This is a genomic window from Acinetobacter sp. F9, assembly GCF_019195275.1.
Taxonomy (GTDB): Bacteria; Pseudomonadota; Gammaproteobacteria; order Pseudomonadales; family Moraxellaceae; genus Acinetobacter; species Acinetobacter pseudolwoffii.
Map to the genome: position 1 here is coordinate 1,804,815 of NZ_CP078068.1, position 57,671 is coordinate 1,862,485.

Here is a 57,671-nt window from a genome sequence, read left to right on the forward strand (position 1 = left end):
GTATGAAACACTAAAGAAAAAGATAAAAAGAGGCAGAAAATTCACCTCTTATAAAGTGTTGATCTATGCTTCAAAGTAGAGGGATTTCTACATGAGTTCGGTCATTATATATCTATACTATAAAAATCATGTACAATGGCACGGGCTCCAAATCTATGTTTTTGATTAATCAGCCCCATGTTTAAATACCTTCCTTCATTTTCATTGGAGGTACCAAAGTCAAATATTTTAACAGATTTCTTACTTTTATTGATTAAAAAATCAATCATATAATCTAATAACTTTCCCTCTCTACCTTTATCATTAGTAGCCAGATACTGAGTATGGACTACTCTATCAGTTTCAAAAGTCACTGCTGCTGCAACAATATCCCCGTCAATACAACATTTATAAGCTCTTATGTTATTAGGAAATCTACTTTTCAATAAATCTATTTCAATTTCATTATGTACAGGTTGCTGATTATGATGTTGATGCAATACTTCACGAATAACCTTCCAGACAATACTGGGTTGATCGACCTCCTCACAAATAACTCCATTTTTTTTGAGCTTATTAACTGATCTTTTTTTGCTTTCAGAGTATGAATAATCTTCTTCTAAATCAATAGACATACTAATATCTCTACGATAAAGATTTGCTTCATTTAAAAACAAAGCATATAAATCTTCTTGCGCTGGATAGTTATGATAAATAACCGGGATACATTTATATATCATCTTTTCAATATTATTTTTTTTTAAAAAATCCTTTAATTGAACAAAAATTTCAAGCATATCATCTGCATGAATACCCCTATCAATCAAAAAACCACCAAATGTTAAACCTTGATGACTATAAAAAATATTATCTTTAATATTTCCAGGTAATAAAGCCACGATTTTATCTTTATCATTTTTAAACATTAAAGAAAAGTCTTCAAATCGATCAGAATGGTAGTCCATAAAATCCCGATTAAACATGAAATGATAATTTTTACAATTTAATAAAAAATCATTCCATACTTCTTTATCAACATCTTCATATTTTTTTATTTTAAAACTTACAGCTTCTTTCACCGTAATCTCCTTTATCATTATAAATTTTTATAAGGTATAAAATCTAAATAATATTTTTTAAAAATTATTATTAAAAAAATCTTAAGACTTATCAATTCCTAGCATTTTGGATAATCTATAATTGATCAAATCTGCATTAAAATTTTTTTTAGCATATAAAAATCCTTGATATCCCATCTTATTTACTTGTTCAGGATGCTCTATAAAATAAATCATTTTTTCCACTAATGCGGCTATATCCCATTTTGGAATAAGAAAACCAGTCACCCCATCTACTACAGTCTCATTACAGCCTGGAACATCAGTGGTAATCACTGGGCGTCCTATAGCCATCGCTTCTTGTGTGCTGCGAGGCATACCTTCACGATAGGATGGCAATACAAATACTGCGCTATTACGTATTCGTTGATCGACATCTGTGACGAAGCCAGCATATTCTATAATCCCTGTTTCTATCAACCGGTCTAATTCTGCCTGTTTTAAACTTGTCAGGTTTTCAGTGTCTAAGCCACCTATAATTTTAAATAGTATTTCAGGGTATTGTTTTTTAACTATTCTGGCAGCTTCTAAATACTCAAATATGCCCTTTTCAGCGATTAATCGAGCTACAAAAATAAAAGATATATTTTTTTGATTATCCCATTTTTTGTAGGCATACTCTTTTAAATTGAGGCCTATCGGTCCCAAGACTTCAATGGCACTTTTTTTATGATAAATATTATAGCGTTGTACTAAGTCCTTAGGATCATCATGATTTAAGAATATAATTTTATCTAAATAAGGAAATACAAGTCTGTATAAAGATACTTGTATAAAGCGTATAAATTTAGCTTTCAAACTTTGACCATGTTTATGCATTGTAAAAGGCGAACCCAAACCTTCAATCATGCCATAGATATAAGGAACTTTATTCTTATAAGCAGCCAAAGTTGCATAAATGACCGGCTTAGTTGAATATGAAAATACAATATCGGGTTGAATTTCTTTTATTTTCTGTATGAGTTGATAAGTTGAACGCAGATCAGTTAATGGATTTAACCCACCACGGCTAAGTTTATAGGTAATAGGAGTCACTCCAAGATTTTTTATTTTATCCAACCAGTCATTGCTATATTCAGATACGAAAGCATAAACATGATAATTTTTTGCTAAACATGACAACATGAAATCTTTACGAAAACCATAAAGATTATATGCAGTTGTTCCAATTATAATAATTTTTTTATTTATCATTATTTTAATCGTCCTATAAATTCTAATTGTGAAGCATAAAAAAGTTTATCCTCGTCTGAAACAGTGGTCATCCTGCGCTTATGTAAAATATGCATTAAATTCAAAAAACTTAATATTTTTACAATCATTTTTTTTATTTCAAATTTCAATACAATCTTATTTTTGTCTATATCAGAAATAACATTGCTATAATATTTTTTGATCACTTCAATTTGAGTATTATAACCACGAATCATTTTTTCTTTTTTTACATTTTCTACTTCTCTATAAAAATATAAGGGTTCTTGCATAACCACATAATTGAAATCATTTTTTATCGCTGCCGAGAGCCATAATTCATAATCTTCCGCTAGACAGTTATTAACTTGATAGGGATTTCTTTTACACCACGCCTTTCGTGCAAGCAGTGAAGGATGTAATAAATTGGTCAGGCCTTGCAAAATTTCTTTGGGTTGCATTTGATGATTAGAATAAATTCTTTTCCCTAAAATTTCATTTTTATTTCCAATCGAATACAAGCTGGTTACCACTAAATCAATCTCTGGATTTTCATTTAAGACTTTTATCTGTTTTTCCAGCCGGTCTACTGCCATTAAATCATCAGCATCCATACGTGCAATAATGTCATATTGTGCTTCATTAATAATTTGATTTAAGCGATAAGGTAATCTTCTATTGCATCCATCAGAAATGATACGAATCCGAGGATCGACAAATGACTGGGCTATCTCTAAAGACCGATCTGTTGATCCATCATCTACCAATATCAATTCCCAATTTTGAAAAGTTTGAGCTAATACAGATTTAATCGCATCTTCCAAGTATTTTTCTGCATTAAAAAATGGAATTCCTATAGAAATATACATATTTATTTTTCCTTCTTATTATTTGAAAATAGTAAAAAAGCTGCCAATAAAAACCAGAAAATAAGTGTTCTTGCACTATAAGTGGTAAACCCATATAACATTGGCCCTAATAATATCATTTTGTTTGAAAGTGAAAGTTTCTTGAATATTTGATATAAAAATATCAAAAATAAGAATATGCCTACAATTCCATAATAAAATAAGATCCCTAACCAGGTTGAATGAATTTCATTACCTGTGGGGTTATATAACCAGTAAGCACCTTGCCCAGCCCCAAAAATCAAATATTGAGGATAATCAAAAAAACTAAAAAGACCGCGTCCTTCTACTTGGCTATCTCTTTGATCTAATCCTTCTATAAATCGTAATACAACATTATCAAAAACCCCCATGTTATATAAAAAGTAGCTTAAAACACCAAAAAAAACCAAGGTCCCAAAGAATACAAATATTCTTTTATTCAAATTTCCTTTTTGACTAAAAATAAATCCTAATGTTAACATTAAAAATCCAATTGAAGCAGATCTTGACATGGTCAATAAAATCAAAAATAAGGCCAAAGAATAAACGATTATTTTTTTAAAGTTGCTTCCAGAAATATATAAATAAATTGCACAGGTACTGAGCACCCAAAATGCCATTTGATTAGGATCATTAAAAAGACCATTGTATCGTGGGTCAAAATCATAACGACCTAAGTTACTTGCCCAGATAATAATTTCGATGACATAGGAGAAAGGAATAAGAAACAAAAGTTTTTCATGGAAAAAATTAATCTGAGCCTGATTCAGGTTCATCATTAATAAAAAGAATAATAAATTGAAAATCCAATAAACAGTTGACATCATATAACTAGAATCTAGAACGATCAAATACCAAGCAAAATTTACACAAATTGCATATGCGACAAACAATAAAATTGTATTAGAGTATTCAATATTTATTGAAGAACTTTTATTAAATAATAATAAAATAGCCCCCATAATAAAAATATGACTAAGCTGTGGAATACCACTGGACCAAAAATAAAACTGGGATAAAAAAAATGAAAACAATATAAGATAAATAATAACTTTATCTTTTACATTACTATCACTTAAAAAAATAATGTTATTTTTTGAATTACTTTCATTTAAAATAATCATTATCCATTCCTTTTATATTATCTAATGCCTTATTAAGAGCAAAAGAATTGATTAATATTTTATACTATTAAATTTATTATTTTTTCTTCAATATATTTAAAACTATTTTTATCTATATAAAATCAATAATATTGATTAAACTTAATTTTTATTAAAACTCTTTTTTAATAAATAACCAGTAAAAAAATCTAAAAAAATCATATGTCAAAATTTCAGATGGATATTCTCTCAAAATTCCCAGCATTTTTTCTAATGATTTATTTTTGGATATTAGTCCTAATTCAAACGCATTTATCCATAAAGCTCTTTTTTTTGCTTTATTAAAAAGTATATGATTTTGGTACTCATTTAAAATCATCATTCTTGAATCATGCATGAGAGAGGTTTGCTTATGCATATTATTGTCATGTAGCCTATATTTAGCAAACAGGACAGGAAGATAACATAACTCCCCTTCTTGTGCTAAAAGCAACCACATATACCAGTCTTCAATTTTTACCTCAGCATCATAACCACCGATTTTTTTCAAAGCTTTTGAGCGAATCAGTTGTGTCGTGGCGGGTAACTCATGTTCTAACAATAAAATTTGTTCAAAACTATAGTTTTTTCTTTTTTTAATTCTATTTTTTACCTGATTAGAATCATGATCAATAACTGATATTCCTCCAAACACTGCAATACAATTTTTGTTATGCTTTAAAAACTCGGATTGTATTTTTATTTTATCTTCCAAGATTATATCATCAGAAGCGAGAGAAGAAAAATATTCTCCTTGCGCCCATTCTAAGGCTTCATTCAAGGTTGCACTCAAGCCCTTATTCGGTCGATGCCTAAATTCAAACCGGGTAAATCGTTTTTCACATCGTGGAATCAGTTCTTGTATTTTTTCTACTGAAGAATCTGTAGATCCATCATCAATGACAATTAACTCAATATTCTGATAAGACTGGTTAATGACACTCTGAATACTATCGCATACAAATTTTTCATGATTATAACTTGGTATAATGACAGAAACTAAAGCTTGGCCATTTATCATATTATCTCTCTTTGTTTTAATGATTTAAATATAAAAAAACTGATGACGACCCAATACATTCCATAGTTTATGAGGTGGGCTATTGAAACACCTTCAAATCCAAAAAGCTGGGTACATACATAGGTCAAAGCAATAAGAGATAAGGTAAATATAATCTCTGTAGAGATGTACAGTTTGGTCATTGCTTTACTGAGCATCAAATAAGCCAGTATCCAGCTTCCTATTTTTAGTGCATCCCCCATCATTTGCCAAAAGAACAGGCTTTGCATGGGTGCGAAAGATGGACTGAATAAGACATTGATAATCAAGTCACGCAGCACAAAAATGACTACTCCGCCTGCCACAGCCAGTGGAAAAAGAAATTTATAGCCTAAATAAACTTCTTTCTTAATTTCATCAATCATCTTGAGTTCTGACAAGCGCGGTAAGTAATAGACTCCCAATGTTGTTGTGACCAGCATCAGGTATACGGTGCTTAGACGGATCATGGCTTCCCAGTAACCGGCATACGCCAGGCCAAATTCCTGACTTAAATAGGCTCGAATTAAGATTTGCGATAAAGGCACACAGATCGCACTGACCAATGCCATCCAGATAAAAGAACTAAGTTTTTTAGTAATTTCTAAGTCTATTTTTCCAAACAGAGAGGAAAACTTAAACCAATCCGCTCGATAACACAGAAATAACGTCACTATAAACGCAATAGATTGATAAATGGATAATGCAATTAAGGCACCATATAAATGTAATTTTATTGCTAAAATACTCGTAACAATAAGCGTAAATAGACTACCCGCAATATTGGCAAGTACTAGCTTTAATATTTCTTTTTTGCCATTAAGTATCGCTAAAAACAGGGTATTAAAATTAAAGAATAATAAAAATACTGCAAACCATACAAAAACTGTTTGATATTCAAGTGTATGAAATATATAAAGTGATAGCTGCCTTTGGAAAATTAAAATTAAAAATGCGAACATCAGACTAAATACAAAAACAATACTGCCTGCTGTTTTCCAGATTGCACGTTGTTTGCTTTCATCTTCATGATATTCAGCAGTATATTTAATGACTGCGGTATTAATTGCACTACCCGCAAAAGTAGTCACCATTTGAATAAAATTTTGGAATTGACCTAAAGCTGCATATCCAGTCGGCCCCAGATATACAGCCAGAATTTTATTCAGTACAAACAGGGTTATGGTCTTAATCAGGACCGCCACCCCATTCAGTACACTGGTCTGAAGTAAGTTCATCTATATTTGAAAACCATTACATAACTGAACAACTTGCTTTGCTTCATCCATCGATAAAGTAGGCCCTATCGGCAAGCTCAAGACCTGCGCATGAATTTGTTCTGAAATTGGTAAGTTTAAGTTATTCCATGCTTTATAAGCTTGCTGCTTATGGGGCGGAATCGGATAATGAATCAATGTCTGTACCCCATGCTCTGCCAAATATTTTTGTAATTTCTCCCGATATCTGGTCCGGATCACAAATAAATGCCAAACATGCTGCATATCAGTTGCGGTATTTATACTTTTAAGTGGAAGCACAATAGCTGGATTCTGAATTTCTTTTAAATAGAGATCTGCAATCTGACGACGATGCTGGTTCTCCTGATCTAAAAATGGCAGTTTTACATTCAGGATAGCCGCCTGAATTTCATCAAGGCGACTATTTACTCCCATGACCAGATTTTTATATTTTTCATGTGAGCCATAATTACGTATAGCCTTAAGCATATGGGCCAATTCAGCATCATTGGTGGTAATTGCCCCGGCATCACCCAGCGCACCCAGGTTTTTTCCTGGATAAAAACTGAAGCCTGAGGCATCTCCCCAATTCCCTGCTTTTTTACCCTCGATTTCAGCGCCATGGGCTTGTGCCGAATCCTCTAAAACCAGTAAATTATGTTTCTTGGCAATCGCCATAATTTCTGGCATGGCAGCAAGCTGTCCATATAAATGGACAGGCAAAATTGCCTTTGTTTTGATGGTAATCGCGGCTTCAATTTTTTTAACATCAATATTGAACGTATGGATATCCGGTTCGACTAATACCGGTTTCAGATGATTCTGTGAAATTGCCAAAATACTTGCAATATAGGTATTTGAAGGTACGATCACTTCATCGCCTTCATTCAGTTTACCCAGTTCTTTCCATGCACGCAGGGTCAGAATTAGAGCATCCAATCCATTGGCGACCCCTATGGCATACTCTGTACCACAATAATTCGCAAAATTTCGTTCAAAATCCTCTAACTCTTTGCCACAGATATACCAACCAGAATCAATGACCTGTGTACAAGCTGCTATAAGTTTGTCACGGTATTGAGCATTTATTGCTTTTAGCTCAAGAAAAGGTATCATTCTTATCAATCCCGTATAAAAAATTTTTATTCATTTTTTTTAATTTCACATTTATCAAAACTAATCTCTTGATATGAATTAAAGTGAAAACCCCAATATTATTTATTCAGTTCATAATTCTTAGATTTAAAACTTGGCTCTAATAAAAATTTCTTCATCTTTCTATTTAGAGGCTTTTCAATATATTTATACATTATAAAGCTGGCTATTAAAGTCACAATAAATATAATCAATGAAAACAACATTAAATCCATATCAAATAAAAACATCTTTTTTATATAATTTAAAACTTGTATTTCCAAAACATGAAGCAAATAAAAACAAAAACTGATTTCTCCCGCCAAAACCATATATTTATTTGATAGAAACTTGGTAATAATACTTTTTTCATTAACAACATGAGACAATGCAAAAACAAGAATGATGGTGGCCATAGGTAACCAATAATAAATTGAGTATCTATAACTGATATCTATCTTGCTATGAAATACAAAGAATAAGACAAAAAGTAAAATCGCTCCTGATTCAAATACAAAAGTAGGTATCTTCACTTTAGAATAATTAACTTTTATTTTCTCATAAAGATCAAACAGGATAATACCAAGTAAAAAATCTGAAAAACGTACCCATGGTGAAATGTACAACCAATAGTGATTCTGGTTTTTATCAAGCTGCATATTCAAAACCAGAATACCTATAAGATAAAAAATAAATATATAGCTTCTTATTTTTTCAGAAATTAAAAATGTAAATGGAAAAAGTAAATAGAAGAACAATTCATCGGAAATGCTCCAGGATGGAGAGTTTAATGAAAAATGAATATTTTCTTCTAAAAAAAAGCTTTGTATTAGAAAAATGTGTTGAATTAAGTATTCCCATCCTTGTCCAGACTGGCTAAAGGTCAACAGAAGTACAATTGCCGTAGTTGCTATATGTACTGGATATACTCTTGCTAAACGAGAAATATAAAACTCTTTTTTTGAAATATTTCCTCTAAAAAATTTTTCTTTATAGTTATAGGATAAAATAAATCCGCTTAATATAAAGAAAAAACTGACGCCTAAAAATCCTTCGTCAAAAATACTGTTAAAAATATTTGCATAATGCGTGTCATTTTTTAAAAAGGCCAAATGACTAAGAAAAACAAATAGCGCAAAAAACATACGCAATGATGTAAGCGGCTTAATCATCTCATACATCTCCTTCATATTTATTATTATTTAAAATTCTATTTTCTGAAGTCTCTTGAGTAACAAAGCCATCATACTTGTGAATTATTTTTCTTAATTTTATGATCTAATTTTCTATGCAATAAAAGTTTTATCTGCTTCTTTTAAAAACTGGTCGTAATTACGGATATAGTCACTTTCATCATAATAATCGCTTGCCAATACCAACAATATGCAATCTTCAGAAAAATCATGCATTTCATGCCAAACCATGGGCGGAATTAATAATCCTTTATTGGGCTGACTTACGCACACTTCTTGTTTTTCTTTACTGTTATCCATTAATATTTTACAGCTGCCTTGAATACAAAACCCAATTTGTTGAAGCTCTTTATGTGCATGAAACCCGCGAGGAACATCAGGCTGAGCGCCAAAAATATAGTAGAGCCTCTGTATATGAAAGGGAATATTCCGATTGGCTTCAGCGACCACCAAACTGCCACGATGATCTCCCAGATTAGGTAAATCAATCCATTCAATAAGATTCATCATGATTACCCCACCAAAGAAATCAGATATTGACCATAGCCATTTTTACTCATCGTTTGACCAATGGCTAACACTTGTTCTTTGCTTAACCAGCTATTATTCATTGCAATTTCTTCTAGACAGGCAACTTTATAACCTTGACGCTTTTCAAGGGTTTCCACAAATTGAGCTGCCTCAAGTAGACTTCCCTGTGTACCTGTATCTAACCAGGCAAAGCCACGTCCCAGCAATTCAACATTTAAATCACCACGTTCCAGATATGCCTGGTTAATGGAGGTAATTTCCAGTTCACCTCGCTCAGAAGGTTGTACTTGTTTGGCAATCTGAATCACATCATTGTCATAAAAATACAGACCCGTTACAGCAAAGTTAGATTTAGGTTTTTCCGGTTTTTCTTCAATTGAAATAGCACGTTGCTGTTGATCAAATTCCACCACCCCAAAGCGTTCAGGATCTTTTACCTGATAGCCAAAAACAGTGGCTCCTTTTTGACGTTCAGCAGCCTGACGCAGCATGGGGGTAAAACCTTGCCCATAAAAGATATTATCGCCGAGCACTAAGCACACATTACTTTGCCCAATAAACTCTTCACCCAGAATAAAGGCTTGTGCCAAACCATCAGGTCGAGGCTGAATCGCATAACTCAGCTGCATGCCAAATTGTGAACCATCACCTAATAATCGCTTAAACCCATCAATATCTTCCGGGGTACTGATGACAAGAACCTCCTGAATACCGGCTAACATCAACACAGATAATGGGTAATAAACCATGGGTTTATCATAAATCGGAAGTAACTGTTTCGAGATTCCTTTAGTGATTGGATGCAAGCGTGTGCCCGAACCACCTGCTAAAATAATCCCCTTTGTTGATCTTGACATTAGACTGCCTCCCCTAAACGTTCACGCTGATAAGAACCATCCTGAACGCGACGGCACCATTGCAGATTATCCAGATACCACTGCACAGTTTTACGAATACCGGTCTCGAAGGACTCTTGTGGTTTCCAGCCAAGTTCACGCTCAATTTTTGAAGCATCAATGGCATAACGTAAATCATGACCAGGCCGATCACTGACGAAGCTAATCAGGCTTTCATATATTTGGCCATTGAGTCGTGGCTTAAGTTCATCCAAGATGGCGCAAATGGTTTTAACCACATCAATATTCTGTTTTTCATTATGCCCCCCAATATTGTAGGTTTCGCCTACCCTGCCTTTGGTCGCAACCTGATATAAAGCACGGGCATGATCTTCTACAAAAAGCCAATCCCGAATCTGCTGACCATTGCCATAAACAGGTAAAGATTTTCCATCCAGCGCATTTAAGATGATCAAAGGAATCAGTTTTTCAGGAAAATGATAAGGCCCGTAATTATTTGAACAGTTCGTAACCACGACCGGCAAACCATAGGTTCGATGCCAAGCACGCACTAAATGATCCGAGCTGGCTTTACTTGCCGAGTAAGGTGAACTTGGCAAATAAGCTGTGGCTTCAGTAAATAAGTCGGTTGTCCCCTCTAAATCCCCATAGACTTCATCTGTTGAAATATGATGAAATTTAAATTTAGACTTTTTGATTTCACCCAAATTTTGCCAATATTTTCGTGCGACCTCCAAGAGGGTATATGTACCTACAATATTGGTGCTGATAAATTCAGCTGGACCCTCGATCGAACGATCCACGTGAGACTCTGCTGCCAAATGCATGACGATATCTGGCTGAAATTCTGAAAATAATCGTGTTAAAGATACATGATCACAAATATCAGTTTGAGCAAATTGATAACGGGGATGAGCTGATATAGAAATTAATGACTCCAAGTTGCCTGCATAAGTTAACTTATCAACATTTAAAACATGATGTTCAGTCGCTTTGATGATATGCCGGACGGTAGCAGATCCAATAAAACCAGCTCCACCAGTCACTAATATTTTTTTCACCATTCCCAGTATTCCTTTTATTTTTATTTTACTTTTCAAATATTTCTTTAATTCATTGATGCCTTCTGGCATAGATATTCTTATTTGATTATTTATAACATATATTAATTTTATTCAACACACCACCTATAAAAATATTATTCTCAAATATAGTTACATTTTATGGATAATTATTTTTCTTATACCCCTTACCCAATACTTTATAATTATTGTTTTTTTAAAACACTTTTCAACCAATAAAAATCAGCTTAAGCTTTACAACTACTGATATATTACTTTCAACTAATGAGAGATTATTAATTAACACTTCATTTATATAATCTAGTTAATGCCGAATAAATATATGTGAAATTTAATAAAAATAGAATCTAAAAAACCTTTAAAGTATACACAAATAATATGAAAATACTTTCATTATTTCTAAGCTTTTGTTTTGCATAGTTATACTGTGATAATCACCTTAATCTGCAAGCAATAAAATTTATAAACAATACGTTTTACCTGAATAAACTAAGTAATACTTGTATCTCTACACCTTAATTTAATGGAAGTTTTAGATACTTTTTTTAATAAATGTTATTGATCTATTTTAATTCAAACGTATACTTAGAACTAAAAATAAGTATAGACAAGCTATATAATTTGTTATAACTTTTAGATGTTAATCACATAAACCATGTTAAAAAAATTAATAATTACGAATAAATACTAATTTTAAATATATAAAAATAAAGGGGTTTCAAGTGAACAATAGACACCTTATAGGCGTTTTAACCTTAAGCCTATCATTAGTCGGATGTGCAGCAACATCTGGCTTTCAAACCTATGATTTACCAGATGAAGGAATTTATCAAACCGAACTGGGAACTCAAGTTAATCTGGTAAAATTGACTCAGGACAATCTACCTGCAGTGCAGTCAGCCCAAACTCAACACCTGAATCATTACGCACCTTTATTTCAGCATGAAATGCAGGATTATCGTTTGAATCCAGGTGATATTTTATCCTTTCAATTATGGGCCTACCCGGAAATTAGTGCAGTTCCAACAGCAACTGATAATACCAATGGTTATCAAATTGACCGAAATGGTTATATCCATTTTCCATTAATTGGACGCTATAAAACAGTAGGGAAAACCCTTCCGGAGGTTAATCGGGAAGTACGCCGACTATTAATTCCTTATTTAAACAATCCAGATGTGGTGGTGAGAGTACTTTCTTATCAGGGACAGCGTTATTCAGTGGTGGGTAATGTGAAATCAGCTGGGCAGTTTTATTTGTCTGATCAGCCCGTGAGCGTTTATACAGCACTGGGTCTGGCCGGCGGCATTAACGAGCAAGGTAACTCTAGCTCTATTCAATTGGTGCGTCAGGGTGTGGCCTATGACCTCAATACAATTGCATTAGAAAAGGCAGGATATTCATTACATAAGCTGTTAATTCAACCCAATGACACCCTGTATATCAGTCCTCGTGAAAATCAGAAAATCTATGTCATGGGTGAAGCAGGCACGAATACCCCCTTACCCATACGTGACCAGGGGATGACTCTCGCGGATGTTCTCGGTGAAAGTGAAGGGATTAATCCCTATTCAGCCAGTGCTAGTCGAATTTACGTCTTACGTGACAATTCAAATAATCAGATGACTGAAATATATCATTTAAGTTTAAAAAACCTGGGAGATTTTGGCTTGGCCAAAAAGTTCAAAATGCACAGCAATGATATTGTCTATGTAGATGCCACAGGCCTGACTCGTTGGGAACGAGTGGTTAGCCAGATTCTTCCATTTTCAAATGTTGCTGGTACAGCTATACGCTAGCAGGTAGTTCAGCTATGCATATTAAAAAGATTTTGGGGAGCTGTTTTGAAAATATTAACCATCGATTAATGACTGAATGTTTACTAACGAGATCTGCCCGTATTTGTAGATTAAATCTATAAATATAGATGGCTGAAGTAATGCTCAGCGCTGATCACAAGACAGCATTTTTACGTAATAGCATGGGATCTGCCTGCAACTCCATGTAGTTCAACACTAAATATGAAGCAGATTGAATAAAAATAATCTTATCCTGATCATCATAAAAATATCTGGGTTTACCAGACTAGATTTTTTTTGAGGGAACAATAAAGCCAGCATATTTGGGATTCATTTTTGCAGGGGCAGCAGGTCTTTGATGAAGTTCTGTAATTTAATGCAACACGACGTCATCGACTGGAAAAATCACTTTTAAACTTTTAGAAAGCAAAATTATGAACAAAAATAACAATACCGAAAATATGATTGACCTAAAAGGGGTGTTATTTTCCTTGTTTGCGCAATGGAAACTTATCCTCGTATGTGCCTTGCTCAGCGTGCTTGCTGTCCTGCTCTATTTACGCACTGCAGCGATTAATTATAAGGTCGATGCCATCGTCCAGGTCGAAGAAAGTAGAGGTGCCTCAGCTGCTTTATTGGGTAACCTTTCAAGTGTCATTGGGCAAATGTCTTCATCTAATGCTGAAGTTGAGGTATTAAAATCACGCAATATTCTGGAATCAGTAATTAATCGCTTAAATTTAGATCTTCAGATTACCAGTACTGAAGACACTTTTGTTAAGCGACTATTTCAAGGGGTAAATTATCAAACCGAATATCAACCTGAAACTGTGCGCTTTAAAGAGGGTCAAAAAAGCTTCGACATTCGACAGTTTGAAGTTCCTGCCACCTATTTGGATAAAAATCTGCTACTGCAATTTCAACAACAGGGCTTTACTCTGATCAATCCTGTGACAGAAGAAACCATTTTCAAGGGTGCACTGAACCAGCCAGTACAATTCAAGACTGCGCAGGGCGACTGGAAAATCGCGATCTTTACTCAGGATCCGCTAGATAGCAGTTATCAGGTGCAAAAGCTCTCTTTACCCTCAGCGATTGATTCTATTCTTGCCAATTATTCAATTGTAGAAAAAGGCGAACTTAGCGGGATTTTGCAGCTTCGCTACCAAGGTCATGACAAACAGCACATCACCAAAGTTCTGAATACTATTTTGGCAATTTATAGCCAAAATAATATTACCCGTCGTTCGGCAGAAACTGCTCAGACCCTCGCTTTCTTGGATGCTCAATTACCGGATTTAAGAAAACAGCTGGATGATGCAGAGCGGGTCTTTAACCAATTCCGTCAACAGCATAATACTGTCGACATCACCCGGGAGTCAGAATTATATTTAAATCAGAGTGTGACTTTAGAAACACAACGAGCTCTACTCGAACAGAGACAGGCGGAAATAGGCGCCAAATATGCAGCAGCACACCCGACCATGCGAGAAGTTACTGCTCAACTTCGTGTGATTAATGGCAAGATTCGTGAGCTCAATACGACACTTAAAAATCTTCCAGAGATACAACGCCAGTATTTACAACTGTCTCGTGAAGTCGAAGTCAAACAACAACTGTATACCAATTTGGTCAATTCCTACCAACAACTGCGAATTGCCAAAGCCGGCGAGATTGGCAATGTACATGTTATTGATACTGCGCTTGAACCGATTGACGTGATTAAACAGAAACAGCCATTAATTCTGTTCTTAACTTTTTGCTTCGGTACTTTCTTGGGAATTCTGGTGGCATTATTCCGCAATATGTTCCGTTCTGGAGTGAAAGATAGTAGCCAAATAGAATACCAGCTGGATCTTCCCGTCTATGCCAATATTGCACACTCCCCTGTTCAGAAACCGGGGCTGAAACTGCTGAAAAAGAAAAAACTGCCTTTCTTATTAGCCCTTAAACATAGTGATGATATGGCGATCGAAAGCTTGCGCAGCATCCGGACAGCAAGTCATTTCGCTCTGTCTCAGGCCAAAAACAATATTATTATGATCTCGGGTCCAGCGCCTAGAGTTGGAAAATCATTTGTTTCCAGCAATCTGGCAGTCATCATGGCAGAAAAACATAAACGCGTATTGATCATTGATGCGGACTTGCGTCGTGGTCATATACACAAATATTTTGATTTGGATAATCAATATGGATTAACTGAATACCTGAATGAGCAAATTACCTTGGAACAGATGGTACAAAGCACCAATGTAGCAAACCTCAGCGTCATCACCTGTGGTGAAAATCCAGTCAATCCATCCGAACTTCTCAATTCGGTACGGTTTCAGGAATTACTGCAACACCTGACGCCACACTATGATCATATTATAATTGATACGCCTCCTGTCCTGGCGGTCACGGATGCGATCATCGTGTCCCGATATGTCGGACTCAATCTGGTGGTGGCCCGCTATGCAAAAACACAAATGAAGGAATTGGCACTGACAGTGAACCGTTTTAAACAAGCGGGAAGTACCGTAAATGGCTTTATCCTGAATGATATCCAGCGTTCAGCAGGTGGTAGTTATAGCTATGATTATACTTATAGCTATAAAACCAAAACAAAAACCAGTTGATCTTTTTGAATAAAAAAACCAGCCATTGCTGGTTTTTTTATTTTTTTAAAGCTCTACCAAACTGCGATATTTGCTTGCTAAAAAACCACCCATTCTGCAAGATTTCTCAAAATTTTCTGCTAAGATGGAATGAACCTCAACGATAACATTAGATTGGAATAATACATGAGCAAGGCCTTACCGATTGCTGTCGCTGTTCTTCTAGGCGGTGCCGCGCTAGTACCTGTTTACTATGCAACTCAAAACCCAGCTGCTCAAACGACTAAAGCATCTAAAGATGCCTCTGCTGTTTCTAAAATCAGCTATGCTCTCGGTTATGAAGTGGCTCATCAAACCCCACCTGAACTCGATATTAATAGCTTTGTGACAGGCGTACGTGAAGGACATGCGCGTACTGAACCGGCGTATACTGAAGAAGAATTACAGGCAGCTTACGAACAGTTCCAGAAAGAAATGCAGCAAAAGCAACTCGATAGCACTAAACAGGCACAAGCATCGAGTGACAGTTTCCTGACAGAAAATGCCAAAAAAGCGGGTGTAAAAACCACAGCTTCCGGTTTGCAATACCTAGTTACCAAAGAAGGCACGGGCAAACAGCCAGCTGCTTCTTCAATCGTGAAAGTCCATTACACCGGCAAACTGGTGGATGGTACTGTATTTGACAGTTCGGTTGAACGTGGCGAGCCGATTGAGTTTCCACTCAATCAAGTGATTCCAGGCTGGACTGAAGGTCTGCAACTGATGAAAGAAGGCGGTAAAGCGACCCTGTATATCCCATCTCAACTTGGTTATGGTGAACAAGGCGTGCCAGGGACGATTCCTCCACACAGTACTTTGATTTTTGATGTGGAACTCATTGAAGTCAAATAATCTATAAATAAGGAGAGCAATGCGCTCTCCTTTATTTTGAGAATAAATATGAAAATACAAATAAGCTTGATGGTTTTACTGCTAAGTTCTGGCAATCTGCTTGCCAAAGATGTGACCAATAAAAGCCCGGAAGCTGAACAGGTCGGTTATAGCTTTGGTTATCTGATGGGAAAAAGTAATGCCGACTCTTTGCAAGGGATTGATCTGGATGCTTTCAGTGCCGGTTTAAAAGCTGCTGCTGCCGGAAAACAATCCACTTTAACTGAAGAAGACATGGCTCGAGTGCTGACCCAGTTTAAACGTCAAAGTGAAGCCAAAGAGCTGATTGAATTAAAACAAAAAGCTGAAGAAAACACCAAAATCGGTCAGGCTTTTCTGACAGAAAATGCCAAAAAAGCAGGGATAAAAACGACTAAATCTGGCCTGCAATATCAGATTCTTCAGGAAGGCAAAGGCAAATCGCCAAAAGCCGATAGCAATGTCCGCGTACATTATGAAGGCCGTTTGATTGATGGCACGGTTTTTGACAGTTCAATTGCCCGTAATCAGCCTGTGGTCTTCCGTACCACCCAAGTGATTACCGGTTGGACTGAAGGCCTGCAACTGATGAAAGAAGGTGCCAAATACCGCTTCTTCATTCCTGCAGAACTGGCCTATGGACAAATTGGTTCAGGTGATGTGATTGAGCCAAACAGTACCTTAATTTTTGATGTGGAATTACTGGAAATTATGAAGTAATCAATACTGTTTTTTTAAATATTCAATCAGAGAGGCGCGATAGCGGCCTCTCTTTTTTATATGGATGAAGCATAATTAATCGAATGTTTTCATGTCACATTCAGATCAGTTTTGCTATGTTATATGTTAATTAAACGGTTCAACAAGAATAGAGGACGTCAGCATGGCAGCAATCAAGACCCGTGAAATTCATTATACTGCGCCGGATGGTAGCGCATTGATTGGCTATTTTGCCGCTCCAGAAACAGATGCACCCCTTGCAGGTGTGCTGGTCGCACCAGAATGGTGGGGTCGTAATGAATATACCGAACAGCGCGCTCGCGAACTTGCAGAACATGGCTATGCGGCCTTGGCGATTGACATGTATGGTGACAAAAAAGTGACCACCCATTCTGATCAGGCCTACCAGTGGATGATGCAGACCTTTGAAGATCCGGACACCATCGTTGATCGTGCGACAGCAGCTTTAAATACCTTGGCAGCACAGGATGAAGTCAATGCAGAGAAACTTGCTGCCATCGGTTTTTGTTACGGCGGTAAAGTGGTGCTGGATCTGGCGCGTGCCAATGCCCCTTTAAAAGCAGTGACCACCTTCCACGGGACACTTGCTGCCAAAGCACCGGCTCAAGAAGGTCAGGTTCAGGCCGAAATTCTAGTCTTGCACGGTGAGCTAGACAGCATGGTCACCTTAGATGATGTCGCCAGTTTCCGTGAAGAAATGCATGCGGCCAACGTCGAGCATGAGGTGATTGTCTTTGAAGATGCCAAACATGGCTTTAGCAACCCGCTCGCCGACGAACGGGCCAAAGCCAATGGCGTGGATCTTGGTTACAATGCTGAAGCGGAACAAAAAAGCTTGGCGGCGATGTATGCCTTATTGGAACGTCATTTGGCTTAAATAGATAATAGATATAAGTGCTCGACTTGAAATCAAGCTGAGCACTTTAAAGAATCATTGAAGAAAAGAACGATAAATCCTACCAGAGGAGAATGCTGACTATGGCTGAAACCAACTGCCTTTACTGTAACTATGACGAATATGATGTCATTGCTAAAAATGATTATGGTGTGGTGCTGCCTGAACCGAATTCATTATCCGAAGGTCACTGTGTAGTGATTCCACTCCGGCATGTGGCTTCATTTTTTGAAGTGACGGACAAAGAACGTAAAAGCCTGATGTCTTTGCTCGAACAGGCACGTAATGAGCTCAATTTACGTTACCAGCCCGCCGGTTTCCATGTCGGTTTTATTGATGGCGAAGTGTTTCAGGAAAAGGGCGAACATCTGCATATTCATATTATTCCGCGCTATAAAGACAAAGTATTGAAGCTGGATGAACGTTGGGGGATTAGCGACTAAGTCTTTGCTGTTTTAAAATAAATGCTCTTCGGAGCATTTATTGTTTGTGTTATTAAGCCGATATCCATACACACTACTCCGCAGTTTTTATCTACTTTTCACATTTCAGGCCTGCCGATTCCGCTATAATGGCTGCTGCTTATTCAGTTGCTATTTATCCATGTTTGTATTTTCAGATGCCCTGTTAGAATGGTTTGATGTGCATGGTCGTCATGACTTGCCCTGGCAGGTGACAGATGATCCCTACAAAGTCTGGGTCTCTGAAATCATGTTGCAACAAACCCAGGTCAAAACTGTGCTGCAATATTATGAACGCTTTATTCAGCGTTTTCCGACCGTTCAGGACTTAGGTCAAGCGTCTTGGGATGAGGTCGCGCCTTACTGGGCAGGACTGGGCTATTATGCCCGTGCCCGTAACCTGCACAAAGCTGCCGGCATGGTGACAGCACAGCAGCAGTTTCCTCAAACCCTGGAACAATGGATTGCCTTGCCGGGGATCGGCCGTTCCACCGCTGGTGCCTTAATGTCACTGGGTTTACGCCAATACGGCGTGATCATGGATGGCAATGTCAAACGGGTGTTGTCGCGTTTCTTCGCGATTGAAGATGATCTGTCCAAACCCATTCATGAACGTGCTTTATGGCAACTGGCTGAAGAATTATGTCCGGTCGAACGTAATCATGACTATACCCAGGCGATTATGGATCTCGGTGCTACGGTCTGCACTCCGAAAAAACCTCTGTGCCTATACTGTCCGATGCAGCAACATTGCAAAGCGCATCAGCAAGGTCTGGAAAATGAATTACCATTCAAGAAAGCCAAAAAACCGGTGCCAGTGCGCTCAGCACAGGTCTTGCTGATTCAGTCCGGTGAAGAATGGCTCTGGCAACAACGACCGAACAGTGGCCTGTGGGGCGGACTCTGGTGCTTGCCGATTATTGAAAATGCCCATGAATTCGAACAGCAATGTCAGCAGCTTGGCCTGAAAAATATCCTCAAAAAAGTCCAGATCAGCCACAGTTTCACCCACTTCACCTGGCAGCTTGAAGCAACCGTTTTCGCAGTGGATCAGGATCAGCAGGAACATCTGGCAATTGAACTGCAAGGCAACTGGATGCGTCCAGAGACAGCCATTGATTGCGGTCTGCCGACAGCAATGAAAAAATTGATCTCTGCCGTTAACCTATGACATAGTCTGGACAAAGCATCATATCGATCAGCTCAGAATGAGCATCGCCAATATTTAAGGATGAATAACGTGCGCCAATACCTTGCTTTGACCTGGGTGGCTTTGATTGCCATATTACTGACCGCCTGTAGCAGTACGCCGAAACAACCTTCTTCTGCACAGTTAAATCCGCTACTGGTACAAAAACTACAAAATAAGCGAATGCCTTCTTCACTGCCCATCCCGGTGGCACGTGTACAAGCACGTGAATTACAGGATACTTGGGGGGCGTCGCGCAGTCGCGGACGTTTGCATGAGGGCATTGACATCATGGCTCCACGTGGAACCAAAGTCTTTAGTGCCACAGAAGGTCTGATTGCAGATTTACGCAATAACAATTTGGGTGGTAAAGTAGTCTGGATTCTTGGTCCGGGCGGCTCCTGGCATTATTATGCACATCTGGATGGACATAAACGCGGCCTGAAAGTGGGTGATCCTGTCAAAAAAGGCCAGCTCATCGGCTATGTGGGCAATAGCGGTAATGCCCGACATACTGCACCACATCTGCATTATGGTATTTATTTACAGGGCAAGGGACGCGGTGTGGTCAACCCCTACCCCTATTTACGTTAATTTTAGGATATTTACATGTCAGAAACGTTGATCAACCGTCTGGTAGAATTTGCTGAATCAGGCAATCAACAAAAAATCGTGCTGAATGGTCAAAGCTACCAGGGCTGGGTGATGGAAATTACCGAAGATGCGCTGCTGATCAGTACCGGTTATACCGATAAAAGTGGTAAAGACATGTGGATTCAATTTAGCGATCTGGATCAGGCTGAACTGTCGTACTGGGACAATCAGCAGGATCAATGGGCTGTGTTTAAATTATAAAACCATAAAAACAAGGAGCATGGCATGACTCTGCAACGCTGTGGCTGGTGCTCCAATGATCCGCTGTATATCACCTATCATGATCAGGAATGGGGACAAGCCCTGCTGGATGAAAATCGCCTGTTTGAAATGCTGTGTCTGGAAGGACAGCAGGCCGGTCTAGCCTGGATTACCGTACTCAGAAAACGTGAAGCGTATCGTGAACATTTTTTTCAATATTCCATTCAGTCGATTGCAGCACTTACAGATCAACAACTCGAACTCAAGCTTAAGGATGCCCGCCTGATCCGTCATCGTGGCAAGCTGCATGCCATTCGCGAGAATGCCCAAGCATGGCTCAAGCTGCAACAGCAAGACATCAATGTAGGGCAATGGCTATGGTCTTTTGCCCAGCAACCACGACTGAATAATGATGTTGCGGATTATCGTCAGGCAGCGGCACAGACTATCGAAAGCCAGATCATGTCAAAAGCCTTAAAAAAGGCCGGTTTTAAATTTGTCGGACCCACCATTTGCTATGCCTTTATGCAGGCCGTCGGTATGGTCGATGATCACGAAAATCATTGTCACTTTAAAACAATATATTCCCATTCAAAGAAGAGCTGAATTTATGTCGAATAATATTATCCACGCTTATGCTGCAATGTCAGCAGGTGCTGCACTCGAACCCTATCAATTCGATGCTGGTGAACTACAGCCACATCAGGTCGAAGTCAAAGTAGAATACTGTGGCCTGTGTCATTCTGATATTTCAGTCCTCAATAATGACTGGGGTTCATCCGTTTATCCGGTCGTGGCTGGACACGAGATTATCGGCATCATCACGCAACTGGGTGGCGAAGCCAAAGGCCTGAAAGTGGGACAACGGGTTGGCATTGGCTGGACTGCGGAAAGCTGCCAGTATTGCGATCCGTGTATTTCAGGTCAGCAGGTACTCTGTACTGGCGGCCAAGTGGCGACTATTGTCGGACATGCCGGTGGTTTTGCCGACAAGGTCCGTGCTGGCTGGCAATGGGTCATTCCCCTGCCTGAAGATCTGGATCCTGAAAGTGCCGGCCCTCTGCTCTGTGGCGGGATTACCGTATTCGATCCGATTCTGAAACACCAGATTCAGGCTATTCATCATGTTGGCGTGATCGGGATTGGGGGTCTGGGTCATATCGCAATTAAACTGCTCAAAGCTTGGGGCTGTGAGATTACGGCTTTCACATCAAATCTGGACAAGACCGATGAGCTGAAAGCCATGGGCGCAGATCATGTGGTGAATAGTCGTGATGTTGCTGCCCTAAAGGCACAGCGTGGCAAGTTCGATTTATTGCTGAGTACGGTCAATGTCACCTTGAACTGGCAGGCTTATCTGGCCACTTTAGCACCGAACGGTACTGTGCATATGCTGGGTCTGCCATTAGAACCGATGCCGATTCCGGCGGGCATGCTGATTGGCGGCGCCAAGTCTGTTACCGGCTCTCCAACCGGTTCGCCGGCGGCACTACGTCAGTTACTCCAATTTGCCGCACGTAAAAACATTGCGCCACAAATTGAAGTCTTCCCGATGTCACAGCTGAATCAGGCCATTGAACATCTGCATTCCGGTAAAGCGCGTTACCGGATTGTACTTAAAGCGGATTTTGAAGCTTAAACTCTGCCTGTTTCAATCTGTCAAAAAGACCCATCGATTGGGTCTTTTTTATTGCAGTACTTCAGGCAAAACTGCAAGGCCTGAAGGCTTGGCCAGCTCTGCTTTCATCTTTTGCAACATCTGATACGGCTGCTGCTGTACAAACATATTTACAAAAGTTAAGGGAATCGAGCCTTCCGGATTGGCATAACCATAAGTTGAAACCTTGACCTGATTATTGGCCAGCTTTTGAAAAGTCCAATCCCCCTGATAATCGGTCAAACGTACATAGTTCGGATTTAAGGGATAGCCGGTCTGAATGGCTTTATTCTTGATGGTGATCTGTCCATTAGGTTGCTTGATCATCTTGCCCTGCACAATCAGATCACGGTCTTTTAAGGGAAATGGAAAATCCAGCACCATATACAAGGTAAATTCGCCTTTTTTATCATCGCGTGACAAGACCTTGATGCTGCCCATATAGGGTACCCATTGCACCGCCTGCTCGATATCCAGAATCAGCGATACGGCATTTTCAATTGGGGCATGGTAGGTGGTTTCAGCTTTATACAGAAAGACCGGGTTTTGCTGGTTCTGATAGGTCCAGACCTTGATATTATTTTTATCAATACTCAGTTTGGTATTCTCGGCCGGCTTTGCCTGCGCAATGGCACCAAGCGCCACTGCACAGAGCAGGAAAATCATTTTTTGCATTTTATTATTCGTCTTATTTTAGTTTTAGATCTTTTTTATAAATGATTTTGACTGGGTTTTAAACCTGAATATCGTTAAAACCCAGCACGTCTTTCATGTCATATTTACATGCATCACGGCCGACCACCCAGGCAGCAGCACGTACTGCACCGCTGGCAAAGTTCATGCGGTTGGTGGCTTTATGGGTAATTTCCACACGTTCACCATCAGCAATAAACATGGCGGTATGTTCACCGACGATGTCACCACCACGAATGGTCTGGAAACCAATGCTTTGACGCTCACGCGGACCGGTATGACCTTCGCGGCAGTACACAGCGTCTTCTTTCAGGTCACGGCCTAAAGCATCCGCAATCGCTTCACCCCACATAAGTGCAGTCCCCGATGGTGCATCCACTTTATGACGGTGATGTGTCTCAATCACTTCGATATCAACCGTATCACCAAAAACTTTAGAGGCCAGTTCAAGCAGTTTGATCGAGACGTTCACACCCACTGAATAGTTTGCTGCATAAACTACAGGAGTTTCTGTCGCAGATTGATCGAGATAGGCTTTTTGCTCGTCATTCATACCCGTCGTACCAATCACGATGGCAACACCGGCTTCACGGCAGATTTTCAGATGATTGACGGTCGCTGCTGGCGCAGTGAAATCAATCACTACATCACAGTCTTTGACTACATCGGTAAGGCTACCCACGACCTTAACACCTGTTGCGCCAATTCCGGCAAGTTCGCCAGCATCTGCGCCTAATAGTGTACTTTCAGGGCGTTCTACCGCAGCCGCCAATTGATAACCTGCTTCATGCACAGCCTGAATAAGGATACGCCCCATACGACCGCCTGCACCCAAGATCCCAATGCGTGGTGTAGCTGACATAACATAGTCCTGATGTTGATCCAAAATTGCTCTTACTATAGCAAAACTGCGGAATAACACTAAGATGCATTGCATAAAAATCAATGAAAATACTCAAAGATCGAAATCACTGATATTGATAAGAGTTTCAATCCGGTCTTTGGAATTATGGGCTAGATCTCATCCAGGTCGTCGGATATGGATCAATAGCACGCATGAACCTAACCCTCTTCAAAAAGCAGCTTTCAAATCAGATGAAGAACATTCAAGCTTCGGGGGCAGATTAGGATCGTCTAGAGTTTTTATTGTCTTTCAATTCAGCTCAGCTTATCTCTCACTGAAGCGATGAACCTAAGTCACTTAGGAATGATCTATACGATTTTGAAAATTTTTCCACTTAAGGTACTTTGAAAGCACATTTCAAAACTGGGACGAATATCTTCACCATCTACAGTGATATGTTTTATATTGGAATGAGATTGTGTTTTAGAAAAATGATGATCGACTGTTGCTTGAATAGCCTGTTGAGCCCCAAACTGATCCTTTACACTGATACTTTGTTTAAGCATATCTATACCTTTAATAATAGTTAAAGTGGCAAAATATCCACTAAAAATTTGATGTTTCTTAATTTTATCTTTAAATAACTTTATGATTTAGCTTAAATAATTGATTTAGAGAAGTATAGAATGTACGGCCATCTAAGTTTAAATCTACCTCAACTCCAGATGAAAGAAGAACTCTTTTACCCACTTCAATTCTTTTTAAACCCTGACGTGTATTTTGCATTTTATTGAGAGGAATTAATGAAACAATAATTTCAGTACCATTTTTAGATTTTGCAATTAAATCATTTATTTTTAACAACTTGAATCCTGTTTTTCTAAAGATTTTTCCAATTTGGAAAATAACTTAAAATTAAATTTTGAACGATAAAAAAAGCACTTATTAAGTGCTTTTTTTACTGTTTATTCTTGCTTAGATAGCAACAATATTTACAGCATTCGGTCCTTTTTGACCTTGAGCTACACTGAATTCAACCAGTTGGCCTTCCATTAAGGTTTTAAAACCTGAACTCGCAATTTCGCTGAAATGAGCAAAAACATCTGGACCTGATTCTTGTTGAATAAAACCAAAACCTTTAGTTTCGTTGAACCACTTTACAGTACCTTTAACAACATTTGAGTTTGACATAATATATCCTACTAATTTTTTAATAATTTTTAGTCAATTTATTGACTGAATATAACTTTGAAATAATAAAGAATGAGACTTAAAATCTGAAAAAAACGAAGGATTATGACTAAAACTGCGATACTTAAAGAAGATTTACCGAAACAAGACTTTTTTCTAGTTAAGTTAACTATACACGAAAAATTTAATTAATCAAGTTTTCTTATATATATATTTATTTTATTTATTAAAAAATGAAATTTTAAAAATTTATAGTGATTTCAACAAGATTAAGCTTTCATTGTCATGATAACAAAATAAGAGTAATCTGCTGTACTGGTAAATTTGATAAGTAATGAATGCGATTATATAGCTCTGTAATAATAATATTGGCCTTTTTAATTTCGGGAATGATGCTTTTTTCTCAATTACAAAATATCTATCACCCTCCAAATTTGGACTCATACTTTCTATTTAGATAATCAAATATAAAAACAGAAACCGCTTTTTAGGCGGTTTTTATGTTTAAGCGATACCTATCAAACAATAAATAGCATCTTCTAATCTAGAGTATCTTATCTACATAATAAAAAAGGACGCCTCAGCGTCCTTTTTTACTTTCACTCAATTAATCAAACAAGCGATCAAAGAATGATTTTTTCTTCGGTGAGGATTTGCTATCTTCGCCATCCATGGTTTCTTGCAGTTCTTTTAACAGTTCACGTTGACGTGCACTTAAATTAACTGGTGTTTCCACTACAATACGGCACAGCAAATCACCTTGCATGCTGGTACGTACCGGTTTAACACCTTTGCCACGTAAGCGGAACAGTTTACCCGTTTGCGTCCCTTCAGGAATTTTCAGGCTTACTCGACCGTCTAGAGTCGGAATCTGAACCTCCTTACCTAACGCTGCATCGGCGATTGAAACCGGCACATCCATATACAGGTCAGCACCATCACGCTGGAAGATTTCGTGCTCACGCACCACCACTTCGACGTACAAATCACCTGACTGACCATCACGAATCGCTTCACCTTTACCGGTCAAGCGTACGCGGTCGCCATTATCCACACCCGCAGGAATAGTAACTTCCAGCGTTTGCTGACGATCCGACACACCTGAACCATGACATTTATTACATGGGTTCTTGATGATCTTGCCCTGACCGCGACAGGTACTACAAGTTTGCTGCACCGAGAAGAAACCTTGCTGCATACGCACTTGACCGGCACCATGGCAGGTACGGCAGGTTTCTACATCATTTGGATTTTTTGAGCCTTTACCATCACAGGCATCACATGGTGCCGGTGCAGTAAAGGTAATGGTTTTCTTGACGCCTTTGACCGCTTCTTCCAGGGTCAGTTCCATCACATAGCGTAAGTCAGAACCACGGCGTGCGCGTTGCTGGCCACGACCACCGCCGCCACCAAAAGCACCACCGAAAATATCACCGAACTGGCTGAAAATGTCTTCTGCGCTGAAACCACCGCCGAAGCCGCCACCGCCGCCCATGCCACCTTCAAAGGCCTGATGGCCCATACGGTCGTACATGCTGCGCTTTTCACCATCAGAGAGCACTTCATAGGCTTCTGCTGCTTCTTTGAATTTCTCTTCAGCTTCAGCATTGTCCGGGTTACGGTCTGGATGATATTTCATCGCCAACTTACGGTAGGCTTTTTTGATTTCATCATCACTAGCGGTTTTAGCGACGCCCAAAACCTCATAATAATCACGTTTAGCCATGTCTGGCGATGCTCCTCACGGAATTTTGTTTAATATTCAACTGAGGTCTGAAATTGGGGTCAAACCGAGTTTTACAAGGGGAAATATGAAAAAAATTATACGCTTTAGAACACAGCTTTATTTTGAGAGAATTTATAGATACCTTTAAACCAGGCATTGATCAGGAAAATAAAGGCAATAAAGCTGAAAATCACCCCGGTCACCACACAGGCTTTGACCCATAACTGGCTGTCCCAGGCAAAGAAAAATAGTGGAATAAACCACAGCGCAGCGAAAATCGCCAAAATGGTATAAATCACGATATTACGCATGATCCACAGCGCCTGTGCCTGTAACCAGATCTCGGCATAATCAATCTGGGTGACTTTACGTGCGAACCAATAGGCCAATAGTCCACTAAACAGGGTAAATAAGGCCAAAAACATGAAGACATAAGCCATCGCTACGGAACGTCGCATCTTGGTTAATGTATCTTGAGTCATGTTTGGTTCAACCTCGTTACCGTATTGGCAGCTCGGCCAATGCAGCAATTACTTATTTTTTTAAATTATAAAAATCTCAGGTGCTACTATATTGAAAATTTCCAAATTTCGCACCTAAAATTATGACAAATTTAAACAGAATTTAAACTTTTTTTCACTTTAAACCACTGTGCATATAGTGCAGGCAGGAAAAACAGGGTCAATAATGTTGCCACAATCAAACCACCCATAATCGCTACCGCCATTGGCCCGAAGAAAATACTACGGGACAAGGGAATCATCGCCAGAACTGCAGCCAGTGCGGTCAATACGATCGGACGACAACGGCGTACTGTGGCATTGATGATGGCATCCCACTGCGACTCTCCTGCCTGAATATCCTGCTCAATCTGGTCAATCAAAATCAGCGAATTGCGCATGATCATTCCCGATAAGGCAATCGTTCCGAGCATCGCAACAAAACCGAAAGGTTTATTGAAAATTAACAGGAATAACACCACTCCGATAATGCCCAAAGGTGCAGTCAGGAACACAATAAAGGCCCGTGAGATGCTTTTGAGCTGAATCATCAGCAGGGTCATGACGACTGCGAGGAATAAAGGCATGCCGGCATTGACCGAGTTCTGTCCGCGAGCCGATTCCTCAACTGTGCCGCCCACTTGCAGCAGATAGCCATTCGGTAGCTCTGCCCGGATTTTTTCCAGTGGCTCTTTGAGTCCATTGACCACAGTGGCGGGCTGCAACTTGCTACGAATATCGGCACGCACAGTAATGGTCGGTAAACGATTCCGATGCCAGATCAGACCTTCTTCAAAGCTGTATTCAATTTTGGCCAGCTGCGCCAAAGGTACCGATGTACCGGTTGCGGTCGGAACAGCCAGACTGGCTAAAGATGCTACTTCTACCCGTTCAGCCTGAGCACCACGTAAACGGATTTCAATCAATTCACGTTTTTCACGGTACTGATCAATACCAGCCCCCAAAATCGAGCTGTTCAGCACATTGGCCAGTTCACTGCTGCTCACCCCAAGCTGACGGGCACGATCCTGATCAATCTGTAATTTGATGACTTTGCTTGGCTCTCCCCAGTCCAGATGTACATTGGTGGTATTCGGATTTTCTCCCACGGTGGCTGCAACTTTCTGCGCCCATTCACGGACTAATCCTAGGTCTTCACCCGATACCCTGAACTGCAGTGGATAACCCACAGGTGGGCCATTTTCCAGCAAGGACACCCGGGTACGCACTTCCGGCAATAACTTTCGAATCTGATCACTTAAGGATTTACGGATTTCATTTCGATCCTCTAAAGAGGATGCCAGCACTACAAACTGGGCAAAACTGGTTTGCGGCAACTGCTGATCGAGCGGTAAATAGAAACGCGGCGATCCCATCCCGACATAAGCCACATAGTTATCAATACCCTCTTGTTTCGATAAAAAGGCTTCGACTTTTTTTACTGCAGCTTCAGTGGCTTTCAGTGATGCACCTTCTTCAAGTTTGAGATCCACCAGAATTTCAGCCCGGTTCGAGGGCGGGAAAAACTGCTGCGGCACCAGCTTAAACATTAAAATAGACAGGATAAAAATTCCGACCGTGGCAACAATGACAGTTTTACGATAGGTCACACAGGCATCGACCCAACGACGAAAACCCTGATAAAACCGGGTTTGATAAGGGTCATAATGTTCGCCGGCATGATGCACAACCGGCTGAGGTTCTGGCTGTTTGCGCAGACGTGCCCAGAGACGCTGATACCACGGCGCTTTTTGTATTAAATCTTTGTTGAAATCCGGCAGAAGTTTATCGCCTAAATATGGCACAAACAGTACCGCGGCAATCCAGGACACCAGCAATGCGATGGTCACCACCTGGAAAATCGAACGGGTATATTCCCCGGTACTCGAGGCCGCAGTGGCAATCGGCAGGAAACCGGCAGCGGTAATCAGGGTCCCGGTCAGCATCGGAAAAGCCGTGGTGCGCCAGGCATGCCCGGCCGCCTGCAAACGGCTATAACCCTGCTCCATTTTAATCGCCATCATTTCAATCGCGATAATGGCATCATCGACCAAAAGACCGAGGGCTAAAATCAGAGCCCCCAGGGAAATTTTATGCAGTCCGACATCAAACAGCTGCATACCGGCAAAGGTCATGGCCAGCACCAGCGGAATCGAAAATGCCACCACCAGACCGGTCCGGAAACCGAGCGAGAAAAAACTGACCAGCAATACGATAATTACCGCTTCTGCCAACACTTTCATAAATTCGTTAATACTGCGTTTGACTGCCACCGGCTGATCGGAGACTTTTTGCAGCTCCATGCCGAGGGGCAAGGTTTTTTGCAGACGGGCAAATTCCTGTTCCAGATGTTTGCCCAGTGCCAGAATATCGCCGCCTTTGCGCATGGACACGGCAATACCAATGCCATTTTCAGCCATAAAACGCATCCGGGGTTGGGCCGGATCACTAAAGCCGCGATAGATCTCAGCGACATCTCCCAGCTGAATGGTTTTGCCATTTATCAAAAGTGGCAGTTGCTGTAATTCTTCAATACTGTTTAAGGCACCGCTGACCCGAACCTGAATCCGGTCTGAACCGGTTTCAAAAAAACCGGCATGGGTCATGGCATTTTGCTGCTGCAAAGCCTGCTGAATGGCGCTGACTGGAACTCCGAGCTGGATGGCTTTGGTGTTGGAAATCTCAATCCAGATTTTCTGGTCTTGCAGGCCGATTAAATCGACTTTGGCGACATCTTTGACCCGTTGCAGTTGTAACTGCAAACGGTCGGCGTATTCCTTGAGGGTCGCATAATCGAAGTCTTTGCCTTTGAGCACATAGATATTGCCAAAGGTATCGCCGAATTCATCATTAAAGAATGGGCCTTGTACCCCTTGCGGCAATTCATGCCGGATATCGCTGACTTTCTTGCGGACGTTATACCAGACATCGGCCACATCTTTCGAAGCCAGAGAATCCTTAGCAATAAAGGTCACCATGGATTCACCCGGACGCGAATAGGCCATGATGCGGTCATACTGCCCCGTGGTCATCAGTTCCTTTTCAATCCGATCCGTGACCTGTAAGGACACTTCTTTGGCACTGGCACCCGGCCAGTAGGTCTGAATCACCATCACTTTAAAGGTAAAAGGCGGATCTTCACTTTGCGACAGCTGGGAATAGGACACGATGCCAATCAGACCGAGCAGGATCATAAAATACAGTACTAGGCCCTTATTCTTTAAGGCCCATTCCGACAGGTTAAAGTTCATATTTAACTCCCTGCCTGAACGGTCACAGGACGGTTTTCACGATTAATCGGATTGATTTTTTGCTGGTCACGCAGCAAATGTACGCCGCCAATCACCACATAATCTTCCGCTTTCAGGCCACTGAGTACCGGTACGCTATCGCGACCATAAGCCCCTAAAGTCACCGGGACTTTGTGTACAGTATGATCCGGCTTGACCAGCATCACATAGGCTTGTTGATCTGTGGCTGAGACACTGGACAGCGGTACACTGAGCCTATTGTCCCGGCTGTGCTGAAAAAACACCCGGGCACTTTGTCCGAGCTGGATCTGAGCATTGCCTTCGCGCAGTGAGACTTTGACCCGGAAGGTACGGGACTGATCCGCAGCTGGTGATATTTCACGGACAAAGGCACTAAATTTTTCTTCAGGTTTGGACCATAAAGTCACCGTGGCAGGCTGTCCGACCTTGACCTCTGAAATGGCCTGTTCCGGCACGCCAATCACCACTTCACGCTCACCGGAAATGGCTAACTCATATGCCGCTTGCCCGGCTGCGACCACCTGACCCGTTTCGATATTGCGTGCCGTGATCACGCCATTTTTAGTGGCAATCAGCTGGTTATAAGTGGTCTGGTTTTTGGCAGTATCATAATTGGATTGCGCCTGTTTCAGACTCGACTGTGCAGCTTTATATTGATTATCGATGGCATCATATTGCGAGCGACTCACGGCATTGACCGGTAACAGCTGCTTGAAACGCTGTAGTTCATCCTGAGCAATTTTACTGGCAGACTGCGCGTTTTCCAGCTGGGCACGTGCCGCATTCAGCTGCAACTGGGCATCTTTTACATCCAGTGTGGCCAGCACCTGTCCGACTTTGACTTGGTCCCCGACATCAACGAAGCGCTGGGTCACCTGTCCCGCTACCCGAAAGGCCAGTGCTGTTTGCTGACGCGCCTGCACATCGCCGGCATAACTTTTCAGTTCATGCTGTGAAGTGCTCGGTGTGGTCACCATGACAAAGGGAATTTCCTGTTCTGCGGCGATTGTATCTTTACTGCATCCATTTAAGGTCACACTGCAAAGCATCATCATGCCAGCCAACACGCTGTAAATCCTGCTCATCTTATTCGCTCTTATCTGATCATCTTTTTTCGGGCAAACTATACTGATATATTGAATTGCTTATTTTTTAATTAATATACCACCCGGTACACTAATTACAACAGAACCCTCAAAGCAATGACCAAGTTGACTTTTTTTGGAAGAAATTGTGCAAATACCTGTAGGACGACCGAAAGATCTGGAGAAACGCCAACGCATCCTGAGCGCGGCCAAAGCGCTATTTTTAGCGCATGGTTATCATGCCTCCAGCATGAACCAGATTGCCCGTGAAGCAGGGGTGAGCAAACTGACGGTCTATAACCATTTTCAGGACAAGGCGACGCTGTTCAGCTGTGCCATTGAAGATACCTGTGAAGCCATTCTGCATGAGCATCCGCAGGTCTTGCAGCCAAGCAGTGACTTTGCTCAGGAATTTTATCGGGCCTGTTTACGCGCTTTGAATATTATTAGCCTGCCTGAAGCCATCAAACTGGACCTATTACTCATGGAGCTGGCCTCGCAGCAAAGCCCGCTGGCAGAGCAGTTTTATCAGGCCTCGCATGCCAAACTGGAGGCGGTCTGGCATGATTTCTTTGCGCTGGCGCAGCACTACCAGTTTATTCAGGTCGATCGCCCCGAGAAACAGACCGAACTGATCGTGTCCCTATTGACCGGAATACGTCATCAGAAAATCCTGCTCGGACTTACAGCTCCGCCCTCCAGTACAGAACAGCAGCAGATCATTAGTCAGGCGATTGAGCTGTTTATGCTGAAATACGGAATATCTGGCTAAATCCCTTCTGATCGGTTGAGTGCTGGCGACAGGATACTGGCTAAAATTTGCTAAAAAATCCGCAAAATATCTGCAAAATATCTGCAACTTTTGTCTGTAAAGGACTTGGATTGTCCTACAGTCGCGGTATAGTCAAAGCAAGCATTTAAGGGAATATAAAAATGATTCAACAAATTGATGCACCACTACGCGAAGACGTACGCTTACTGGGTAATTTGCTGGGGGAAACCTTAAAATTACATGCGGGGCAGGATTTGTTTAATCAGATTGAGCAGATTCGTGCTTTATCTAAAGGCGCACGTGATGGACAGGTCGAAGCAGAAAAACAGCTAGAACAATTATTTTTGAGTCTGGAAGATGCGGAAATCCTGCCTCTAACCCGTGCCTTTACCCATTTTTTGAACTTTGCCAATATTGCCGAACAATATCATGTGGTGCGTCGTCGTCGCCAAAGCGAATTCGATGACACGGCAGAATCCCCTAATCCTCTGGTACCGTTATTTGAAAAATTTAAACAGCAGGAGATTTCTGCCGACACGCTATACCAGCAAATTTGTGAATTAAAAATTGAACTGGTACTGACCGCGCATCCGACAGAAGTCAGCCGCCGCACCCTGATCCAAAAATATGATGGTATCAATAATGCCCTGTCCAAATTCGACCAGCAGAAACTCACGCCGCGTGAACGTCAGGCGGTGTTGGCAGATCTGAAACAGCTGATTAGCTCGGCCTGGCAAACCGATGAAATTCGTCAGCATCGCCCGACCCCGATCGATGAAGCCAAATGGGGTTTTACGACCATTGAACAGACCTTGTGGAATGCGGTTCCGAAATTTATCCGGGAATTAAATGGCATGGTCGAACAACAATGCGGCCAGAACTTGCCCTTAGATATTGCACCGGTACGTTTTGCTTCCTGGATGGGTGGTGACCGCGATGGCAACCCGAATGTCACCCACAATGTGACGCAAGAAGTGTTGTGGCTGTCACGCTGGAAAGCTGCCGATCTGTATTTACGCGATATTGAGAACCTGCGCTGGGAACTCTCCATTCAGCAATGTAGTACGGAAATCTCCGAGGCATTGGGTCAGGATCATCCGGAACCCTATCGTGAATATTTACGTGATACCCGTAGCCGCCTGAAAGCGACCCGACACTGGCTGGCAGAAAAATTAAAGGGCAATGATGCCGATGATAGTTTAGTCATTAAAAGTAAAGATGAGCTATTACAGCCACTATTGACCTGCTATCGCTCATTAATGCACTGCAATCTGGCCGAAATTGCCAATGGTAGCCTGCTGGACTTTATTTACCGGGTCAACAGCTTTGGGATTGAGTTACTGAAACTGGATATTCGTCAGGAATCAGGTCGTCACCGTCAGGCAATCTCGGCGATTACTGAATATTTAGGGCTGGGAAATTTTGACACCTGGACCGAACAGGCACGTCAAAACTTTTTACTGCAAGAATTGCAAAGCAAACGTCCCTTGCTCCCAAAACATCTGAATGAACCAGCCGGCAGTCTGATTCAGCATCCGGATGTACAGGAAGTCTTTGCCACCATGCGCACCCTGGCAGAACAGCCAAGTGAGTCTCTGGGTGCCTATATTATTTCCATGGCGGAATATCCAAGTGATGTGCTGGCGGTATTGCTTCTACAAAAAGAAGCGGGTATCAAGCACGCCTTACGAGTGGTACCGCTGTTTGAAACCCTCAAAGATCTGGACGGTGCAGCCGAGACCATGTCGACCCTGTTCAATATGCATTGGTATAAACAGCATATTCAGGGCAAGCATGAAGTGATGATTGGCTATTCGGATTCAGCCAAGGACGCCGGTTTTATGTCGGCCAACTGGGCGCAGTACCGTGCCCAGGAAGAACTGACGACGATTGCCCAGCAACATGGCGTTCAGCTGACCCTGTTTCATGGCCGTGGCGGTTCGATCAGCCGTGGCGGTGCGCCAACCCAGCAAGCCTTGTTCTCACAGCCACCGGGGTCGATTTCAGGCACGATTCGGGTGACTGAACAGGGCGAAATGATCCGCTTTAAATTCGGACTGGAAGAAATTGCCCTGCAGAATCTGGAAATTTATACTGCTGCGACCTTAGAAGCAACCTTGCTCCCGCCACCCGAGCCGAAACAGGAATGGCGCGACTTGATGCATCAAATGACCGAACTCTCGGTTCAGGTCTATCGCCAGACCGTGCGGGAAAACCCGCATTTTGTCAAATACCTGCGCACTGTCACTCCTGAACTTGAACTGCAAATGCTGCCGCTGGGGTCACGGCCGGCGAAACGTAAAGTCAGTGGCGGGATTGAGTCCTTGCGTGCGATTCCGTGGGTATTTGCCTGGACCCAGATTCGTCTGATGTTACCTGCCTGGCTGGGTACCGGTGCCGCGCTGAATAAAGTACTGGATCAGGGGCAACGGGCGGTACTCGATGAGATGCTGGCAGAGTGGCCATATTTTCAGACCCTGATTGATATGCTGGAAATGGTGCTATCCAAAGCCGATGCACATGTGGCCTTGTACTATGAATCACATCTGACCCAAGATGAAGATCTCAAAGTACTCGGCACAGAGCTGCGCCAGCGTTTGCAAGATGCTGTACAGACCTTACTGACGTTAAAGGGTGAATCCAAATTGCTCAGCAGCAACGGCGTCCTGGATCAATCCATGAAAGTCCGTAAACCGTATTTGTTGCCACTACATTTGCTGCAAGCCGAGCTGATGAAACGTCGCCGTCTCTATCTGCAACAGCAGCAAGCTGAAAATACCCCGGTCGATCATGCCTTAATGGTCAGCATTGCCGGCATTGCAGCCGGTTTACGTAATACCGGCTGATTTTTCGCCCTCGCATTCAAAGCACATCCTGGTGATGTGCTTTTTTTGTACATGAATTGGCCAAAACCACTCACTGCATCGTATTTTTTATAACTAAAATAACAAATCTTTATGAGTGAATTTTAAGCATAGCTATATGATTAATCCACTGATTTAACGCTACTTTTATATTAAAAATATTTACCAATTGATAAAAAATAAATAAAAGTCAATGAATTAACTTGAACAAAAAGTTGAAAGGAGTGATTAAAACTTCCAAAAAACCGGAGTATGATGTGCACAATTTATCTTTTGAGTGCTCATTTTATGTCCAGTTGGTTTCCCAAATGGCGCCCTTATGAGGGCAGCATCGATGCACGCCCAGTAGGTACCGCAGAGTATTTGCCACCCGCACAAACGGTCGTTTTGGGTGTACAACATGCCTTTGCCATGTTTGGCGCGACTGTACTGGCACCTTTTTTAATGGGCTTTGATCCTAACCTGGCGATTTTAATGTCAGGGATCTGTACTATTCTGTTCTTTTTAATCACCGGTGGCCGGGTTCCAAGTTATCTAGGTTCAAGCTTTGCCTTTATTGGTGTGGTCATCGCAGCAACTGGTTATGCGGGTGGTGGCGGACTGAATCCGAATATTGGCGTTGCAGCAGGCGGGATTATCGCATGTGGCATCTTCTATGCGCTGATGGGCTTTCTGGTCATGGCGACGGGCACCCGCTGGATAGAAAAGCTGATGCCACCGGTAGTGACCGGTGCCGTGGTGATGATCATTGGCCTGAACCTTGCCCCAGTCACGGTGAAAAGCGTGATGGGCAATACCTTCAATATGTGGATGTCCCTGGTCACTGTGCTGTGCATGGGTTCAATTGCCGTATTCACCCGCGGCTTATTACAGCGCCTGCTGTTATTGGTCGGCCTGTTATTGGCTTATCTGATTTACTTCGTACTTAGTAATGTCATGGGTTATGGCACTGCAATCAACTTCCTTCCCATTCAGCAAGCGGCCTGGTTCGGTTTACCGACTTTCCATGCACCGACCTTTGAATTGAATGCCATGTTGATCATTGCGCCGATTGCCTTGATTCTGGTGGCTGAAAATCTGGGCCATATTAAAGCCGTAGGTGCGATGACCGGTGAAAACCTGGATCCGCATATTGGTAAAGCCTTTGTAGCAGATGGTGTTGCAACCACTTTAGCCGGTGGTGTGGGTGCGCCGGGTATGACCACCTATGGTGAAAACATTGGTGTAATGGCCGTGACACGGGTTTACTCGACCATCATTTTTGCAGTGGCTGGTGTCTTTGCGATCTTCCTGGGTTTATCACCCAAGTTTGGGGCGGTGATTCATACCATTCCCACCGCGATTCTGACTGGTGCTTCGATTGTGGTCTTTGGTTTGATTACCATTGCCGGTGCCAAAATCTGGATTGAGAACAAGGTTGATTTCTCACAAAACAAAAACCTGATGGTGGCTGCGGTGACCATTATTTTAGGTACCGGTGATTTTGCCCTGACGTTTGGCAGCTTCAATCTGGGTGGTATTGGTACGGCGACTTTTGCCGCACTGATCCTGAACTGGTTCTTTAGTCTGGCAGATAAAAAATAACCGTAAAAATTGAAAATTTATAGCAGCCCTTAGGCTGCTTTTTTTATCTTTATATTTTGCAACTTTGCGATGAAAGAAATGAAAAGAAGCCCCGCAAGGCTTCTGTTAAAGCACAAGTCTGGTTAAGGGCGAAACTCTTTCAATTCACGTTGAATGAAATAATGAAACATTTCACGATACAGATGTTCAATAAATTCCTGATCGACGCCCTGCTGCTGCGCCAGTGCTCTGACATGTTCTACAATCTGTTCCATACGTTCCGGTGACTGTAAATCGGTTTCAGTTTTTTTAAAACGGGTGGTTTGATCAACATAAAATTGACGCGCAGCGATCAGCTCAACTAAAGCTGTATCAATGGCATCGATCTGTTGACGTGCATGTTCTAATGATTCAGCTTTGATCTTTTCCATGTTTTTTCAGTTCACTTTCAGTTTGATTATTACTCTTATACTTTTCTTCTAACACATTACTGAAAATACTTTCAATCATCCAGACCCGATATAAGCTATTAAATGTATAACTTTGATCATCTATGCGCAGTTCCAGTACCGGAAAATTCGGCTGCGACTTCATTTCACACAGCATATCATTGTCCTGCAGCTTGGCCAGAATATCGTCCTGGGTCAGATCTACAATATTTAACTGTTGCTGCAAATGCTTGAAATGGGGTGCATAAGACAGGTCTTCACCACGGGTCCAGACGGCCTGCAAGATCTGGTACATCGCCTCAATCCGCTGCTCCTCGGGACAGCTATAAAATAACTGTGCCATTGGCGCGATCGCCTGCTCGGTCGGTCGGCAGAACGGGGTAAATTCTACGTCAGTCCGTTTGGATAAACGTGTGGCCAGACTCCAGTCAAACTCATCCCGGCCACGATAGGACAAGGGATAAACATTCAGCTGGATATTATAATAATCCGCCAGTTCTTCCTTGATGTAAGCTAGGAGCAGCCAGGAAATCGGATCTTCCAGCGCGAGATACAAGTCCAGTTCCGGATCCATCGACTGGATCTCGTTCAGCTCTTCAGCATCACTGATCAGATGCTCACGCCATTCAATGTGATCGATCATAAAAATCGGATTACCGGTCAGCAGTTTTTGCTGCTCCAGACGCCGGGTCAGACGCAACAGGTCATCGACTGCCTGATACTGGCGACCGCCTAAATTAAAATAGCTGGCCAGAATCGGGGTCTGATCAAAAATACGTTCGGAAAAGTCCTGTGGCTGATGATGACGACTGGCCATGGCATAAAGGGTTCGTAATTTTCCGGTCTGTTTTTGCCAGAGCATATGGAAAACATCTTCCAGCAAATACAGGAAATCTTGTCCACGCAGAGGTGTATGCCGCAAAATCAGTTCAGCCTGTTTTAAGGCCTCAGCGCTCGGTAATTCCGGCGTATCATGAAAACTGAAACGATGCTGTTTTGACAAGATTTTTGCATCATTAATCGTGTAGTGCTGCCATTCATCAAAAGACATCTGGTTCGGCGCTTCGGCATGCGCACTGGAAATGATCACTTTCAGCGGCTTGAGTTCTGGACTTAAAATTTCTTCGAGCTGGGTCAGCTGCTGTACCGCCAGATAGCTGTACACATCATCCAGTCTTAAATGGATACTCAGCCCATCTTGAATAGATAACACCGTTTGACGGATTGGTTTCTGGTAAAACCAACTCGATCGGATTGGATCAAACCAACGGCGTAACAGGGACATGAGTTCGGCCTCGACAAAGATGACGGTGTGCAGTTCAAAAAATTGAATCTGTACAGAATAATCTATTTTTAAGATCGCAGAGCCAAAGCCCTGCATGGTGTAAAAACTTATATCAAGTCTTGACATACTCCCGCCACTTTCGACTAGCTCAAGTGGGGGATTCTAAAAGCAAAAGCTCTTAGGTGACTTCCTCACGGATTTCACTTGCTTTCTGCTTCACAGGGCGATCTTTACCGCATCTTCCCTCGACAGACAAAACGGTATGTCCCACCGCTAAAATGTTACGAGAAGCGTTAATATCTGCATTCTCGCTAAAACCACAACTAACACACTCAAACTTAGCCTGAGTAGGTCTATTTTCTTTTGCAACATGACCGCATGAACTACAAGTCTGACTTGTATATCTAGGGTCAATCTTAACGAGTAAACCACCTCGCCATTGTTGCTTATACTCCAACATATTGACAAGCATTGACCAACCTTGATCTAGGATTGATTTGTTCAAGCCTGATTTAGCTTTAACATTCTTTCCTTTTTCTTCGATTGAGCCTTTGGCTGACTTCGACATATTGGCTACTTTTAAGTCCTCAACTACGATCATTGCGTGGTTTTTGCTGAGAGTTGTCGTGACTTTGTGCAAGTAGTCATGCCGAATATTGGCAATATGATGATGTAATTTATTGATCTTTAAATTAAGTTTTTTCCAATTTTGACTAAATTCGGTTTTCTTTCTCAACTTACGTTGAAGCCTAGCCAACTTTACTTGATTGGCTTTAAAACTATTGATTGGGTCAAATACCTGACCTGTTGATATTGTAATTAATTTCTTAATGCCAAGATCAACACCAATTGCAGATTTTGATGGATGAATTGGTTGTTCGATTTCACGGTTAGTACAAAATGAAACATACCAAAGCCCACAAATTTTCTTAATTGTAATACTTGTGATTTTACCAACAATTTCTTGTGATTTTTTAAATCTTATCCAACCTGTTTTTTTAGGCAAAGAAACTCGATCACCAATAACCTCACAATCTGCAAATGGAAGTCTAAAAGATTGCTCACCATCTGATTTCTTCTTGAATCTTGGCATGAGTGGTCTAAGCTGAATCTCACCACCATCAGCCAATTTAAAAAAATTGGGTTTACGTGGTTTCCGCTTGTTTTGCTTTAAACGAGCTTGTTCTTTTTTGTTGTAAAACTTACCCCATGCTTGAGCAAGATCACGTATTTTTTGCTGTAAGCAAGCTGAATATGTTTGACCAAGAAAAGAAAATTCAGGTGTTTTTTTAAGGGGTACTAATTTTTTTTCAATGCTTTCGTAACGAATATATTCATCTTTAGCAAACATTTCAAATGATTTAGCGAGAATTTGATTCCACACAAAACGAGCAGAACCTATTGCTTGATTAAGCAATATTTCCTGTTCTTGGTTAGGCAGAAGCCTAAACTTGTAGTGTTGTAAAATCTTCATTAAATCATTGTTTATAAAAGAATTGTAGTGTTTGAATTATAGCAAAAATAAGCAATAAAACCAAGAAAACATTATCTTTAATATGGCTATCGCCACTCGCTTGTATCCCCCACCTGACTGTCGGTGAGGGTCTTACGCCCGATTAAGATAAACAAATGTTCAATGTTTAACAATGGATTAGAGGTCAAGATTCAAGTCAGTGACCGCCCCGGTTTCTGCACCTGAGGTCAGTTTGGCGAATTTGGCCAGTGCTCCATGGGTATAGTTCGGTTTTGGTTTGATCCAAGCTGCTTGACGTGCTGCAATCTCCGGCTCATCCACATGCCAGGTCATTTCCCGGGTTTCCGCATTAATTGAAATCTGGTCGCCATTTTGTACCAGACCAATCGGGCCGCCATCATAAGCTTCGGGGGTGACATGACCAATCACAAAACCGTGACTGCCACCCGAGAAGCGTCCATCGGTAATCAGGGCAACTGAAGCGCCTAAGCCCTTCCCGATAATCGCAGAGGTCGGTTTCAGCATTTCTGGCATTCCCGGGCCACCTTTGGGACCAACGCCACGAATCACCACCACTTCACCCGGCTGGACTTCGCCATCCAGAATACCGCGCATGGCACCCTGCTCACCTTCAAACACGCGAGCCGGGCCAGCAAAATGCAGTCCTTCCTTACCGGTAATTTTGGCGACCGCGCCCTTCGGTGACAGATTGCCTTTTAGAATCACCAGATGTGAGTCTTTTTTCACTGGCGCATCAAAAGGCAGAATAATCTGCTGGCCTTCCGGATAGTCCTGCACATCGGCCAGATTTTCTGCCAGCGTCTTACCTGTGACCGTCAGACATGAGCCATCCAGCATGCCGGCATCCAGCATGCGCTTCATCAGTGGTTGAATTCCACCAATCGCAATCAGTTCTGACATCAGATATTTACCTGATGGACGCACGTCGGCCACCACCGGAATATCTTTACCAATCCGCACGAAATCATCCAGACTCAATTCCACTCCTGCTGTATGTGCCATGGCTAAAAGATGCAGTACACCATTGGTCGAACCACCCAGCGCAATCAAGACTTTAATCGAGTTTTCAAAGGCGGCTTTGGTCATGATGTCGCGCGGCTTAATATCCAGTCGCAACAGGTTCATCACCGCTTCACCGGCCCGGGCACAGTCAATTTGCTTGTCTTCCGATACCGCTTCCTGTGCCGAAGAGCCCGGCAGGCTCATACCTAAAGCTTCAATCGCAGAGGCCATCGAGTTGGCCGTGTACATACCGCCACACGAACCCGGACCTGGCAAAGACACTTCTTCAATATGCTTGACCTGAATCGCGTTAATTTCACCTTTGGCATATTGACCGACCGCTTCAAATACCGAAATCATGTCGGTATGGCCTTCGCCTGGTTTGATGGTGCCGCCATAAATAAACAGACCCGGACGGTTTAAACGGGCTAACCCCATAATGCAGCCGGGCATATTTTTATCACAGCCACCAATGGCGATCACCCCATCATAAGCCTGACAGCCCACGACCGTTTCAATCGAGTCTGCGATCACTTCCCGTGACAGCAGTGAATATTTCATGCCTTCCGTGCCATTGGAAATACCATCTGAAATGGTAATGGTATTAAAGATAATCCCCTTGCCGCCTGCCGCACTCACGCCCTGCTCTACAGTTCTGGCCAGACCATCAATATGCATATTACAAGGCGTGACATTGGCCCAGGTCGAGGCAATACCAATAAATGGACGTTCAAAATCAGCATCTTGAAAACCTGTGGCACGCATCATGGAACGGGCTGGTGCATTTTCAATGCCTTCATAAACGGGGGCTGAATGCTCGCGGATATTATCTTTACTCATTATTTTCTTCCTGGGCGTCGACTGATTTGAAACTTCAGTTTCAGCAATTTATTTTAAGACCATTGTATAGAAAGCATTCGGCATGTAAAAGAAATTACCCTATAGAAAAACATTTTGATGAATACTTAAAAAATTTTAATCACATGATCAAGCGACATGGATGTCGCCGTTTCGCTACTCTACAGGGAAGTAAAGTTAGCGGAACAAGAGCGTTTTGTTACTTTTGCGCCGTCAAAAGTAAGATTCTGCCTGCACAAAGATCATCAGAACTTTTAAAGTTATTAACGCTTTGATTTTAAGTGGATCTTCGATTTTTTTACCATACAGCCTCAAATTACCTGAGTAATTTTTAATGCTATCTCGTAGGCACTTTTTACTTTTGACTGGGCAAAATGAGGAACACAGCTCCGCAAGAAAGCCCCTTTGTTTGCCCGATATGGCATCCCTGCCATACGGGCAAACGTGCGGCTTCCTGTCGCGCTCCACTGGGCAAAATTTGGAAAGTCTAAAAATAGTTTCTTGTATAAAAAAAGCACCTCATCTAGAGGTGCTTTTCTGTACTATAAGATTACAGCTTAGATATCACGTACCGCACCTTTCGCCGCACTAGTGGTATGCATTGCATAGGCTTTCAATGCTTTTGAAATTTTACGCGGACGCTCTTCAGCGGGTTTCCAGCCTTTGGCTTCTTGCGCTGCACGGCGTTCAGCCATCACCGAATCTTCAACCGCTAAATGAATGCTACGATTTGGAATATCAATTTCGATACGGTCACCATCTTCAACCAAACCAATCGCACCGCCTTCAGCTGCTTCTGGAGAAACGTGACCAATGGAAAGACCTGATGAACCACCAGAGAAACGACCATCGGTGACAAGCGCACAATCCTTACCTAAGCCTTTCGATTTTAAGTAACTGGTTGGATACAGCATTTCTTGCATACCCGGACCACCACGTGGACCTTCGTAACGGATCACCACCACATCACCTGCGGTAATTTTGCCACCTAAAATCGCGTCTACAGCAGAATCCTGGCTCTCAAAGACACGTGCTGTGCCATTGAATTTTAAGATGGAGTCGTCCACGCCTGCTGTTTTGACGATACAACCATCCAGTGCGATGTTGCCATAAAGGACGGCTAAACCACCATCTTGCGAGAAGGCATGTTCAACATTACGAATCACACCATTTTCACGGTCACCATCTAAACGGGTGTAGTAACGATCTTGTGAGAATGCAGTTTGTGTTGGTACACCGCCCGGCGCCGATTTGAAGAAGTTATACACCTCTTCATTTTCAGTACGGATAATATCCCACTTGTCTAAAGCATCTTTTAAGGTCGCTTCATGTACGGTAGGTACAGAGGTATCGAGTAAGCCGCCACGGTCTAATTCACCGAGGATTGACATAATGCCGCCGGCACGGTGAATATCTTCCATGTGAACATTTTTAACCGCAGGTGCCACTTTACACAGTACAGGCACTTTACGAGATAAACGGTCGATATCGTCCATGGTGAAGTCTACTTCTGCTTCGTGAGCAGCTGCCAACAAGTGAAGAACGGTGTTGGTTGAACCACCCATCGCGATGTCCAAAATCATGGCATTTTCATACGATGCTTTGGTCGCAACATTACGTGGCAACACGCTGTAATCATTTTGCTCATAATGACGCTTGGTGATTTCCACAATCAACTGGCCTGCACGCTCGAATAATTTTTTACGGTTGGCATGCGTTGCCAGCGTAGAGCCATTACCCGGTAAAGATAAACCAAGCGCTTCGGTTAAGCAGTTCATGGAATTCGCCGTGAACATTCCTGAACATGAACCACAGGTTGGACATGCAGAACGTTCATAGGCTTTGACTTCTTCGTCAGTATAGTTGTCATCTGCAGCCACGATCATCGCATCAACAAGGTCAATCGCCTGTTCATTACCACGGATTTGGACTTTACCCGCTTCCATCGGGCCACCAGAGACAAATACCACGGGAATGTTCAGACGCATCGCAGCCATCAACATGCCCGGGGTAATTTTGTCACAGTTTGAGATACACACCATGGCATCGGCGCAATGCGCATTGACCATGTACTCGACCGAGTCTGCAATCAGGTCACGCGAAGGCAATGAATACAGCATGCCGTCATGACCCATCGCGATGCCGTCATCGACTGCAATGGTATTGAATTCTTTTGCCACACCGCCTGACGCTTCAATTTGACGTGCCACCAGTTGACCCAGGTCTTTGAGATGCACATGACCCGGTACAAACTGGGTGAACGAGTTCACCACCGCAATAATCGGCTTACCGAAATCTTCATCTTTCATTCCGGTAGCACGCCATAAACCGCGTGCGCCAGCCATATTTCTTCCGTGTGTCGATGTTTTTGAACGATAGTCAGGCATTTTATATTTCCAACAAAGTTTGAGCTTGAAATGAACCGGACAGATCCACTCTGGCTAAATCATACTGACAATAAGCTTAAATCAGTTAAATTTTACACCTATCATACTACAAGCCCTTGTTTTACAAGATGACCCTTTGGTTGTAGATGCAGGCAAAAATGTCTATAGAGAGGTCGTAATGATCTGACGATAAAAATTTCTTGATGAAATCTACTATACCGTCATCATCATCAGGACAATACAAAACTTTCATGAATAATTTTTACAATTTGCATGAGTTTTTTTTATATAAAAATTCTACTGAAATTCAAGCACTCACCGGTCTTATCCAATAAGTTTTTGCAACGATTAGGCTGAAATTTGGCTTTTGGCTTATAATACGCTTTAAGTTTATTTGGAATTTCATGTGTGAAGATCATATTTGCAGGCACACCAGAATTTGCAGCGACTGCATTGGCTGCGCTGCTCAAAACCGAGCATGAAATTGTGGCGGTGTATACCCAGCCTGACCGCAAGGCCGGACGCGGACAAAAACTCACGGCATCTGCGGTCAAGCAGTTGGCGCTTGAACACAATATTCCAGTCTACCAACCGCTTCATTTCAAATCTTCGACTGAAGAAGGTCTGGCAGCGCAAGCAGAACTCAAAGCCTTAAATGCAGATGTGATGGTGGTGGCGGCCTATGGCCTGATCCTGCCACAAGTGGTTCTGGATACACCAAAATATGGTTGCCTGAATATTCATGGTTCCCTGTTGCCACGCTGGCGCGGTGCAGCCCCGATTCAGCGCGCGATTGCCACTGGCGATGCCGAGACCGGTGTGACCATTATGAAAATGGCGGCTGGTCTGGATACCGGGGACATGATGTACAAAACCATCTGTCCAATTACCGCCGAAGATACCTCTGCCAGTCTGCATGACAAACTGGCGCTACAGGGCGCTGAAGCGACGCTAAAGGTTTTAGAATCGGAACAGACCTTGCAGCACTATTTAGCACAGCGTGAAGTGCAAGATGACAGCCTGACGGTCTATGCACATAAACTGTCTAAAGCAGAAGCGCAAATTGACTGGACACAAGCTGCGGCAGAGATTGACCGTAATATCCGCGCTTTTAATCCTTGGCCAGTAGCCTTTACCCCGCTGGATGACAGCAACAATTTACGCATCTGGAACTCATCACTTTCTACGCACAACGCAAGCACTGCTCTGCCTGGTGAAGTGATTGCCCTAGATAAAGACGGCGTACATGTGATGTGTGGTGATCAGAACGCCATTTGCATCACCAATCTGCAATGGCCAGGTGGCAAAGCCCTGAATGCTGTTCAAATTAATCAAACTCAAAAACTATCGCTAGGATATAAATTCGCATGAGCCAAATTCAATCATCAGCTAAAAACTTGAATTTGCGCGCGCAAGTTGTCAAAACGCTATTGGCTGTACAAAACGGCCAATCACTTGCTTCTGTACTCAATCAACATATCAATATTGTGTCTGAACGTGACCGTGGCTTGTATCACGAGTTAACCTTAGGCTGTTTACGTCAATGGCATGGCCTGAAAGCCATTACCCTGCCACTGTTAACCAAACCTCTCGATAATCAGGCCTTGGAAAGCTGCTTATATTTAGGTTTATACCAGATTCTATGTACCCGTATTCCGGCGCATGCTGCGATTTCAGAAACGGTGACAGCAGCCAAACAACTGGGATTCGAACCTTTAAGTGGTCTGGTCAATGCGGTGCTGCGTCGTGTTTCACGTGAAACAGAAGAATTTGATCTGGCTTTAAATCAGGCGCATGGCCTGCCAAGCTGGTTATTTAAGCGTTTAAAGAAAGACTGGCCGGAACAGCTGGCTGAACTGTCGCATGAGTTAAAACAGATTGCGCCGTTGACCTTGCGTGTCAATGTCAATCAGGTCAGCCGTGATGAATATCTGGAAATTCTGGAAGAAGAAGGTTATGAGGCACGCGCCTGTACCCTGTCTGAAGTCGGCATTGTGCTGGAACAAAACGTGCATATTCCGAACCTGCCAGGCTATGAAGCCGGCGGTTTCTCGGTTCAGGATGAACACGCACAGCTTTGCGCAACTTTAGTGCCTGATCTTGAAGGCAAGGTCGTAGTCGATGCCTGCGCCGCGCCGGGTGGGAAAACTGCGCATATTCTGGAAAAATACAGCCCGAAAAAGCTGTATGCAATTGATCAGGACGCCAAACGTTTAGTGCGTGTGGCAGAAAATCTGGAACGCCTACTGTTAACAGAATATGCCGAAGTTGAAATTATTGCAGCCGATGCCATCAACTGGACAGCGCCTGAACCAGTCGACTGTATCGTACTGGATGCGCCATGTTCTGCGATTGGTGTGATTCGTCGTCATCCGGATATTCGCTTGCTGCGTCATTCCACAGATATTCCGCAAACCGTCGCGCTGCAAAAGCAGATTCTGGAAAATATGTGGCAGCAGCTGAAAGTTGGCGGCAGCTTGCTGTACATCACCTGTTCGATTCTAAAAGCGGAAAATGAACAGCAGATGGTCGAGTTCTTTGCCCAGCATAGCGATGCCAAAGAAATCAAGATTGAAGCCGATTGGGGCATCGAACAGATTCACGGTCGTCAGTTGTTACCAACAGCCGATCAAGGCGACGGTTTCTTCTATTGCCATATTGAAAAGACCGCATAAATCATTAGTTTACAATCAAAAAAAGCAGCTTAGGCTGCTTTTTTTATGGAGTTGCCGGATGGCAACAGGACTTACTGAATAAACTTAAAGATCACCAGACTGCTGGCCAACGCAGCCATACCGCTCACCAGTCCATATACCGTTTCATGCCCTTCGGAATAACGTTTTGCAGTCGGCAATAACTCATCGAGTGCCAGATAGACCATCACCCCGCCAATTAAACCAAAAACCAGACCATATACTGTATCGCTCATATAAGGTGCCAGAATAAAGTAACCCAAGGCGGCACCCAAAGGTTCAGCCAGTCCCGACACCAGACTGGCCCAGAGCGCATAATCTTTGCGTCCGGTCGCCATATACACTGGCAAGGCAATTGCCACACCTTCCGGGATATTATGAATCGCAATTGCCACCGCCAAAGGCGCACCCAAGGCAGGACTTTCCAGCGTGGCAAAAAAGGTCGCCAGACCTTCTGGCAGGTTATGTGCGCTAATGGCGAATAAAGTCAGCATACCGGTACGCAATAGTTGCGGTGAACTGACGCCCTCACTGGCATGCGTTTCAACAGTTTCATGCGGATTCGGCACAAAATGATCCAGCAATAACACCAGAATCACGCCCAACAAAAATGCAAAGGTGCCAAAGGCAAAACCGGTTTTTTCATCAAAAGCCAGACTAAAGGAGGCAATCGATTTATTTAGAATTTCGGTTAAAGAGACATAGATCATGGCGCCCGCGGCAAAGGCCAGACCAAAGGCCAGCAGACGGAAATTGGGTTTTTTTAAGAAGAGTATCAGTCCCCCACCCAACACGGTGGCAAGCCCAGCGAAGAAGGTCACGGCAAAGGCTGTATAGACTTGTCCATCTGAAACGGAAATCATGCCAAATCGTCAGCCATTAAAAAAGTCATTATCACCATAGATGATAATGACTTTCGTTTACAGTAAAACAGTAGGTTTATGTGAAGATTTTTAGTCTTCTGGTTCTTCCGGATTTTTTGCCAGATGAATCACGGACAGTACCAGACCACCCCACAATAAAACGATAGAGATGATCATCATCACCAGTGCAGATGTATTCATAGTCGCTCTCCTAGCTATGACGGTCTTTGACCAGACTAAACAGAATGGCGCCCAGAATAAAGAATGCCATGACACCTCCACCCACCATCCACAGGGTGCTGGCAGCATAGCCACCATAACCTTCTGCCATGATCGATTTCAGGGTCAGACCCAATGCCATTAATAAGGACAACGGCGTGATGACGGTCAGCATGAAGTTCCAGCTGCGACCAAGTTTCACGCTGGCAAACTGATTCACATGGCCTTCCAGCTGTTTCATCAATGGACGACGGAACCACGACAACAGAATAATGGAGATCAAACCACCACCGACAATACCGATATTATTGGCAAAGTAGTCAATAATGTCGACAAAGGTAATCGCACTATGGGTCGAGAACATCAAGGTAGAAATCACCGCTGAACCACCGGCAATAATCGTGACTGACTTGTTCTTCGACCAGCCCAGTTTGTCCTGGAATGCGGCAATCGGAACTTGCAGGATACTGACCATCGAGGTAATACCGGCAACGGTCAATGAAGCAAAGAACAGGAAGCCAAACAGGTCACCGCCTGCACCTAAACTGGAAATGATTTTCGGGAAAGCAATAAAGGCCAGACCAATACCGCCAGATACGACATCTTCAACATTTGCACCTGCGCTGAAGGCCATAAAACCAAGCGCTGCAAATACACCAATACCCGCCAGAATTTCAAAGGATGAGTTGGCCAGTGCCACCACGATCCCAGAACCGGTCAAGTTGGTTTTGCGTTTCAAATAAGAGGCATAGGTCAACATAATCCCGAAGCCCACCGACAGTGAGAAGAAGATATGACCAAATGCGGCCAGCCAGACTTTATAGTTGCTCATGGCCTCCCAGTTCGGCGTAAAGAAAGCATTTAAGCCGTCGACTGCACCCGGTAAGCGTACTGCCTGAATCACCAGAATAGAGAATAAAATCACCAGAAGTGGCATAAAGATTTTATTCGCCAGTTCCACCCCACGGCGTACCCCACCGTAAAGAATCAGCATCACCGCAGCCCAAACAATTACCAAACCGAAAAACAGGACAGGAACAAAACCTAAGGCCAGACCTTCGCCGTTTTGCAGATAAGTATTGAAAAAGAAGTCCTGGGTATCTGTGCCCCACTGCTGCCCAAAGGAATAGAACATATAACTGCCGGCCCAGGACAAGACGCTGGCATAATAAATCCCGATGATCAGGGTCACCATCACCTGCCACCAACCCAAGGATTCGGCATTCATGAGTTTTTTATAGGCCATGGGTGGTGCTTTACGGAACTTGTGTCCGACCGCATAGTCTAAAAACAATAAAGGCAAACCTGCTGCAAAAATCGCAATCAGGTAAGGGATCAGGAATGCCCCACCCCCATTTTCATAAGCCACATAAGGGAAACGCCAGATATTTCCCAAGCCAACGGCGGAACCAATCGCTGCAATAATGAATCCTGATCGTGCAGACCAATTCTCACGAGTTTCTGTCATAGAACACCTAAACTTTAAACCCCTTCAGATGCTGCTTGTTATGGTTATAGCGCAAGCAAATAAAGAAGCATTTCAATTATTTTGGGTGTTTGGATTAGAGCTGCACCTTTTGGGCGTCGAATTCTAATGTACAAACAGGTCAGCAGGTCTTACATCTTGCTTAAAGTCTGATCGAAAAGCTGACCTTGTAGATGGTTCAACAATACTGACTTTTTTAAATTTTTTCTGTAAATTCTGCTGAAAATATTCGTTATTTATAATCTATTCGAATTAAGCGTTCAATAATTCAACGAAACCTACCTGATTTTATAGGTTATATATTGACAAACTTTTTGGAATATATCTTTCTTAAGTTTGACTACAGAACCGTAGTCAAGCAAAGCTCATGCTGCGATCATCCAAATCGCCTTATATTTATAGAAGAATTAAAGTCAAAGGCTTATCGCGATGTGAGCCACTCTATAGCTGAAATGCGCGGAGCAGAGATCTGATCGCCCTGCTCCACGTGCATTTTTGACATCTAAAAATGGACTGCAATACCCCGGTCTGACCTGCAGCAAATTCATTATAGAATCTGAGCGATTGATGTCATTTACTTAAGATTTAATCACCAGCATCCGTTCTTCCTGCATATCGCGAATGGCAGATTGAATCCCTTCACGGCCTAAACCTGAATCCTTCACCCCACCATAGGGCATGTTGTCCACCCGGAAAGATGGAATGTCATTGATAATGACCCCGCCGACATGCAGATGATCCCAGGCATACAGCATCTTGTTCAAGTTCTGGGTATAAACTCCGGCCTGCAAGCCAAAACGGCTACGATTGATACAGGCAATCCCCGCTTCAAAATCAGGATAAGGTTCAATCATCGCCACCGGACCAAAGACTTCATCACGGTAAATTTCCAGATTATGATCCACGTTTTCCAATAAAGTCGGTGCGAACATCACTCCATCCAGCTCACCACCTACCAGAATTCTGGCATCCTTTTTCAGTGCTTTTTCCAGCCATTTTTTCAGGCGTTTGGCTTCTGCTTCCTTGATCATCGGCCCCACCAAAGTTGTGCTCAGATTTGGATCGGTGGCTTTCAGATGTTTGAGTTTTGCAAGCAGTTTATCTCTGACTTCGGCATAAATATCCTGATGCACCAGAATGCGCTGCACACTGATACAGACCTGCCCGGCATGACCATAAGCACCGCCAACCAGACGGGTAATCAAGGCATCATTAATTTCGGTATCCGGCTCGATCATCACTGCGGCATTACCGCCCAGCTCCAGAACCACTTTTTTGCGGCCAGCTCGCGCTTTCATATCCCAACCCACCACATCGGAACCGGTAAAACTGAGTAATTTAAAACGGTCATCGGTGACCAGCACATCGGCCAGCTCGCGCGGACAGGGTAAAACTGAAAATGCGCCTTTCGGCAAATCGGTTTCCGCCAGAATCTCGGCAATTTTCAAGGCAGAAATCGGCGTCAGACTGGCGGGTTTCAACACAAAAGGACAACCGGCAGCAATCGCCGGTGCAATTTTATGGGCGGTCAGATTTAAGGGGAAATTAAAAGGGCTGATTAAAGACACTGCGCCAATCGGCACCTGCTTAACCATACCCTGATACCCCGATGCTGCCGCGGTTACAGCCAAAGGCAGCATACGTCCCTGATCGATTTGAGTCACGGCATCTGCGGCAATTTGAAAGGTATTAATCAGACGCTCGACTTCGGCTTCTGCCGCTTTGCGCGGTTTACCGCCTTCTGCAATCAGAATTTCAGTCAGTTCTTCGCGTATTTCATGAAAGCGGCCTACACAATGCAGTAGAATTTTCTGTTTTTGAAAGGGTTCTAAAGCCGCCATCTCTGCCTCGGTGTCTAGGGCAGACTGAATGGCCTGCTCCAGACTTTTGGCATCGGCCAAAGCTACACGTGCATAGAGTGCTTGCGTATATTTATGTTTAACCTCTAGCCATTCTCCGGTCTGAACCGCCTGACCAGCCACATAGAATGAATAGTCTTTACACTGTTGTACTGCTGTAGATCGCATTTTTTAGTCCTTCAAAATCCTAGGATATACATTTTTGAAATTCTCTATATCATGCACTTGCTGATAAATATTAAGAAGATGTTTTTAAGTAACCAGACACGCTCAATTTTAATAAAGCTTTAGGGACTCACTGTCATGCAGACAAAAATACTCGCCACATTATTCTTCAGTTTTGGATTAAGCACGCTCAGTCATGCAGATTTCATCGGGGCAAAAGCCGATCTCAGCTACTGGAATTTTAACGGTTATAGCGAAAATAGCAGTATGAAACATGATCTGGATCGACAAGGTACGGCGCAGCTGTCCGTGGCTTTTGAACATCCGATTCCGCTTTTACCGAATGCCAAAATCAAATATGTCAATCTGGACAGCAACAGCGAACAAAGCACTCCGATCAATGCCTCAGAAATCGAACTGAAGAATATTGACTATATTCTGTATTACGAATTACTGGATACCGTGGTACATGCCGATGTAGGCGCAGGCTTAAGCAATCTGGAGGGTACGGTAAAAAACCTGAATACCGAGGCTTTCACGCAATACGATCTGGATGAATACACTCCACTGCTCTATGCAACTGCAGGGGTTAAATTGCCATTTACCGGACTGAGTGCCAAAGCAGAAGCCGTTTACAGTCATGGCAGCGATAGTAAAAAGACCGATGTACAGGCTGAGTTACAATATGATTTTATTGATAATCTGCTGGTCGATGTCGGTGCCAAAATCGGTTATCGCATGATGACGGTAGATTTTCAACAGGATCAATGTCCAGATTTACAGCTGGAATTTAAAGGCCCGTATATTGGCTTAGATGTACATTTTTGATGCCAAGAATTCAGCAGCTGGTCGTGCTCAATTTCTCTGCGTTCATGTAAGTCAAAGCGTACAACAATAAGCGCAATCTGCTGCTGGTACAAAATCTGCTTGTGTATTACTTTAGACACATAGAGAGCAGGATGCTCCGAAAACCTAAAAACAACAAGAATAAGCAAGCATCAGGACGTGAGGTACGACAGGAGTTATACCTAAATCACGAGATACGGAAAAAGCCCCAACAGGATGTTGGGGCTTTTTTTCTGCTATTTCTTTTTCTGTGCATTGCTTTATTTATCATTGCTTAACAGTTCCGAGTTAAAACTCCAACATTGTAAAAATCGGCTTGTTGTTAAGCTAAAAATCCTCACATTTTTTGGGAACAGCAATCATGGTAAAAAAGGTCCTCTTTATTACATCCAATCAAGGTATTGAACATGATGAACTGACTGAGCCTTTAAATTTTTTAAAGTCCAAAGGTTTTGAAGTGATTCATGCTGCAGAAAAAAATGAAGATGTAGCCACTGTCAAAGGTGATACCAAAGCTGCTACCCAATATACGCCTGATACCAGTTTCGACCATGTCGACCTGAATGATTATGATCTGTTGGTGATTCCAGGTGGTACAGTCAACGCAGATACTTTAAGAATTAATCAGGATGCCCAGAAAATTATTCAGCACTTTGCCGACAATCACAAACCGATTGCGGCGATTTGTCACGGGCCATGGGCCTTAATTGATGCAGATCGAATTAAAGACAAGAATCTGACCTCGTATAAGAGCATCAAGCTGGATCTGGAAAATGCCGGCGGTAAATGGGTCGATGAAGAAGTGCATCGCTGTAATACCGGCGGCTGGGTACTGATTACTTCACGGAATCCGGATGATCTTCCGGCCTTTAATGAAGCCATTTTAAAAGAACTTGAAGGCGATGCTGCCTAAGTTCCTACCATAAAAAGAGAATCTCATGATTGAGGTTCTCTTTTGCTTTAAATAGTTCCGGTCAAGCTTTTTAGATAAACCATCACTTCTTTATTGCCTGCCATTTCGGCCAGTTCTAGTGCCGTATGTGGACTGCGATGGGCAATATCTGCACCTTTGCTAACCAGAAGTTTGACTACGTCTAGATGATCATTTTCAGCGGCGGCCTGTAAGGCGCTATAGCCTTCTTCATCGGCGGAGTTGACGTCCAGACCTTCTTGCAAGCCCTGCTCGACCTGCTCGATGTCGCCTAAAGATGCCCAGTAGACCAGTTCAGGAAGATGCAGTTCATCATCTTCAGGGATTGGGGAGAATGAGTTGATGTTCATCTAAGTAATCCTATTTATTCAATATCTATGATTGATTCTAACGCGCTCTACTAAATAAAAAACTATAGCTATGAATATGTATAGGAAAATACGGTAAAACTATGTATTTAATGTTTGAAGAGAGAACTACTTGGAGAAGAATCAAAATCCATTATTTATTTTTACAATTACCGCGAAATACCATTGCATTGTCCATATAAGTAAAGGATTTGATAGGTTTACTTTGGTACTCCTCAACAATAAGGGAATATACATTGCTTCCTCTTCCTAATCCTTCCCCTATTTTTAAATAGTTAATGACTTTAAAACTATTATCTTTGGAGCCTGGATCAATAATAATTGGTTTATTAACATAATCATTTTTCAAAGCCCCACTTATGATTCCTGTACTACGATTAACATTGAAAATTTGACCGAGGTAATGATTCTCTAAATTTTTCACATCATAACTATTAGATATTTCTTCTATTACACATTCATAACTATTTATTTTTTGAGCATACACAAAAGAATTTGCTAAAAATATTGCACCTAAAATTAATATTCTCATAAAAGTTATATCTCTTTTTATAAAACTGATTCTCTTTATAGAATACTATTATTCAAAAATCAAAAAAGCCCCCTTTCGGAGACTTCTTATTTAATACTTAGCTTTAAGCTTTAGACACTGCTGGCTCGACTGAACCAATCTTTTCAGATTCATTGTCATGCATGATTAACGCAACCGCAATTGCAGTAATCAGAACCGGCAAACCGACTGCCATAAAGTTGAAGTAAGCTGGCAGGTTCATACCCAGTAAGCCACCAATCAGGATTGGGCCTACAATCGCGCCCATACGACCAATCGCAGAAGACCAGCCAATACCTGTCGAACGTACCGCAAGTGGGTAGAACTGCGCAACATAGCTATATAGCAACATTTGCGAACCAATCGACGCTGCACCCGCCAAGAACACCAAGATGTAAAGCAGGAACGAATTCGACTGGAAGCCCATCAGGCTCATCACAATCGCACCCATAATACCCAGGAACATCAGTACCGGTTTCAAGTGGAAACGATCCGCCAGAATACCACCACCCACAATACCTACAACCGCACCCACGTTCATCACCATCATGAACATCAGACTGTTGTCCATCGAGTAGCCCGCTGCCATCATCAACTTCGGTAACCAGCTGCTTAAAGCATACATGGTTAACAGACAAGTGAAGAACGCGACCCAGAACAATAAGGTATTGACCGCACGGCCACGACGGAACAAGCTCACCACGTTTGCTGCTTCAGGCACATTTTCCTGTGGCAGGGTAAGCGTTGTATTCTCGGTAACCGTTAGATTTGGTGCCAGACGACGTACGATTTGACGTGCTTCAGCCTGCTTGTTTTGCTTCACAATAAATGCCAGCGATTCAGGCAAAAATTTCCAGATCACTGGTAATAAAAATAATGGAATACCCGCGATAAAGAACATGATTTCCCAACCAAAACTTGGGGTAAACCATGAACCCAACAACGCAGCCATTACACCACCGACGGCATAACCACTAAACATGGTGGTTACCAAGGTACTGCGCATTTTTTGTGGCGCATATTCCGAAGTCAATGCCACCAGATTCGGCATGACCCCACCAATACCCAGACCGGCAAGAAAACGTAAAATACCGAATTCGGTTGGATTTGAGGCAAAGCCACCCGCAAAAGTTAAACCACTGAATAATACAATACAGATCATGATCACTTTCTTACGACCGATCTTGTCCGCGAGGGAACCGAAGATCATCGCACCAAACATCATGCCAGCCAGTGCGGTACTTGCAAGCATGCCCGCTTGCACTGCACTTAAGCCCCAGTCTTGCATCAGTAAGGGTAAAACCACACCATTGATTGCTAAATCGTAGCCATCAAATAAGATAATAAGTAAACACCAAGCAACTACATTGAAGTGGAAAGGCGTGAATTTCGCATTATCGACTACAGAATTTACATCTATTTTTTCCGTTGTCATCGTTCTCATCTCCCATGAGTACTTGTCCATAACATCTTTGTTGAAGATTGAAGGCAATCTTCAATGTCAGGCAATATACGCAAGCGGGATTTAAGGCACAATAAGACTAATTGATATTCTGCTATGACAAATGTAATGCCATTTATTTGCGTGATATGTCACATTATTATTAAAATTAAATTTTAAGCCATTAATAATAATGACTTTAATTTAAGCAGAATTTGTAGATTTTTTAGCTCAATCACTTTTTTTGAGTGGTTTTATTTCATACTAAAGATATAAAAAACCCCTTCAGACAAAGGGGTTTTTTTAGCTGAATGAATCTATGAGGATCGTTTAAATTTTGGCTGCTTTTAATTGTTTCACCTGAACGCGACCGGGTTGTGGTTGACGAATCATTGAAATAGCGATGATGCCAATAATACCCGGCATGGCAACCGCGATGAAATTCCATTTATGTGGTAATTCCATACCCAGCAGCATACCAATCACAATTGGACCCACAATTGCACCTGTACGCCCCACAGCAGACGCCCAACCAATACCGGTAGAACGTACTGCAACAGGATAGTATTGAGCAACATAGCTATATAACAAGATACTGGTACCAATAGATGAAGCACCTGCCAAACTGACAAGTAAATAAATAACAGGTGTTGGAGAGTTAAAGCCTAAACCAACCAGAGACAGTACACCCACAGTTAACATACTAATAAGAACAGGTTTAAAGTCAAAACGGTCTGCCAGAATACCACCGCTAATGGTTCCGATCACGGCACCAATATTCAGTGCTAATAAGAACATTAAACTGCTGCCTAAAGAATATCCCGCAGCCATCATGAGTTTTGGCAGCCAACTTCCAAGTGCATAAAGCATGAGCAAGCACATAAAGAAAGCAATCCAGAATAAGAATGTTCCCATTGCACGATTTTCTGTAAATAACGCTTTTACTGATGCACTTTGTGTCTGATCGCCTGTGGCTAGAACCAGTTCAGTGTCTGCTCGTACGTCTGCAGTTGGCTCAACTCGTTTTATAAAATGACGTGCCTCATTCATTTTTTGTTCTTTAACCAAGAAAGTTAGAGACTCAGGTAAGAACTTCCAAAACAATGGAACAAAAAGTAAGGGAATACCTGCAATGAAGAACATAATTTCCCAACCAAAACTTGGGGTAAACCATGTACCACATAATGCAGCCATAATCCCACCTACGGCATAACCACTAAACATGGTGGTTACAAGTGTACTTTTTAAACGTTTAGGCGCATATTCAGAGGTTAACGCAACCAGGTTAGGTAATACCCCGCCTATGCCCAAGCCGGCAATAAAACGTAAAATACCAAACTCTGTTGGAGTGGTGGTAAATCCACCCAAAAATGTAAAAGCACTAAATAAAGTGACACAAATTAAAATCACTTTTTTACGACCGATTTTGTCTGCAAGCATCCCAAACAGCATGGCACCAAACATCATGCCGGCTAGTGCTGTACTGGCAAGCATGCCTGCTTCAACAGCACTCATGCCCCACTCCTGCATCAGTAGAGGCAGAACGACACCGTTAATTGCTAAATCATACCCGTCAAATAGAACAATAAACAAACACCACAATACAATGCTTAAGTGAAATTTAGTGAATTTTGCCTGATCAATCACATCATTCACACTAACCGTATTTGCTGCCATTTTCGTGTTTTCTACCATTTTTACTCACCTCCTGTGAGTTATTATTCGTTGTTTTCAGCACGACACATGCCACTAACTCTTATTTATTAT

Annotated in this window: 51 protein-coding genes; 18 read left to right on the forward strand and 33 right to left on the reverse strand. The window is 42.2% G+C overall.

Annotation, left to right across the window (positions count from 1 at the left end):
* Positions 1-104: 104 nt before the first annotated feature.
* The 11 genes from KT990_RS08645 to rfbB all read right to left on the reverse strand — a co-directional run bounded on the left by KT990_RS08645 (position 105) and on the right by rfbB (position 11,376).
* A complete protein-coding gene (locus KT990_RS08645; RefSeq protein WP_218208648.1) occupies positions 105-1,058 on the reverse strand; it encodes a GNAT family N-acetyltransferase in 954 nt (317 codons plus the stop codon).
* An 81-nt stretch (positions 1,059-1,139) separates the two neighbouring features.
* Positions 1,140-2,291 (reverse strand): glycosyltransferase family 4 protein, encoded by a 1,152-nt coding sequence (locus tag KT990_RS08650; protein WP_218208649.1) that lies wholly within the window; start codon positions 2,289-2,291, stop codon positions 1,140-1,142.
* Positions 2,291-3,157 carry a glycosyltransferase family 2 protein gene (locus KT990_RS08655; RefSeq protein ID WP_218208650.1) on the reverse strand — a complete coding sequence of 289 codons (867 nt, stop codon included), beginning with the start codon at positions 3,155-3,157 and terminating at the stop codon, positions 2,291-2,293. Before KT990_RS08655 ends, KT990_RS08650 begins: the two co-directional genes overlap by 1 nt.
* Before the next feature lie 2 nt (positions 3,158-3,159).
* Positions 3,160-4,302, reverse strand: coding sequence for an O-antigen ligase family protein (locus tag KT990_RS08660; protein WP_218208651.1), 1,143 nt, complete (start codon positions 4,300-4,302; stop codon positions 3,160-3,162).
* A 151-nt stretch (positions 4,303-4,453) separates the two neighbouring features.
* Entirely contained in the window at positions 4,454-5,341 is an 888-nt protein-coding gene (locus tag KT990_RS08665; protein WP_218208652.1) for a glycosyltransferase family 2 protein, read from the reverse strand.
* On the reverse strand, positions 5,338-6,597 hold the full coding sequence (locus tag KT990_RS08670; protein ID WP_218208653.1) for an O-antigen translocase: 1,260 nt from the start codon (positions 6,595-6,597) through the stop codon (positions 5,338-5,340). The genes KT990_RS08665 and KT990_RS08670 overlap by 4 nt, the downstream gene beginning before the upstream one ends.
* Positions 6,598-7,713: a DegT/DnrJ/EryC1/StrS family aminotransferase gene (locus KT990_RS08675; RefSeq protein ID WP_100355444.1), complete on the reverse strand. Its 1,116-nt coding sequence runs from the start codon at positions 7,711-7,713 to the stop codon at positions 6,598-6,600. It lies immediately after the preceding gene.
* A gap of 98 nt (positions 7,714-7,811) precedes the next feature.
* Positions 7,812-8,903: an acyltransferase family protein gene (locus KT990_RS08680; RefSeq protein ID WP_218208654.1), complete on the reverse strand. Its 1,092-nt coding sequence runs from the start codon at positions 8,901-8,903 to the stop codon at positions 7,812-7,814.
* A 114-nt stretch (positions 8,904-9,017) separates the two neighbouring features.
* Positions 9,018-9,431 (reverse strand): sugar 3,4-ketoisomerase, encoded by a 414-nt coding sequence (locus KT990_RS08685; protein ID WP_034609167.1) that lies wholly within the window; start codon positions 9,429-9,431, stop codon positions 9,018-9,020.
* A 5-nt stretch (positions 9,432-9,436) separates the two neighbouring features.
* Entirely contained in the window at positions 9,437-10,312 is an 876-nt protein-coding gene (gene rfbA, locus KT990_RS08690; RefSeq protein WP_100355445.1) for a glucose-1-phosphate thymidylyltransferase RfbA, read from the reverse strand.
* Complete coding sequence (rfbB, locus tag KT990_RS08695) at positions 10,312-11,376, reverse strand: dTDP-glucose 4,6-dehydratase (protein WP_180078346.1); 1,065 nt, start codon at positions 11,374-11,376, stop codon at positions 10,312-10,314. The genes rfbA and rfbB overlap by 1 nt, the downstream gene beginning before the upstream one ends.
* 740 nt (positions 11,377-12,116) lie before the next feature.
* Between rfbB and KT990_RS08700 the strand changes: the two genes are divergently transcribed.
* The 11 genes from KT990_RS08700 to ahr all read left to right on the forward strand — a co-directional run bounded on the left by KT990_RS08700 (position 12,117) and on the right by ahr (position 22,479).
* On the forward strand, positions 12,117-13,193 hold the full coding sequence (locus KT990_RS08700; RefSeq protein ID WP_100535470.1) for a polysaccharide biosynthesis/export family protein: 1,077 nt from the start codon (positions 12,117-12,119) through the stop codon (positions 13,191-13,193).
* Between the two features lie 434 nt (positions 13,194-13,627).
* On the forward strand, positions 13,628-15,811 hold the full coding sequence (locus KT990_RS08705) for a polysaccharide biosynthesis tyrosine autokinase (RefSeq protein WP_218208655.1): 2,184 nt from the start codon (positions 13,628-13,630) through the stop codon (positions 15,809-15,811).
* 165 nt (positions 15,812-15,976) lie between these two features.
* Entirely contained in the window at positions 15,977-16,681 is a 705-nt protein-coding gene (locus KT990_RS08710) for an FKBP-type peptidyl-prolyl cis-trans isomerase (RefSeq protein WP_005094756.1), read from the forward strand.
* Between the two features lie 48 nt (positions 16,682-16,729).
* Positions 16,730-17,419: an FKBP-type peptidyl-prolyl cis-trans isomerase gene (locus KT990_RS08715; protein ID WP_005173644.1), complete on the forward strand. Its 690-nt coding sequence runs from the start codon at positions 16,730-16,732 to the stop codon at positions 17,417-17,419.
* Between the two features lie 163 nt (positions 17,420-17,582).
* Entirely contained in the window at positions 17,583-18,317 is a 735-nt protein-coding gene (locus KT990_RS08720) for a dienelactone hydrolase family protein (protein ID WP_005173643.1), read from the forward strand.
* 101 nt (positions 18,318-18,418) lie between these two features.
* Positions 18,419-18,778, forward strand: a complete 360-nt coding sequence (locus KT990_RS08725) for an HIT family protein (RefSeq protein ID WP_100535474.1) — start codon at positions 18,419-18,421, stop codon at positions 18,776-18,778.
* Positions 18,779-18,938: 160 nt separating this feature from the next.
* Positions 18,939-19,967, forward strand: coding sequence for an A/G-specific adenine glycosylase (mutY, locus tag KT990_RS08730; protein WP_218208656.1), 1,029 nt, complete (start codon positions 18,939-18,941; stop codon positions 19,965-19,967).
* 69 nt (positions 19,968-20,036) lie between these two features.
* On the forward strand, positions 20,037-20,579 hold the full coding sequence (locus KT990_RS08735) for a M23 family metallopeptidase (protein WP_171294123.1): 543 nt from the start codon (positions 20,037-20,039) through the stop codon (positions 20,577-20,579).
* 15 nt (positions 20,580-20,594) lie between these two features.
* Complete coding sequence (locus KT990_RS08740) at positions 20,595-20,840, forward strand: hypothetical protein (protein ID WP_004728896.1); 246 nt, start codon at positions 20,595-20,597, stop codon at positions 20,838-20,840.
* A 24-nt stretch (positions 20,841-20,864) separates the two neighbouring features.
* The gene (locus KT990_RS08745; RefSeq protein WP_004728898.1) at positions 20,865-21,446 is read left to right on the forward strand and encodes a DNA-3-methyladenine glycosylase I; all 582 of its coding nucleotides are present in this window, start codon (positions 20,865-20,867) and stop codon (positions 21,444-21,446) included.
* 4 nt (positions 21,447-21,450) lie between these two features.
* A complete protein-coding gene (gene ahr / locus KT990_RS08750; RefSeq protein WP_218208657.1) occupies positions 21,451-22,479 on the forward strand; it encodes an NADPH-dependent aldehyde reductase Ahr in 1,029 nt (342 codons plus the stop codon).
* A 48-nt stretch (positions 22,480-22,527) separates the two neighbouring features.
* On the opposite strand, the gene KT990_RS08755 is transcribed toward ahr, so the two are convergent.
* The 9 genes from KT990_RS08755 to KT990_RS08795 all read right to left on the reverse strand — a co-directional run bounded on the left by KT990_RS08755 (position 22,528) and on the right by KT990_RS08795 (position 31,808).
* Positions 22,528-23,172, reverse strand: coding sequence for an START domain-containing protein (locus KT990_RS08755; protein WP_218208658.1), 645 nt, complete (start codon positions 23,170-23,172; stop codon positions 22,528-22,530).
* A gap of 58 nt (positions 23,173-23,230) precedes the next feature.
* Complete coding sequence (dapB, locus tag KT990_RS08760) at positions 23,231-24,052, reverse strand: 4-hydroxy-tetrahydrodipicolinate reductase (RefSeq protein ID WP_218208659.1); 822 nt, start codon at positions 24,050-24,052, stop codon at positions 23,231-23,233.
* Positions 24,053-24,402: 350 nt separating this feature from the next.
* Positions 24,403-24,600 carry a hypothetical protein gene (locus KT990_RS08765; protein WP_004728908.1) on the reverse strand — a complete coding sequence of 66 codons (198 nt, stop codon included), beginning with the start codon at positions 24,598-24,600 and terminating at the stop codon, positions 24,403-24,405.
* A 70-nt stretch (positions 24,601-24,670) separates the two neighbouring features.
* The gene (locus KT990_RS08770; protein ID WP_004647679.1) at positions 24,671-24,898 is read right to left on the reverse strand and encodes a hypothetical protein; all 228 of its coding nucleotides are present in this window, start codon (positions 24,896-24,898) and stop codon (positions 24,671-24,673) included.
* A 111-nt stretch (positions 24,899-25,009) separates the two neighbouring features.
* Entirely contained in the window at positions 25,010-25,225 is a 216-nt protein-coding gene (locus tag KT990_RS08775; protein WP_004280856.1) for a cold-shock protein, read from the reverse strand.
* Positions 25,226-25,832: 607 nt separating this feature from the next.
* On the reverse strand, positions 25,833-26,951 hold the full coding sequence (gene dnaJ / locus KT990_RS08780; protein ID WP_005104999.1) for a molecular chaperone DnaJ: 1,119 nt from the start codon (positions 26,949-26,951) through the stop codon (positions 25,833-25,835).
* 104 nt (positions 26,952-27,055) lie between these two features.
* A complete protein-coding gene (locus tag KT990_RS08785; RefSeq protein WP_218208660.1) occupies positions 27,056-27,433 on the reverse strand; it encodes a hypothetical protein in 378 nt (125 codons plus the stop codon).
* Between the two features lie 131 nt (positions 27,434-27,564).
* Positions 27,565-30,702 (reverse strand): efflux RND transporter permease subunit, encoded by a 3,138-nt coding sequence (locus KT990_RS08790; RefSeq protein WP_218208661.1) that lies wholly within the window; start codon positions 30,700-30,702, stop codon positions 27,565-27,567.
* Positions 30,703-30,704: 2 nt separating this feature from the next.
* Entirely contained in the window at positions 30,705-31,808 is a 1,104-nt protein-coding gene (locus KT990_RS08795; protein WP_218208662.1) for an efflux RND transporter periplasmic adaptor subunit, read from the reverse strand.
* Between the two features lie 148 nt (positions 31,809-31,956).
* On the opposite strand from KT990_RS08795, the gene KT990_RS08800 reads away from it, so the two are divergent.
* The 3 genes from KT990_RS08800 to KT990_RS08810 all read left to right on the forward strand — a co-directional run bounded on the left by KT990_RS08800 (position 31,957) and on the right by KT990_RS08810 (position 37,028).
* A complete protein-coding gene (locus KT990_RS08800) occupies positions 31,957-32,580 on the forward strand; it encodes a TetR/AcrR family transcriptional regulator (RefSeq protein WP_218208663.1) in 624 nt (207 codons plus the stop codon).
* A gap of 161 nt (positions 32,581-32,741) precedes the next feature.
* A complete protein-coding gene (gene ppc, locus KT990_RS08805) occupies positions 32,742-35,426 on the forward strand; it encodes a phosphoenolpyruvate carboxylase (RefSeq protein ID WP_005173594.1) in 2,685 nt (894 codons plus the stop codon).
* A gap of 306 nt (positions 35,427-35,732) precedes the next feature.
* Positions 35,733-37,028 carry a solute carrier family 23 protein gene (locus KT990_RS08810; RefSeq protein WP_218208664.1) on the forward strand — a complete coding sequence of 432 codons (1,296 nt, stop codon included), beginning with the start codon at positions 35,733-35,735 and terminating at the stop codon, positions 37,026-37,028.
* A gap of 122 nt (positions 37,029-37,150) precedes the next feature.
* Here KT990_RS08810 and KT990_RS08815 read toward each other — a convergent pair whose 3' ends face one another.
* From KT990_RS08815 to ilvD (KT990_RS08835), 5 genes are all read right to left on the reverse strand, one after another.
* Positions 37,151-37,438, reverse strand: coding sequence for a chorismate mutase (locus tag KT990_RS08815; RefSeq protein WP_005173592.1), 288 nt, complete (start codon positions 37,436-37,438; stop codon positions 37,151-37,153).
* Complete coding sequence (locus KT990_RS08820; protein ID WP_218209381.1) at positions 37,419-38,741, reverse strand: hypothetical protein; 1,323 nt, start codon at positions 38,739-38,741, stop codon at positions 37,419-37,421. Before KT990_RS08820 ends, KT990_RS08815 begins: the two co-directional genes overlap by 20 nt.
* Positions 38,742-38,919: 178 nt before the next feature.
* On the reverse strand, positions 38,920-40,215 hold the full coding sequence (locus KT990_RS08825; RefSeq protein WP_218208665.1) for an RNA-guided endonuclease InsQ/TnpB family protein: 1,296 nt from the start codon (positions 40,213-40,215) through the stop codon (positions 38,920-38,922).
* 177 nt (positions 40,216-40,392) lie between these two features.
* A complete protein-coding gene (ilvD, locus tag KT990_RS08830; protein ID WP_074383765.1) occupies positions 40,393-42,078 on the reverse strand; it encodes a dihydroxy-acid dehydratase in 1,686 nt (561 codons plus the stop codon).
* A 575-nt stretch (positions 42,079-42,653) separates the two neighbouring features.
* Positions 42,654-44,483: a dihydroxy-acid dehydratase gene (ilvD, locus tag KT990_RS08835; protein ID WP_218208666.1), complete on the reverse strand. Its 1,830-nt coding sequence runs from the start codon at positions 44,481-44,483 to the stop codon at positions 42,654-42,656.
* Positions 44,484-44,891: 408 nt separating this feature from the next.
* Between ilvD (KT990_RS08835) and fmt the strand changes: the two genes are divergently transcribed.
* Entirely contained in the window at positions 44,892-45,854 is a 963-nt protein-coding gene (gene fmt, locus KT990_RS08840; RefSeq protein WP_100355464.1) for a methionyl-tRNA formyltransferase, read from the forward strand.
* Positions 45,851-47,158 carry a 16S rRNA (cytosine(967)-C(5))-methyltransferase RsmB gene (gene rsmB, locus KT990_RS08845; protein ID WP_100355465.1) on the forward strand — a complete coding sequence of 436 codons (1,308 nt, stop codon included), beginning with the start codon at positions 45,851-45,853 and terminating at the stop codon, positions 47,156-47,158. Before fmt ends, rsmB begins: the two co-directional genes overlap by 4 nt.
* A gap of 71 nt (positions 47,159-47,229) precedes the next feature.
* On the opposite strand, the gene zupT is transcribed toward rsmB, so the two are convergent.
* The 4 genes from zupT to KT990_RS08865 form a co-directional block, all read right to left on the reverse strand.
* Positions 47,230-48,039 carry a zinc transporter ZupT gene (zupT, locus tag KT990_RS08850; protein ID WP_074383769.1) on the reverse strand — a complete coding sequence of 270 codons (810 nt, stop codon included), beginning with the start codon at positions 48,037-48,039 and terminating at the stop codon, positions 47,230-47,232.
* Between the two features lie 90 nt (positions 48,040-48,129).
* On the reverse strand, positions 48,130-48,240 hold the full coding sequence (locus tag KT990_RS08855) for a methionine/alanine import family NSS transporter small subunit (RefSeq protein ID WP_005173576.1): 111 nt from the start codon (positions 48,238-48,240) through the stop codon (positions 48,130-48,132).
* A 10-nt stretch (positions 48,241-48,250) separates the two neighbouring features.
* Positions 48,251-49,726 (reverse strand): sodium-dependent transporter, encoded by a 1,476-nt coding sequence (locus KT990_RS08860; RefSeq protein WP_005173575.1) that lies wholly within the window; start codon positions 49,724-49,726, stop codon positions 48,251-48,253.
* A gap of 596 nt (positions 49,727-50,322) precedes the next feature.
* The gene (locus KT990_RS08865) at positions 50,323-51,771 is read right to left on the reverse strand and encodes an aldehyde dehydrogenase family protein (protein ID WP_005173573.1); all 1,449 of its coding nucleotides are present in this window, start codon (positions 51,769-51,771) and stop codon (positions 50,323-50,325) included.
* A 135-nt stretch (positions 51,772-51,906) separates the two neighbouring features.
* Between KT990_RS08865 and KT990_RS08870 the strand changes: the two genes are divergently transcribed.
* Positions 51,907-52,596: a TIGR04219 family outer membrane beta-barrel protein gene (locus KT990_RS08870; protein WP_218208667.1), complete on the forward strand. Its 690-nt coding sequence runs from the start codon at positions 51,907-51,909 to the stop codon at positions 52,594-52,596.
* A 379-nt stretch (positions 52,597-52,975) separates the two neighbouring features.
* Positions 52,976-53,527, forward strand: coding sequence for a type 1 glutamine amidotransferase domain-containing protein (locus KT990_RS08875; protein ID WP_005173569.1), 552 nt, complete (start codon positions 52,976-52,978; stop codon positions 53,525-53,527).
* Between the two features lie 47 nt (positions 53,528-53,574).
* Here KT990_RS08875 and KT990_RS08880 read toward each other — a convergent pair whose 3' ends face one another.
* The 4 genes from KT990_RS08880 to KT990_RS08895 all read right to left on the reverse strand — a co-directional run bounded on the left by KT990_RS08880 (position 53,575) and on the right by KT990_RS08895 (position 57,599).
* Positions 53,575-53,895, reverse strand: a complete 321-nt coding sequence (locus KT990_RS08880) for an ankyrin repeat domain-containing protein (protein WP_159138864.1) — start codon at positions 53,893-53,895, stop codon at positions 53,575-53,577.
* 151 nt (positions 53,896-54,046) lie between these two features.
* Complete coding sequence (locus KT990_RS08885) at positions 54,047-54,445, reverse strand: hypothetical protein (RefSeq protein ID WP_100329636.1); 399 nt, start codon at positions 54,443-54,445, stop codon at positions 54,047-54,049.
* Between the two features lie 103 nt (positions 54,446-54,548).
* The gene (locus tag KT990_RS08890) at positions 54,549-55,898 is read right to left on the reverse strand and encodes an aromatic acid/H+ symport family MFS transporter (protein WP_218208668.1); all 1,350 of its coding nucleotides are present in this window, start codon (positions 55,896-55,898) and stop codon (positions 54,549-54,551) included.
* Between the two features lie 336 nt (positions 55,899-56,234).
* On the reverse strand, positions 56,235-57,599 hold the full coding sequence (locus tag KT990_RS08895; RefSeq protein ID WP_171294226.1) for an MFS transporter: 1,365 nt from the start codon (positions 57,597-57,599) through the stop codon (positions 56,235-56,237).
* Positions 57,600-57,671 lie beyond the last annotated feature (72 nt).

Excerpts from the sequence above, each read along its gene's own strand:
- KT990_RS08825 (WP_218208665.1), bottom strand. The coding sequence starts at position 40,215 with ATGAAGATTTTACAACACTACAAGTTTAGGCTTCTGCCTAACCAAGAA.
- KT990_RS08685 (WP_034609167.1), bottom strand. The coding sequence starts at position 9,431 with ATGAATCTTATTGAATGGATTGATTTACCTAATCTGGGAGATCATCGT.
- KT990_RS08775 (WP_004280856.1), bottom strand. The coding sequence starts at position 25,225 with ATGTCAAACTCAAATGTTGTTAAAGGTACTGTAAAGTGGTTCAACGAA.
- ppc (WP_005173594.1), top strand. The coding sequence starts at position 32,742 with ATGATTCAACAAATTGATGCACCACTACGCGAAGACGTACGCTTACTG.
- KT990_RS08785 (WP_218208660.1), bottom strand. The coding sequence starts at position 27,433 with ATGACTCAAGATACATTAACCAAGATGCGACGTTCCGTAGCGATGGCT.
- KT990_RS08895 (WP_171294226.1), bottom strand. The coding sequence starts at position 57,599 with ATGGTAGAAAACACGAAAATGGCAGCAAATACGGTTAGTGTGAATGAT.
- KT990_RS08865 (WP_005173573.1), bottom strand. The coding sequence starts at position 51,771 with ATGCGATCTACAGCAGTACAACAGTGTAAAGACTATTCATTCTATGTG.
- KT990_RS08855 (WP_005173576.1), bottom strand. The coding sequence starts at position 48,240 with ATGAATACATCTGCACTGGTGATGATGATCATCTCTATCGTTTTATTG.
- KT990_RS08885 (WP_100329636.1), bottom strand. The coding sequence starts at position 54,445 with ATGAGAATATTAATTTTAGGTGCAATATTTTTAGCAAATTCTTTTGTG.
- KT990_RS08650 (WP_218208649.1), bottom strand. The coding sequence starts at position 2,291 with ATGATAAATAAAAAAATTATTATAATTGGAACAACTGCATATAATCTT.
- KT990_RS08675 (WP_100355444.1), bottom strand. The coding sequence starts at position 7,713 with ATGATACCTTTTCTTGAGCTAAAAGCAATAAATGCTCAATACCGTGAC.
- KT990_RS08655 (WP_218208650.1), bottom strand. The coding sequence starts at position 3,157 with ATGTATATTTCTATAGGAATTCCATTTTTTAATGCAGAAAAATACTTG.
- KT990_RS08890 (WP_218208668.1), bottom strand. The coding sequence starts at position 55,898 with ATGACAACGGAAAAAATAGATGTAAATTCTGTAGTCGATAATGCGAAA.
- mutY (WP_218208656.1), top strand. The coding sequence starts at position 18,939 with ATGTTTGTATTTTCAGATGCCCTGTTAGAATGGTTTGATGTGCATGGT.
- rsmB (WP_100355465.1), top strand. The coding sequence starts at position 45,851 with ATGAGCCAAATTCAATCATCAGCTAAAAACTTGAATTTGCGCGCGCAA.
- KT990_RS08875 (WP_005173569.1), top strand. The coding sequence starts at position 52,976 with ATGGTAAAAAAGGTCCTCTTTATTACATCCAATCAAGGTATTGAACAT.
- KT990_RS08870 (WP_218208667.1), top strand. The coding sequence starts at position 51,907 with ATGCAGACAAAAATACTCGCCACATTATTCTTCAGTTTTGGATTAAGC.
- KT990_RS08720 (WP_005173643.1), top strand. The coding sequence starts at position 17,583 with ATGGCAGCAATCAAGACCCGTGAAATTCATTATACTGCGCCGGATGGT.
- KT990_RS08660 (WP_218208651.1), bottom strand. The coding sequence starts at position 4,302 with ATGATTATTTTAAATGAAAGTAATTCAAAAAATAACATTATTTTTTTA.
- KT990_RS08815 (WP_005173592.1), bottom strand. The coding sequence starts at position 37,438 with ATGGAAAAGATCAAAGCTGAATCATTAGAACATGCACGTCAACAGATC.
- KT990_RS08765 (WP_004728908.1), bottom strand. The coding sequence starts at position 24,600 with ATGCTTAAACAAAGTATCAGTGTAAAGGATCAGTTTGGGGCTCAACAG.
- KT990_RS08755 (WP_218208658.1), bottom strand. The coding sequence starts at position 23,172 with ATGCAAAAAATGATTTTCCTGCTCTGTGCAGTGGCGCTTGGTGCCATT.
- dapB (WP_218208659.1), bottom strand. The coding sequence starts at position 24,052 with ATGTCAGCTACACCACGCATTGGGATCTTGGGTGCAGGCGGTCGTATG.
- KT990_RS08715 (WP_005173644.1), top strand. The coding sequence starts at position 16,730 with ATGAAAATACAAATAAGCTTGATGGTTTTACTGCTAAGTTCTGGCAAT.
- KT990_RS08745 (WP_004728898.1), top strand. The coding sequence starts at position 20,865 with ATGACTCTGCAACGCTGTGGCTGGTGCTCCAATGATCCGCTGTATATC.
- KT990_RS08860 (WP_005173575.1), bottom strand. The coding sequence starts at position 49,726 with ATGACAGAAACTCGTGAGAATTGGTCTGCACGATCAGGATTCATTATT.
- KT990_RS08790 (WP_218208661.1), bottom strand. The coding sequence starts at position 30,702 with ATGAACTTTAACCTGTCGGAATGGGCCTTAAAGAATAAGGGCCTAGTA.
- KT990_RS08670 (WP_218208653.1), bottom strand. The coding sequence starts at position 6,597 with ATGAACTTACTTCAGACCAGTGTACTGAATGGGGTGGCGGTCCTGATT.
- KT990_RS08820 (WP_218209381.1), bottom strand. The coding sequence starts at position 38,741 with ATGTCCCTGTTACGCCGTTGGTTTGATCCAATCCGATCGAGTTGGTTT.
- ilvD (WP_218208666.1), bottom strand. The coding sequence starts at position 44,483 with ATGCCTGACTATCGTTCAAAAACATCGACACACGGAAGAAATATGGCT.
- KT990_RS08710 (WP_005094756.1), top strand. The coding sequence starts at position 15,977 with ATGAGCAAGGCCTTACCGATTGCTGTCGCTGTTCTTCTAGGCGGTGCC.
- zupT (WP_074383769.1), bottom strand. The coding sequence starts at position 48,039 with ATGATTTCCGTTTCAGATGGACAAGTCTATACAGCCTTTGCCGTGACC.
- KT990_RS08705 (WP_218208655.1), top strand. The coding sequence starts at position 13,628 with ATGAACAAAAATAACAATACCGAAAATATGATTGACCTAAAAGGGGTG.
- KT990_RS08725 (WP_100535474.1), top strand. The coding sequence starts at position 18,419 with ATGGCTGAAACCAACTGCCTTTACTGTAACTATGACGAATATGATGTC.
- dnaJ (WP_005104999.1), bottom strand. The coding sequence starts at position 26,951 with ATGGCTAAACGTGATTATTATGAGGTTTTGGGCGTCGCTAAAACCGCT.
- ahr (WP_218208657.1), top strand. The coding sequence starts at position 21,451 with ATGTCGAATAATATTATCCACGCTTATGCTGCAATGTCAGCAGGTGCT.
- KT990_RS08740 (WP_004728896.1), top strand. The coding sequence starts at position 20,595 with ATGTCAGAAACGTTGATCAACCGTCTGGTAGAATTTGCTGAATCAGGC.
- KT990_RS08880 (WP_159138864.1), bottom strand. The coding sequence starts at position 53,895 with ATGAACATCAACTCATTCTCCCCAATCCCTGAAGATGATGAACTGCAT.
- KT990_RS08795 (WP_218208662.1), bottom strand. The coding sequence starts at position 31,808 with ATGAGCAGGATTTACAGCGTGTTGGCTGGCATGATGATGCTTTGCAGT.
- rfbB (WP_180078346.1), bottom strand. The coding sequence starts at position 11,376 with ATGGTGAAAAAAATATTAGTGACTGGTGGAGCTGGTTTTATTGGATCT.
- KT990_RS08680 (WP_218208654.1), bottom strand. The coding sequence starts at position 8,903 with ATGATTAAGCCGCTTACATCATTGCGTATGTTTTTTGCGCTATTTGTT.
- ilvD (WP_074383765.1), bottom strand. The coding sequence starts at position 42,078 with ATGAGTAAAGATAATATCCGCGAGCATTCAGCCCCCGTTTATGAAGGC.
- rfbA (WP_100355445.1), bottom strand. The coding sequence starts at position 10,312 with ATGTCAAGATCAACAAAGGGGATTATTTTAGCAGGTGGTTCGGGCACA.
- KT990_RS08810 (WP_218208664.1), top strand. The coding sequence starts at position 35,733 with ATGTCCAGTTGGTTTCCCAAATGGCGCCCTTATGAGGGCAGCATCGAT.
- KT990_RS08665 (WP_218208652.1), bottom strand. The coding sequence starts at position 5,341 with ATGATAAATGGCCAAGCTTTAGTTTCTGTCATTATACCAAGTTATAAT.